Here is a 57435-nt window from a genome sequence, read left to right on the forward strand (position 1 = left end):
CCCTTCCCCGGATGTGTGCAGCGGCAGGTGTGCCCGGAGCCGCCAGGTGTCGGATTCGTGCACTGCCTCGACGGTGCCTCCGAGCGCACGTGCGCGGTTGCCCATGGTCCGTAGTCCGAGCGTGGTGGTCTCCCCTGTCCTCGGAGCCGTCGAGGCACGACAGCGGTTCCGGCAGTCCATTTCCAGGTGACCAGGATGGACGACGACGTGCAGGGAGCGCGGCGAGGCACCGTGCCGTACGGCGTTGGTGACCGCCTCCGCGCAGATATGCAGTAGTACGGTTCGGACGCCGGTCGGCACGACGGCGGGATCGTCGACCTGCGGATCAATTCCGACGACAGCCTCGGCTCCCAGCCGCTGGCGGAAGATGTCCCAGTTCAGCGTCGGCACGGTGGAGGACGCCTGACGTCCTGCCCCCGTGCCCGGGCCCGCCAGCACCCCGATCACTTCACGGAGATCACCCAATGCCGCCTCCGCACTGTCCCTGGCTGTCTCGAGAGACCGTGCCCGAGCGACAGGTTCATCAAGGTCCAGCGCCAGGCTCGTGTGCAGGGAGACGGCGGTCAGGTGTCCTGCCACCACGTCATGCAGGTCCTGGGCGATCTGCAACCGGTCCGACTCCACCTCGCGGGCAGCGCGTTCACCGGCAAGTTCGTGTTCGGTACGGGCGAGTTCTTCGGCCGCCTCCTGGGCGACCCGGTGGTGACGTACCTCCCATCCCCAGGCCAACGGGGTGAACACGGCGACCACGATGATCATCGCTCCGACGACCACTGCGGTTCCCAGCGGAATGGCGTCACCCCAACTCACCAGCATCGCCGCCGCCATCACGGTACCGACGGCAATTCCCGTGACGGTGGCGGACCTCGCAGACCGGACGCTGCCCCGCGCCACCGGCGCCCACAACCCTTCCACAAGAAGGATGTAGGCACTGACCTGGTTGCCGACGAGAAGTTCCAGCAGGCTCACCGGAACAACCACCACGAGAAGCAGTCCGGGACGTGAGGAGCGGAAGAGGGTGCCGAGCGCACCGGTCAACATCAATGCCAGCGAGACCGCAGCCGGCCACGGCGCCGCCGCAATGACTCCGCTGAGGAAGGGCTGGTCAGTCACCCCGGACAGGTACAGCACGACAACGACGACCACGTAGAGCACCATGGCACGGACGTCGCCCCTGCTGATGACGGGAAAGTGACCGGTGTCCATGGAAGTAAGGCTAGCAAGGCACACGGACGTGAAATCTCCTACCGATGGAGGAGGTCGCCCGGCCACCCGGCAGAGAACGATGAGACACATGGATTCCCTCCCCGATTCCTTCAGCTACCTGTCCCTGGTCGTACTGGCGCTGGTCGACTCGACGAGCGTCGGGACCCTGGTTGTGCCACTCCTTCTCCTCGTCGTCAGCGGCAGTGCCGGAGTGACCGCCGGAAGAACTGCCGCGGCGACCTTCTACTACCTGGCTGTCATCGGTGCCTTCTACTGGGCGGTCGGCGTCGCACTCACCGCCGGGGCCCTTCCGCTGCTCGAACGCTTCGGCGATACCCTGACCTCCCCGGGTGCGATGACTGTCTTCGCGGTCCTCGGTGTCCTGCTGGTGGTGTGGTCGTTCCGGATCGACCCGAAAGCCGTCCGTAAGCGCGGCGGTGACCCGGAGGCCGGTGCCCGCCGGTGGTCGGAACGTGTCCGCGTCGCGAGCACCAGCTACCGGGCACTGACCGGACTGGCCCTGGTGGCCGGGCTCGCGGAGGTGGCGACGATGATCCCCTACCTGGCGGCGATCGGCATCATCGTCGACAGCGGCGCCGGTCTCGCACGGTCTGCAGTGATCCTCGTCGCCTACTGCGTGGTCATGATCGTGCCGGCTGCGGTCCTGGCGGTGGCACGCATGGCGGGAGGAAACCGCCTGGACAGGGTGCTCGCCCGTGTCCACGACTGGAGTGTGCGTGGTGCGGCGGGGGCGTTCTCGTGGGCGGTAGGCATCGTCGGGGTGGTCATCGTCCTGAACACGGCGCCGACGGCGCTGTCATTTCTCCAGTGACTGCGGCTGCGGGGCTGTTCAGCGGGAAAACAGGTCAGTGAGGTTCGCGTCGATCTGACTCATGTAGTCCGGGCTGATGTTGAACAGTCCGAGATGTCCCGCGTCGTCGTCGATGACCCGCAGTTCACTGCCGGGGATCAGCTCCTGTTCTGCAGCGCAGTCACGGACCGGGAAGAACATGTCTTCGCTGACCGGCATCACGAAAGTCGTCGCTGTGACACGGCCGAGAGCTGCGGCAAGGTCGCCGCCGGTATGCCGGGACACATCGCCTCTCTGCCATTTCCACGCGTTGTTCAGCAGTGTGTTCGGGTCCATCGACATGAACAACGGATCCAAGAAGTCAGACAGTACGGCCTCAGGAGCGTCGAAGCCGAGACCGCGCCAGGCCTCCTTCTTCCACCAGGCCGTTGAGAACCCCATGACGGCCCACAGGTGGGACTGTCGCCGCAGGCCGTCGGCGACATCGGTGTGCGAGGTGTACTCGCCCCCGGCGAACCCGGGATCGGATTCGATGGCTTCGTTGAGGGTCTGGGTGAACAGGAAATCGTGCGGGGTGTTCTGTGCGGTTCCGGCGATGGCCGCGGCACGGTGGACCCTGTCCGGGAACCGCACGATCCACTCATAGGTCTGTTGGGCACCCATTGACCCGCCCACGACCGCGAAGAGTTCCTCGATGCCGAACTCCTGATGGAGCAGCCGCTGCTGGGCCACGACGTCGTCGCCGATCCTCACCTTCGGGAATGACGACATCGCGATGGAGTCGTCGTCGGTGTTCCGCGGGGACACGGACATTCCGTTACCGATCTGGTTGACGCAGACGATGAAGTACTTCGACGGGTCCAGTGCATGGCCCGTGCCGATGTACTCCTGGAACCATGTCCCGTGGGTACCGGAATACCAGGTCGGGATGAGGATCGCGTTCGTCCTGTCAGCATTGAGGGTGCCGGCGGTGGCGTAGGCCAGCCAGCAGTCGTCGATCACTCCCCCGTCCTCGAGTTCGAGCCGACCGATGGAGGCGGTCTCATAGGGACCCTGGGTTTCTGCGGTGTAGAAGTTGTTCTCGATCATGTCCGGTTACCTCCTGGAATAGTGCGGAATAAGGCGAAATAAGGCGGAACAAAGGGGCGAGACAGGACCGGTTTCCCGACATTCCTGTTCTAATGCAAAACTACCCTGTTTTCCCTCGCGCCTTGCATCCGTGGGCCCGGAACGGTGAACTTGGACCCATGAGAACTCCCGCCCGTCGTACCTGTCTGCCCGCGGCAGGGGCCCTCCTGTCCACCGCTGTCCTGCTCGGCGGGTGTTCGGCGCCGTGGAGCGACTCCCCCACCGACGAGTTCATCAACATGGTCAACGAGGGTGACTGGGCCGGTGCCGCCACACAGACCGACGACCCCGACACCGCGGAGCGCTATCTCGCCGAGCTGGACGACTCCACCGGTGACACCTCCGTACACCTGGACGTTGAGGACGGTACGACGACAACGACCTGGACCGTCCCGTCGGGCGACGAGGTCACCTCCGAGGGAGCGCTGTCCACGACGGACGGTGACGGCGACCCGGTCACGTGGAACCCACGGATCTTCGCCTCGGCGCTGACCCCCGAAACCACGGTGTCCTACTCCGACGACCGCACCTACGACCTTCCCGTCCTCGACGCCCGTAACGACACACAGATGTCGTGGACCACGGTGACGGTTTTCTCGGCGAGCGCCACCGACGAGATGGCACCGGAACAGCAGGCCTCCGCCATTGCCGACGCGGCCCGTCCGGCGATCAACGACATCGACGCCGGCGAGATTGCCGCGCAGATCACCGACGCCGGCGGGGACGCGACCACGTTGTTCTCACTCCGGCCCGAGGACGCCGAGAAGGTCACAGGGGCCCTCGACGACATCGCCGGGGTGAGCTCACGGGAAGAGGGGCGCCTGTTGTCCTCCGACGGAACGTCGTCCCCGGTTGACGGTGATGTGCGTGCGTACTGGGAGAAACGTCTCGATGAGACGGCCGGGTGGACGCTGACCACCACCGGTGACGAGGAGCAGGGCCTCGAGGGTGAGATTCTGGGACAGGAGAAGCCTGAAAGCTCCGATCCGATCCGGACGACCATGGACATGGGGGTCCAGGCCGCCGCGCAACGGGCCCTGGACTCAGAAGACCGCGCTGCGTCGATCGTGGCACTCAACGCCTCCACCGGGGGCCTCGTCGCCTCCGCCCAGAACGCCGCGGCAGATCGCCAAGGCACCCCCGCGATGACCGGCCAGTTCCCTCCCGGCTCCACGTTCAAGACGGTGACCACCGCCGCAGCGCTCGGCCGGGGGACGGTCAGTCCGGACGAGGAGGTCGAGTGCCCCGCCAGTGTCGACGTCGACGGCAGGGTCATTCCCAATGACAATGACTTCGACCTGGGGACCGTGCCGATGCACACCGCCTTCGCCGAGTCCTGCAACACCACCCAGGCGTTGATTTCCCGCGGTCTCGAACCGTCGGACCTCAAGGACACCGCGGCCCGCCTGGGACTGGGGGTCGACTTCGATGCGCCCGGGATGACGAGCATGACCGGCTCCGTCCCCGTCACCGAGCCCGGGGCCGCGCGGGTCGAGTCGGCGATCGGCCAGGGCGAGGTACTGGCGTCTCCGTTCGGCCTGGCGCTCATGGAGGCATCGGTCGCCCATGACGGCAGGATGGTCACCCCGTCGGTGATCCAGGGTGAAGAGACGACCAGCGACCTGGAGGACGCGGCCCCCGACCCCCTCGATCCTGACGTGGTCGGGGCCCTGCGGTCGATGATGCGCGAAGCGGTCACCTCCGGCACAGCCTCCTCGCTCAGCGACATCGACGGATTGGGCGGGAAGACCGGTACCGCCGAAATCGGCGACGGCGACGCCCACGGGTGGTTCGTCGGCAGTGTCGGTGACCTCGCATTCTGCGTGTTCATCGAGGGTGCCGACTCCTCTGGACCGGCTGTCGAGATGGCGGGCGACTTCCTGCGCGACGACGCCATGGACGAGATCACCGGCTAACACCCCGATAGCCCGGGGCGATGGAACAGATAACAGAAGCGAGTCTCACCGACCCCACCAAGGAGTGGAACGTCATGACCCTCACCCGCAAAGTTCTCACCGGAGCAGTCGCTGCGCTGGCCGTCGTCGGACTGGCCGGCACCCCGACCGCTGCCGCGCAGCCGGAGCTCCCTGGGTCGTCCCTACCCTCGCTCCCCTCTCTGTCCTCCCTTCCTGCAGTTCCGTTCACGGGCACCTGGGTTGACGCGAACCCGACCGGTGGTGCGAAGGTCACGTTCGACCACGGGCGGATCTCCGGGACGGACGGATGCAACGGCGTCGGTTCGTCGTACACGGTCAACGGCAATGTCGCCGACGTCGATCCTTTCCTCTCCACGATGATGGCGTGCACCGGACCGTGGAGCCAGTGGCTGCAGGGGGTGTCCACCATCCACCACTACGGCGCGGTACTGGTGGTCCACGGTGACGACGGTGGCGTCCTCGGCGTCCTGCGTCCGGCCTTCTGATGCGGGCAGGACGCCCGGCCACGGCGCTTGCTGCGGTCCTGCTCGCCGTGGGACTGACGGCCTGCGGCGGTTCCGATGATCCCGACCCACCCCCGACAACGGAGGCCAGCACCGTGCCCGACACATCACCCGACTCACCGACCGACTTCACCGGCACCTGGGTGGATCCCGAGGGGAAAGGCTACCTGAGCTTCGACGGCGACGGCGGCATCACCGGCAGTGACGCCTGCAACGGCATCACCACGACCTATTCCGTCGACGGTGCTACCGCGACGGTGGAGCCGTTCCCCACCACGATGATGGCCTGCGGGGACGGCTGGTCGCAGTGGCTCCTCGGGGTGAGCACCGTGGAACTGGGCGACGGAGCGCTCACCGTGCTCGGACGCGACGGTGAGGAGCTCGGCACCCTCGTCCCCGGTACCGTGCCCGGCGGTGAGCCGGAATGACACCGGCATGACGCCCGTCCGGCTGATCGCCACCGACCTGGACAATACGCTGCTGCGGAGCGACAAGACCGTCAGTGCCCGCACCGTCGCCGCTCTCGAGACGGCGCGTTCGGCCGGTGTCCGGATCATCCCTGCCACGGCCCGCAACGTCCGCGGGGTCGTGGCGGTCAACGCGCGTACTGGTTTCTCGGACTGGGCTGTCTGCGGCAACGGTGCCTGTGGTGTCCACCTGGGCAGCGGCGAGGTGCTTTTCTCCGTCGAGACCGCACCGGTGTCCCTTGCGCAGGTGGTCGAGACCGTGCGTGGCCGCTTCCCCGGTGCCCGTTTCGCCGCCGTCCGGGATCTCGGCGCCCGCTTCGTCGCCGAAAGCGGGTACGCCGAGCTGGCGTCCACCTCGGATCACAGCCGTGACCCGGCGTCCATGGAACGGGCGGATGCCGGGGAACTCGTCGCGGCGCCGGCGGGCAAACTGGTGTTCCGTCACCCGTCGATCCCTGCTGAGGACCTGTTCGCCGCTGTGTCCGACGAGGTGGGCAGACTCGGAGGAGTGGAGGTCACACTGTCTGGCGCGCCGTTCGTGGAGGTGATGGCTGCCGGGGTGTCCAAGGCCGCCGGACTGGCCCGGTTGTGCTCCCACCTGGGGATCGCCCCGCAGGAGGTGCTGGCCCTCGGCGACGGGTTGAATGACATCGACATGCTGCAGTGGGCAGGTCGGGGGGTGGCGGTCGCCAATGCAGATCCGGCAGTCCTCGCCATCGCCGACGAGATCACCGCGGGTGCGGACGATGACGGGGTCGCGGAGGTACTCGAGCAGGTCAGCAAACACCTCAACAACAGCGTGACAGGACCTCGGCGACTGTCCTGACCGCCGGGTCGAACCGCCCGGGGTCGGGTCCGGCGAAATTGAGCCGGACGAACTTTCCGGTGGGTTCCGCGGGGAACAGGCCGTCGCCGGAGGCGATCATCACCCCGGCGCGTTCGCAGTCGATGACCAGCCGGTGCAGATCGGTCGTGTCGGGCAACCGCACCCACAGGTTCAGTCCCCCGCCGGGCACCCCGCAGAGCACTGCGTCCGGAAGATGGGTGTGGACGGCGTCGACCAGGAGATCGCGTCGGGAGCGCAGCTGGCCCCGTAACGACGCCCGGTGGGTCCGCCATGCCGGTTGACTGACGACATCCAGGGCTGCCGACTGGAGCAGTGAGCTGACGTACATTGCCGATGCAGTGACATTGGCGCGGATCCGTTCACCCACAGGTCCCCGGGCGACGACGGCGCCCACCCGTAACGCCGGGGAGACGCTCTTGGTCAGGGAGCGCAGGTAGACCACCCTCCCCGCATCGTCCTGGGCCGCCAGCGGCGCCGGCTCGGGGTCGTCGCCCATACCGAAATCACGGGCCCAGTCGTCTTCGATGAGGAAGGCTCCGTGACGGGCGAGAACGTCGGTGATCTCGCGGCGTCGGGACGGTGACCAGGTGACCCCGGTGGGGTTGGCGTAACGCGGTTGGGCGTAGAAGGCGCGGGCACCGGTGCGGGCGAGTGTCCTGCCGAGTTCAACGGGGTCCGGGCCATCGTCACCGCCCACCGCCGGAACCAGCCGGACCCCGGATTCACCGGCGGCGAGGATTGCGCCCCAGTAGGTGGGTGACTCGATGACCACCGGGTCTCCGGGTGCGGCGACTGCGCGGAAAATCGCCGCGAGGCCGGACTGGGTACCGGGAAGGACGGTGACATCGGCGGCTGCGGCCGGTGGCGTCCCGGCAGGGGCGTACTGGCCGAGTTCGTGTGCGAACCATTGACGGAGTTCCGGGATCCCGGCGCGCGGGGCCGCCGTGACCGCGGCGTCGCTCCGTGCGGCGCGGGCCAGGGACTGACGTACGAGTTTCTCCGGTAACAGCCTGCGGTCGGGGTAACCGTTGTGCAGACTGACGGCATCTTCGGGGGTGGGGCGCAGTGGTCCGTCCTCACTGCCACCGGGGGCGGCTGTCGTCGCTCCGACAGAGGTGGCGGCACCGAGCGCACCGGCCTGCCAGGAGTAGTCGGCGGGGTGGAGTCGACGACCGGACGACCCTGCGGCGACGAAGGTGCCGACGCCGGGCCGGGTCTCCACCAGGCCTTCGGCAGTCAGGGCGCGCAGGGCCGACTGGACGGTTCCCGGACCGACCCCGTGGTCGCGGACGAGCGCCCGGGTGGAGGGCAGTGTGGTTCCGGCCGTGCGGCCCTCGATCCACTGCCGGAGTTCCGCCACCAGCCGGGCACTGCTACTCTGAGACATGAAGGTTAATAGTAGCGCTACTGGTGATAACGGTCCACCGATACTGCCGTCGGGACTGTGGTGGGGAGCGCTCGGCGTCTTCGCCTTCTCTCTTACGGTCCCGCTCACCCGGGTCGCTGTCACCGGTGGACTCTCCCCGGTGTTCACCGGCACCGGACGGGCCGTCATCGCCGGGCTGCTCGCCGCCCTCCTGCTCCTGGTCGCCGGACGCCACCGCCGACGTCCGCGGGCCCACCAGTGGTGGCGGCTCTGCCTGGTCACCGGCGGCGTGGTCATCGGATTCCCCGTGTGCACCTCCCTGGCGTTGCAGGACGTCCCGGCCGCCCACGGTGCCGTGGTCATCGCGGCGCTGCCTGCAGCCACCGCTGCCGTCACGGTCCTGCGTACCGGCGAACGTGCCGGAGCCCGTTTCTGGTGTGCCGCCGTTCTCGGAGCTGCCGCGGCCGCGGCAGCCGGCATCCTCCACGGCGGCAACGGTGCCGGAGGGGGTCTCCATACCGCGGACCTCCTTCTCCTCACCGCCGTCATCACCGGTGCTGTCGGGTACGCGGAAGGAGGCCTGCTCTCACGGGACCTCGGGTCCTGGCAGACCATCTGCTGGGCTCTGGTGCTGGGACTGCCGGTGATGACGGTCCTCGCCGCCGCAAGCGCGCCGGGTTCCGCGGCCGCCTGGTCTGCGGTCGACGCCGACGCCTGGGCGGCCTTCGGCTATCTCAGCCTGGTGAGCATGTTCCTGGGGTTCTTCGCCTGGTACCGCGGACTCGCACTCGGTCCCATGCTCCAGGTCAGTCAGGTGCAGCTGATTCAACCGCTGCTCAGCATCGCCTGGGCCGCCCTCCTGCTGAAAGAACATGTCACTCTGCCCACCCTGTTCAGTGGACTGCTCGTCATCGCCTGTGCGACAACCGCCGTACGCGCACGTAACACACCGCCCCGATTTCACCCCGTCTTGGAGGAAACACCGTGAACCACACCAGAAAGACCGTCCGTCAGTCCTCGAAGCTCCGCAACGTCCTCTACGAGATCCGCGGCCCCGTCGCTGCCCGTGCCGCAAAGATGGAACGCTCCGGGATAGACGTCCTGAAGCTCAACATCGGCAACCCGCAACCCTTCGGCTTCACCGCGCCCCCGCTGATCACCGCGGAGATGTCACGGACGCTGTCCGACTCCCACGGGTACTCGGACTCCCACGGCATCCCCGCTGCGCTGGATGCGGTGGCCGCACGCTACGCCGCGGTCCCGGGCTTCTCCGAGCTACGACGGGAAGACGTCTACCTCGGCAACGGTGTCAGTGAACTGATCACCATGACCTGCCAGGCCCTCGTCGACAACGGTGACGAGATCCTCATCCCCGCACCCGACTACCCGTTGTGGACCGCAATGGTCACCCTCGCCGGCGGCTCCCCCGTGCATTACACCTGCGATGAGCATGACGGCTGGAACCCGGACCTGAGTGACATGGAGTCCCGCATCACCGACCGCACTACGGCGGTCGTGGTGATCAACCCGAACAATCCCACCGGTGCGGTCTATCCACGGCACATCCTGGAGGGCATCGCCGACATCGCCCGGCGGCACAGCCTCACGCTGCTGGTGGACGAGATCTACGACGAGATCACCTATGACGGAACAGCCCACACCCACCTCGCCGCCGTCGCCCCGGACGTACTGACACTGTCGTACTCCGGACTGTCGAAGAGCAGCCGTCTGGCCGGCTACCGCGCCGGGTGGATGGTGGTGACCGGCCCGAAGGACCACGCCACGGACTTCCTGCACGGGCTGGACCTCATGGCGTCAACACGCCTGTGCCCTAATGTCCCCGGACAGCACGCAGTGGTGGCTGCGCTTGGTGGCAGTGGACGTGGCGCCGACCACTCCATTGCAGACCTCACCGGGTCGGATGGACGGCTCACCCGGCAGCGGGATGTGGTGGACACTGCGTTGAACAGCATGGACGGCGTGAGCTGCGTGACCCCGCGTGGCGCACTGTACGCCTTCCCACGGCTCGACCCGGACGTCCATGACATCCGGGACGACGAACAATTCGTCATGGACCTGCTGGAACGCGAGCACATCCTGCTGGTCCACGGCACCGGCTTCAACTGGCCGACCCCGGATCACCTGCGCATCGTCCTGCTGCCGGAGGAAGAAGTACTGGCCACAGCGATGGAACGGCTCGGTAACTTTCTGGGCGACTACCGGCAGTAGGTTCAGATGGTCCGGGCCGGTCGTGTCACGTCGCCCGGCGGAAACTACGTCGGTATGACGTGGGGGTGACTCCTACCTGAGCAAACACGTGTCGACGCATGTTCGTCGCCGAACCGAGCCCGGTTCGTCGGGCGATGGCATCGACGGTGAGGTCACTGACCTCAAGGAGCCGTCGAGCCTCTGTCACGCGTTGGCGGTTGAGCCACGCGGCGGGCGACTCCCCGAACTCGCCCGTGAACCGTCGCTGGAAATGCCGCAAGGACATCCCCGCCTCGCTGGCGCAGTCGGCGACAGTCAACGGTTCAGCCAGATGCTCGGTCATCCATTGGACCACCGGTGCCAAACCCACACCCGGTTTCGGGGTCGGATGCTCAATGAACTGGGCCTGACCGCCGGTCCGGTGCGGTGCCACCACCATCCTCCGCGCGATACGCGCAGCAACGTCCTCTCCCATGTCACAGCGCACCAGGTGCAGACAAAGATCGATTCCGGCAGCAACACCGGCGCTGGTGGCGATGTCGCCGTGGTCGATGTACAGGACTCCGGGATCGACCGTGACCGCCGGGTAGCTGCTCCGCAGTTCCCCGGTACGACACCAGTGTGTGGTCGCAGACCGGCCATCGAGTAGACCCGCAGCAGCAAGCGCAAATGCACCGGTGCAGATCGACACGACCCGAACCCCGCCCTCCGGAGCGCGTCGCAGCAGGTCGAGCACTCGCTTCATCGCCGGATCAGCAATATCGAGGTGACTGTTGAATCCCGGGACGATCACGGTGTCCGCGTGCAAGATCTCCTCCGGACCTGCAACATCCCCGATGGTGAAGCCGGTGGAACTCGACACCTCTCCAGGAACGGCCCCACTGACCGTGACCTGGTATTCGTCCTCGCCGCGGAACCCGAAAACCTGCGCCGCGGTCGACAGATCGAAGGCGACAACCTCAGGAAAAGCGAGGATCACCACCCGATGTGCACGGGATTGCTGGCGTGAACTGTTCGACACAGGTCATTTATGCCACTCACCCGCGTCGAAGTCCACACCGTAGCGTGAACCGTATGACATCCGAGACAAAAGACCTGGTGAGGCCACCGCTGCCTCCCTTCACGCGAGAGAATGCAGTCGCCAAGGTGCAGGCCGCTGAAGACGCATGGAATTCCCGCGATCCGGAGCGTGTGGCACTGGCTTACACACCTGACACCAACTGGCGGAACCGGAGTGAAAACATCGTCGGCCGTGGTGCGGTCATCCGCTTTCTCACCGAGAAATGGAACCGGGAGCTGGATTACCGGCTCCGCAAGAATCTCTGGGCGTTCGACGGTAACAGGATCGCCGTGCGATTCCAGTACGAGTGGCACGACCGCGACGGTCAGTGGTGGCGGTCCTACGGGAATGAACTGTGGGAGTTCAACACTCACGGCCTGATGCGGCAACGCGAGGCCAGTATTAACGATCTCGCTATCGTCGAAACCGACCTGCGAGTGACACCGGGAGAAGGGGTGGTCCCGACATGGTGAATCCGGTCAAAACCGCACCGCGGATAACGGTGACGGTGATCCTCTACGAGGGATTCGAGATCCTCGATGCCTTCGGCCCGGTCGAACTGTTCGGTCATGTTCCGGGGTGGACGGTGGAATTCGCAGGAGTTTCCGCAAAGCGCCTGGTCCGCAGTGTACAGGGCGCGCAGGTACAGACGGATGTGAGCTTCACCGATCTACGGGACAGGCAGGGTGGCATCGACGTTGTCATGGTCCCCGGAGGCGTGGGTAACCGCACGTTGATCCATGACTCAGGTTTCTCGGCGATATCGCCGCGATCTGCCGACGCGCCTCGGTGATCACCTCGGTGTGCACCGGCGCCGCCGTGCTCGCCGCCGCTGGCGTCCTGGATGGACAGCGGGCGACATCGAACAAGAAAGCGTGGGCCTGGGTCACGTCCCAGAGAGAACAGGTCGACTGGGTTCCGCAGGCACGATGGGTCGTCGATCACGCGTCCGGAAGACCGGTCTGGACGTCCTCCGGCGTGGCAGCGGGCCTGGACATGGCACACGCACTGATTGCTGTGCTGGCGGGTGCATCTATAGCCGATGAGATCGCAGACAATATCGAGTTAGAGGTTCATCGGGATCCCGCCTGGGACCCGTTCGCCGCCGTGCACGGCACCCTCTGACCAGCCGCGTCGGCCTCGCTCGGCCCCTTTTGCCAGGTCTTCGAGCAGCTTCCCGGAAACGATCGACTCGTCGACTAGGACGGCACGGCCACGCCGTCAGTGGCGCTTCCATCACAGCAGTCGGAGCACCACGGGCGGAACCGACGGAAACCGAACCCGTCACGATGCCCCAGTCACCGCGGGTCGGCCAGTTATCGCACTACTTAAGCAGCGTATAAACATACGACCAGGTCATCCGTGTAAATTAGTATCTTATGGGGTGCGACGTTTGTTCGCGCTGCGAAACCCATGCTGCCGTGCACGAGGAACCGTCCCTTACCATGGGCTCCATGAACACACCTCCCATCGCATTCGTCATCGCCGGCTCCGAGGCCACCGGCGGCGCCGGCATCCAGGTCGACCTGAAGACTTTCCAGCAACTGGGCGTCTACGGTGTCGGTGCGCTGAGCTGCATCGTCGCCTTCGACCCGAACAACAACTGGGGCCACCGCTTCCACCCGGTGGATCCCGACATCATCGCCGAGCAGTTCGAGGCGGCTCTGGCCACCCATCCGGCCGAGGCGATGAACACCGCGAAGGTCGGGATGCTCGGAACCCCGCAGACCATCGACATCGTCGCCGAGAAACTCGCCGAGCGCAGCTGGAAGAACCTCGTCGTCGACCCCGTCCTGATCTGCAAGGGCCAGGAACCCGGCGCGGCACTGGACACCGACAACGCCCTGCGGGAGAAGATCCTGCCGCTGGCGACCGTGGTAACTCCGAACGCCTTCGAGTCCCAGACGCTGTCCGGTATGGAGAGCATCGAGACCGTCGAGGATCTCGAAGAAGCCGCCCGTCGCATTGGCGAGCATGTCCCCTACGTCCTGGCCAAGGGCGGAGTCGAGCTTCCCGGCGCCGACGCCGTCGACGTGCTGTGGGACGGCGAGAAGATCACCCGCTTCAGCGCCCCGAAGATCGGGCAGCAACGGGTCTCCGGTGCAGGCTGCACCGTCGCCGCCGCGCTGACCGCCGAGTTGGCCAAGGGGACGGATCTCGTCGAAGCCGTCCAGAAGTCCAAGGACCTGGTCACCTGCGGCATCGAGCACCGCGTCACCGCCAACACCCCCTTCGACACCGTGTGGCAGGGGGCTTGAACCACCCGCTACGGCCGTCACGTGTCTCGGTCAAGGCGACCGCCCGGAGCATGCTCACCGTCGCACCGGGCAACAGGGATCTCGTGCCGGCGGTCCGTGTGGCGCTGTCGTTGGCGGTACCGGTCGTCGTCCTGCTGCTCACCGACCGGATCGAATGGTCGTTGTTCGCCTCATTCGGAGCATTCACCTCGATCTACGGCCGGTACACCCCGCCCCGCACCCGGGTGCGTCAGCAGGTCCTCGTCGGTGCCATGCTCACCGCGTGCGTGGGGCTCGGGGCGCTGATCGCCCAGCTGGCGTTGAACTGGGCTGACGCGACCCATGCCATCGTCACCGTCGTGGTCGGGGCTCTCGTCGCCGCGGTGACAGCGACGGTGATCATGGTGCGCGACCTGAAACCCTCCGGCGCGGTGTTCACCGTTTTCGCCACCACCGCCGTCGCCTCAGCGCCGGTCACCGCGGCACCGTGGGTCGCCCTGGCCATCGCCGCGGCGTCGGCGTCCTGGTGCATCCTGCTGAGCTACCTGTCGCGGTGGACCGGCGAAGCCAACACCGGGGCCCACGTCCCTTCACCCCCGACGTTTCCCCGAGCTGAGAGAGCCCGGCAGTTCAGCCGCTACGGTGTCGCCGCACTGCTCGGCGGGGCCGTCGCATCATTCACCGGCATCGCCTCGCCGTACTGGGCCCAGGTTGCCGCCGTCGTCCCTCTCTCTGCGCCGCGGCACCGCCAGCAGGTGGAGCGTGGGCTGCACCGCATCATCGGCACGGTCCTGGGCGTCGGTGTGGCAGCCTTCCTCCTGTCCTTCCCCAGCCAACCGTGGCAGATCATCGTCTGGGTCGTGGTGATGCAGTTCCTCGCTGAGCTTTTCGTCCTGCGGAACTACTCCCTGGCGCTGGTGTTCATCACGCCGCTGGCACTGCTCATGGTCTTCCTCGCTCATCCGCAACCTGTCGGGATGCTACTGGGGGCCCGTATCGCCGAGACGGTGATCGGGTCGGTGGTCGGCATCGCCGTGGTCCTGTTCTCCGTGGCGATCGTGCGGCGGACTCGCTGAACGGACTCTTCCACGTTTCCGGTGGACGTCACGTAACATGACCCGGCGAACTGACACCTACCCCGTCCGGCACCACTGCCCAGCAACCCCGGTCGGAGAACGGAAAGACTCCGTGCCGGAATCCCCGGAACCCACGTCGCCCGACGGGTATACGCCCGTGGTCGACTCCCCCACCCCTTCTCCTTCGTCAGAGACGGGGCGTTACCCGGACGACATGCACCCGGGGCTCGTCCCGGGCATCAGCGTCGACGACCAGCGTAACCGCTTCGGGCTGGACAAGGTGGTCTTCTTCATCACCGCGGCGCTCATCCTCTCTTTCATCGCCTGGGGTGTGACCAGCCCGTCATCGGTATCCAACGTGTCGTCGACGATGTTCGCCTGGGCAATCAAGAACGTCGGCTGGCTGCTCAACGTGGTGATGGTCTCCGCCGTCGTCCTCATGCTCTACCTGGCGTTCTCGCGGTTCGGGCGGATCAAACTGGGGACCGACGATGAGGAGCCGGAGTTCTCACGGTTCGCCTGGATCGCCATGATGTTCGGTGCCGGCCTCGGGGTGGGCATCTTCTTCTTCGGTCCCTCCGAGCCCTTGACCTACTACATGGACCCGCCGCCGCACACCACCGATCCGGAGACCCCCGAAGCGCTGCACCGTGGCCTGGCGCAGGCCCACTTCCACTGGGGCCTGGCCATCTGGGGGCTCTACGCCATGGTCGGCGGGGCCCTGGCCTACAGCTCCTACCGCCGCGGGCGGGTCTCCCTGTTCAGCTCAGCGTTCCGCTCCCTGTTCGGGGAACGACAGAGCTCCGGTATCGCGGGCAAGCTCGTGGACATGATGGCGATCATCGCCACCCTCTTCGGCACCGCCGCGACCCTGGGGCTTTCCGCACTGCAGATCAGCGAAGGCATCCAGATCGTCTCGGGCGCCTCGCGCATCACCAACACAGTGTTGATCATGATCATCGCCGTGCTGACCCTCTGTTTCATCCTCAGCGCCGTATCAGGTGCCGCCCGCGGCATCCGGTACCTGTCGAACCTCAACATCAGCCTGACCCTCGGTCTGGTGTTGTTCACGTTCATCCTCGGTCCGACACTGTTCCTGCTGAACCTGGTGCCCTCGGGCATCATGGCCTACGCCGACAATATGCTCGACATGATGAGCCGGTCGCTGTCCTGGGGTGATGACACGCTGGAGTTCCAGTCGGTGTGGACCGCCTTCTACTGGGCCTGGTGGATCGCATGGACACCGTTCGTCGGCTTGTTCATCGCCAGGATCTCCCGTGGTCGGACGATCCGTGAATTCGCACTGGTGACGACCCTGGCGCCGACGTTCATCCTTATCCTCGCCTTCACGATCTTCGGCGGTACCGCGATCAGTTTCTTCCGGGACGGTCGAGAGGGTGTCGACGGCGACTCCTCGCCCGAGCAGGTGCTGTTCGCCCTGTTCGACAATCTGCCGTTGAGCTCGATCACCCCCTTCATCATCGTCTTCGTCCTGGCGGTGTTCTTCATCACCTCGGCAGACTCCGCGTCCCTGGTGATGGGCACACTGTCCGAACGGGGCAACCCTTCCCCGCGGAAACTCGTCATCGTCTTCTGGGGCCTGTGCATGATGGGCATCGCCGTGGTCATGCTGCTCACCGGTGGGGAGACCGCACTGACGGGTCTGCAGAACCTGACGATCCTCATCGCCATCCCGTTCTCTGTGGTGCTCATCGTCCTCGCAGTGGCTTTCGTGAAGGACCTCTCCACCGACCCTGCCGCCATCCGGCGCGACTATGCACGCTCCGCCATCCAGAACGCCGTGGTCAAGGGCATGCAGGAGCACGGAGACGACTTCGAGATCTCCGTCGCACGGACCGAAGACGGCGCGGGTGCGGGAGCACACTTCGACTCCACTGCGGACAGGGTCACTGACTGGTACCGCCGCACCGACGAGGACGGCAACGACGTCGGCTACGACTACGGCTCCGGAGAATGGGCCGACGGGTGGACACCGGACAGGCGTGCCGATGACATCGGCGACGAGGACGCGGACGGCGATCCGGCGACCCCGGAACGTAACCGGGACTAGCCTGTCCGGTCCGCATGCCGCACACGATACGATGAGGAGCTATGAGCCCCACGAGCACTGAACGCGAGATTCTCACCTACGACCTCTTCGGCACCGCCATCAAGGAGCTGGCGCAGACGGTCGTGGACGACTACAAGCCCGACCTGATCCTCTCCATCGCCCGTGGCGGGCTTCTCATCGGTGGGGCCCTGGGCTACGCGATGGGCATCAAGAACGTCTCGGTGATCAACGTGGAGTTCTACACCGGTGTGGGCGAGACCCTGGACCAGCCGGTGATGCTGCCCCCGACCCCTGAGGCTGTCGACCTGTCCGGCATGAAGGTCCTGATCGCCGACGACGTCGCCGACTCCGGCAAGACCCTGGAGCTGGTCCAGGAGTACTGCGCCGAGACCGTCGCCGAGGCGCGCACCGCGGTGATCTACGAGAAGTCCCGTTCGATCATCAAGCCGGACTACGTGTGGAAGAAGACCGACCAGTGGATCGACTTCCCCTGGTCGGATTTCCCGGTCATCACACCCACCGGGACCCCCACCGGCGGCGAGGCGTCCTAGCTGCTTCGAAGCTACCGCGTCGTAGCTTCCGCCTGGCGTCCTGCGTCGGCTCGGCCCAGCGCTTCGCCGACACGCTTACCGCTGTGGATGCAGCCACCGAGGAATGTGCCCTCCAGGGCGTTCTTCCCGTGCATGCCGCCGCCACCGAAACCGGCTACCTCGCCGGCGGCGTACAGTCCCGGGAGGACCGTGCCGTCCGACCGCAGACACCTGCCTGACAGGTCGGTCTCGATCCCTCCGAGGGTCTTACGTGTCACGATCCGCAGTCGCACAGCGACCAGCGGGCCGTGCGCCGGGTCGAGGATCTTGTGCGGTTTCGCGGCCCGCACGATCTTGTCGCCGAGGAACTTACGTGCCGCCCCCAGGTAGTTGACCTGGGCGTCCTTGGAGAATTTGTTGTCGAGCTGGCTGTCGCGGTCCTCGATCTGTCCGCGGAGTTCCGCTGCGTCGATCACCGGCGCGGAGGCGTCCGTCAGGTCATTCATCCCCTCCACGAGTGACTCCAGGTCGTCGGCGATGACCCAGTCCTCTCCGTGCTCCATGAAGTTGCGTACCGCGACGTGCGTTCCTGGCCCGACCTTGCCGAGCAGCTTGCGTAGGGACTTGTCGGTGAGATCAGGATTCTGCTCGGATCCGGAGAAGATGAACTCCTTGTCGGCGATGGTCTGGTCGAGGACGAACCAGCTGTAGCCGTGTCCGGTGCGTCCGATGTGCTCCAGTGAGGCGAGGTTGTCGGAGCCCGGGAAGATGTTGGTGGGCAGTCGTTGTCCCGCCGCATCGAACCACAGGGTGCTGGGGCCGGGAATGATACGGATACCGTGACCGGGCCAGATCGGATCCCAGTTGGCCATTCCCTCGGTGTAGTGCCACATCCGGTCGGTGTTGACCGTCGTCGCACCGGCGTCGGTCGAGATACCGATCATCCGTCCGTCGACGTGCGCCGGCACGCCTGCCACCATGTCGGCCGGGCACTCCCCCCACCGCTCGGTCGGCCACGAACGACGCACCAGGTCGAGGTTGCCGCCGATGCCTCCGGACGTGACCGCCACCGCCGCACCCCGGTACTCGAAGGTGTCCACCACATCGCGCGGTGAGGCGACGCCCCGTCCCAGATCGTCGCAGGGTGCCAGGATACTGCCGCGTACACCGACCACCGCACCGTCCTCGACGAGCAGTTCATCGACCCGGTGACGGAACGCGAAGCGGACCGTGCCCCGCCGCTCCGCGTCGAGCAGTGGCTCCCGGAACACACGGACCACCTCCGGCCCGGTACCCCAGGTGAGATGGAACCGGGGGACCGAGTTCCCGTGCCCCGAAGCGTTCCCACTGCCCCGTTCCGCCCACCCCACCGTAGGCAGGACGTTGAGCCCGAGGGAGCGCAGGTAGTCGCGTTTCTCGGTCGCCGCGAAGTGGACGTACGCCCGGCCCCACTCACGCGGCCAGCGGTCGTTGTCGGACTCGTCGTAGTCTGCGGAGTTCCGCCAGTCGCGCCAGGCCAGATCCTCGGAGTCGTGGATCCCCATGAACTTCTGCTCCGGGCTGCCGACATAGAAGAGCCCGCCAAGCGACCAGTAGGCCTGGCCTCCGAGATTGGCACGGTTCTCCTGGTCAAGAACGAGCACCTCCCGTCCTGCCTTCTCAGCCTCATAGGCGGCGACGAGTCCGGCGAGGCCGGCCCCGACGATGATCACGGTGCTGTCTGTACTTCCTCGGTTCTCTCCCATACAAAAGGAGTCTAGGTGTCCCAGACGGTCCGGGGCACGAAAGGCCGGTATCCCACTCAACGGACAGTTGCGTTCGCTGTGTGGGAAGGGTAGTTTCCCTCATCGTCCTGTAGACACATTCACGTTTCCGAAGAGAGAATCGCAGCCACGCCATGACCACATCCCTCACCGATCATTCCGGCCCACCGCCGAAGGCCACGACCGCGCGGACAACCGGCAACAAGAAGAGCCGGGTGATCTTCGCGTCGACCATCGGTACGACGATCGAGTTCTACGACTTCTACGCCTACGCCACGGCCGCGATCATCGTCTTCCCGCACCTCTTCTTCCCGGAGAACGAGAACTCCACCGTCGGTCTTCTCGCCTCCCTCGCCACGTTCGGCCTGGCTTTCGTCGCCCGCCCGGTCGGCTCAGTCCTCTTCGGGCACTTCGGCGACCGGATCGGACGCAAAGCCACGCTGATCGGCGCCCTGCTGACCATGGGTATCGCCACCTTCATCATCGGACTGCTCCCCACCTACGAGCAGATCGGCCTGTGGGCGCCGGCGCTTCTCGCGTTGATGCGCTTCTGCCAGGGACTCGGGCTCGGCGGGGAATGGTCCGGAGCGGCGCTCCTGGCCACCGAAAACGCCGAGGAAGGCAAGCGGGCCCGTGCCGCGATGTGGCCCCAGCTCGGTGCCCCTTTCGGTTTCATCCTGGCCAACGGCCTGTTCCTCATCCTGGTCCTGGGGCTGGACCACACCCACGGCGAGCCTGGCGGCGCGTTCATGACCTGGGGATGGCGGGTGCCGTTCCTGCTGTCCTCGGTGATGGTGATCATCGGACTCTACGTGCGCTTCAAGCTCGAGGAAACCCCCGTTTTCCAGGACACCCTGGACAAGGGCGAGGACGTCAAGGTCCCTACCCTCGAGGTCTTCCGCACCGCCTGGCGCCCGGTCCTGCTCGGTACTTTCGTGATGGTCTCGACATACACCCTGTTCTACCTGGTGACGACCTGGTTCCTCTCCTTCGGTATCGGTGACCGCGACGCGGGTGAAGGTCTGGGGATCCCCTACAACCACTTCCTCGTCATCCAGCTGATCACCGTGCTGTTCTTCGTCATCGGCGTTCCCCTGGCCGGGTACCTGTCCGACACCGTGGGACGTCGCCGCTACCTCACCGTGGTCTCCGTCCTGATCCTGGTCTACTGCTGTGCGTTCCAGGCGTTCCTCGACCCGGCGACCTCCGGCGAGGTCAAGGCCGGGATCTTCCTGGGCATCGGCATGCTCCTGATGGGTCTGATCTTCGGCTCCATGTCCGCCGTCCTCCCCGAGATGTTCCCGACGAATGTGCGCTACACCGGCTCAGGCATCTCCTACAACGTCGCCTCCATCCTCGGCGCGGCCGTCGCCCCGTTCATCGCCGTGGCGCTGGCCACCGCCTACGGTCCCTGGGCAGTCGGCGTCTACCTCGCCGTCGTCGTGCTGATCAGCCTGGTGGCCATCCGTCTGATGCCGGAGACCAGGGACACCGACCTCTACACCGTGTAGCGCTCAGAACCGACGGAACACGAACTGCTCACAGTCCAGTGCTCCGGCACGGGCGAGTGCCTCGTGCAGTGCGAACTGGTAGTTCCACAGCCGTCGGTAGACGGCGTCGAAGCCCGCCGCAGCGGCGGCACGCTCCCGGGAGTTGAACGCCGAGCGCCACAGTGCCAGCGTGGTCGCATAGTGGGAGCCCATCCGGTTGCGTGCCGTGAGACGGAGACCCGCCCGGTTCGCTCGCGACAGCACGTGCTCGTCGGTGGGATACTCCACGGCGGGCCACACGTAGGCCCGCATCACGTCGAGACTCTCACCGACGGTCTCGTCCGGCAGGCCGGAGTCCGGCACACGCACCACCGACTGGATCACCGCGATCCCGTCGGACGCCAGCATGCGCTCGACGGCCCGGAGGAAGTGGATGGTGCCGTCGTCGCCGAGGGTCTCCATGCGTTCCACGCTGAAGATCGCGTCATAAGTACCCGACCACTGCCGGGGTGAGGGGACTGGCCCGCGGATCGTCTGCACACGCACGGCACCACCCACGCCGGCGTCGTGTGCATAGGCCCTGACCCGTTCCGCATGCTCGACGTCCGAGGTCAACACGTCCACGTGCGCTCCCCGTTGGGCCGCCATGACCGGGAGTGCACCACCGGAGGACGGCAGCTCCAGGACCCGGTGGCCCGGGCCGACCTGTGCCTCGTCGAGCATGGCGTTGATGCGGTGGCGTTGCGCCGAGTCCAGGTCGGCCCGGTCGACGAGTTCCGGGTCCGTCGGGGCATCGAAGTAGCGGACCGTCACCGCGGGATGATGACCGTCCTGATCCGGGTTCTCCACCTCGGATGTCCGCGTCCCGGAGGCGAAGAGTGCGGACCCGGTGGCACGGTAGCGCCCGGCGTAGATGTCCACCAGGCTGTCGGGGAGATCACCGGCACGCACATGTCCGGACACCCGCCGTCGCCGCCGGGACAGCGTCCGACCGAACCCGCCCTCCAACGGCTGGGTCAACAGCACCCCCAGGACGTCCGGCAGAGGCTCGGCGGTCCACTCCCCCGCCATGTACCCTTCAGCGAGGCCGAGCCACCCCGAGTCGACGACACGGTCGAGGACCAGTCCGTCATCCACCACGAACCGGGGAGTCGCCCCCGGCGTCAGGGCGACCCCGTGCTCCTGGGTGAGGTCCTCCAGACGTTGCTGCAGGTTAACCGCCCGCCGACCGAGAAACGACGCCTCAGGCAGACGCGCCACCCCCGGCCAGCGCTCGGGGTCGACGTAGGTCTCCCGAGCGTCCCGCGGGTCGCGACGGCGACGGCCGTCGTCGACAGGTGGTGCCACATCTGCCTCCGTCCTCGCTGGTAACATGCGTTCTCGACAAAAACTACCGTTCACCCCCGGTTGCACCCGAAACAGAAACGGGCTCGGCGAGAGCTGACCGCATCCTGCCCGCGTGATGAGGAGATCGACGACAGGCACTAGTATGGGCACTCAGGTCCGACGCGACCGGGAGGTCCGTCGGCTGACGACACTACACCGGCGTCCACCGACCCCCTGTAGAACACGCAGCAGTGCTAAAGACACAACGCAGAGAGAACACGTGGTGACCACCGGCGCCAACACAGACGAGCGCCCTCCCAGTCACCGCAGAACGAGGAGTATCGCTGATATGACAACCGCCACCCCCTTCCGGCCCTCGGGCCGTCACCATGTCGTCATCATCGGCGCAGGCTTCGGCGGGCTGTTCGCCGCCAAGAAGTTCGCTGGCGCCGACGTTGACGTGACCATCATCGACCGCACGAACCACCACCTCTTCCAGCCGTTGCTGTACCAGGTGGCCACCGGTGTGCTGTCCTCCGGAGAGATCGCCCCGACGATCCGCCAGATCCTGCGGAAGCAGAACAACGCCCGGGTCATCAAGGCCGAGGTACGCGACGTCGATGTCGACGACAAGATCATCACCGCTGACCTGGGTGGTAAGGACGTCGTCCTGCAGTACGACTCCCTCATCGTCGCCGCCGGCGCCGGGCAGTCCTACTTCGGTAACGACCACTTCGCCGAGTTCGCCCCGGGCATGAAGAGCATCGACGACGCCCTCGAACTCCGCGCCCGCATCACCGGCGCCTTCGAGCGCGCCGAGATCACCGACGACCCCGCCGAGAAGGCCCGTCAGCTTACTTTCGTCATCGTCGGCGCCGGCCCCACCGGCGTGGAGCTCGCCGGCCAGCTGGCCGAGATGGCCCACCGCACCCTGCGCAACGAATTCCGACGCACCGACACCGAGCAGACCCGTATCCTGCTGGTCGACGGTGGCCCCCAGGTCCTGCCCCCCTTCGGCAAGAAGCTCGGCCGCAAGGCACAGAAGACGCTCGAGAAGCTCGGCGTGGAGGTCGTCACCGACTCACTGGTGACCAACGTCGACCGCGACGGTGTCACCTGGAAGAACATGAAGACCGACGAAGAGACCACCGTCGCCGCGTACTGCAAGATCTGGTCCGCCGGCGTCGCGGCGAGCCCGTTGGGTAAGCACATCGCCGACCAGATCGACGGTGTCGAGGCTGACCGCGCCGGCCGCGTCCCGGTGAACAAGGATCTCTCCGTGGGTGACCACAAGGAGATCTTCGTCATCGGCGACATGATGAGCCTGGACAGGCTCCCGGGCCTGGCCCAGGTCGCCATCCAGGGTGGTGAGCACGCCGCCTCGGTCATCCGCGCCGAAGTCGAGGAGGGCCGCACCGAACGCCCCGACTTCAAGTACTTCGACAAGGGGACCATGGCGATCGTGTCCCGCTTCAATGCGGTGGTCAAGCTCGACAAGGCCGAGATCTCCGGGCCGATCGGCTGGTTCATGTGGCTCGCCGTGCACCTGATGTTCATGGTCGGATTCCGCAACCGTTTCGTCGCCGCCTACAGCTGGGGCCTGAACACCCTGTCGGCCAACCGGTGGCACCTGGTGGCCACCCGCCAGCAGCTGCATGCCCGTAACGCCCTGCGCAAGCTGCGGACCCTCGAGGACGAGCAGGACATCCGGTCCATCGAGGTCCGGGACAACCTGAAGTTCGGCGACGGTCGCGACACCCGCGCCGTGTCCGACTAGTCACGACGCCGCTTCCCCGGAGACCCCGGGCACACCCCTGACCACGGGTGTGCCCGGGGTCAGGCTTTTCTGCACAGTCACACACGGTAGGCTGGACCGCACGAGACACGGGGTGCGCGAAGACACGCGCTGAGAACACACCCGTTGAACCTGCTCTAGTTCGAACTAGCGAAGGGATGGTCCGTGTCAGACACGCTCACCACCATCGTCCATGCCGTCCACGACCTGCGTCAGCACGCTCCCCTGGTGCAGTGCATCACCAACCAGGTCGTCCCCCAGATCACCGCGAACGCCCTGCTCGCCGCAGGTGCCGCCCCGGCCATGGTCGACACGCCGGAAGAGGCCGCCGACTTCGCGGCAATCGCCTCCGGGCTACTGGTCAACACCGGCAGCCCCACTGCGGCCCAGTACTCCGCCATGCGTGAGGCCGTGCGCGGCGCGACCGCCGCGCACACCCCCTGGGTCCTCGACCCCGTCGCCTGCGGTGGACCGGCCGCACGCACCGAGTTCAGCCGTGACATCGTCACCCGTCAGCCCGCTGCGGTGCGCGGCAACGCCTCCGAGGTGATCGCCCTTGACGGTGGGGCCCAGGGAGGCGGTGGACGTGGAGTGGACTCGACTGACGAGGTCGATACCGCACTGCAGGCCGCCCGCTCCCTGGCGGAACGCACCGGCGGTGTCATCGCCGTCTCCGGGCCCCGGGACCTCATCGTGTCTACCACGCGTGCCAGCTGGCTGACCTCGGGCGATCCGATGATGCAGCGTGTCATCGGCACCGGCTGCTCTCTCGGCGCCCTGACCGCCGCCTACCTCGGCGTCGCCCGCACCGGGCAGGGGGGCCTGAGTGACCACGACGCCGTCCTCGCCGCACACGCCCACGTCGGCGCGGCCGGTGCACTCGCAGCACAGGATCAGGACGGCGACCGGAGAGGCCCGGGCAGTTTCGCCGTCGCCTGGCTCGATGCCCTCAATGCCGTCGCGGAGGACCCCTCGGGGATTCCCGGGTTGGTCTCGGTCGAGGAGATTGCCGAGGAGACCGCCGGATGACGCTGAGCCGCAGCACCGGAACCTCGGTCGACTGGGGGCTCTACCTCGTCACTGATCCCGTCCTCGGCGGCGGGCGCGACGCCGTGCCGGGCATCGTCAGCACGGCGCTCGGCGGAGGGGTGAGCGTCGTCCAGCTCAGGGACAAGACCCTCGACGACGACGCCTTCACGGCCCGTGCCACAGAACTGGCCGGCGCTCTCGCCGGCACCGGCGTCCCCCTGTTCGTCAACGACAGGATCAACATTGCGCGCCGCCTCGGACTACACCTGCATATCGGCCAGGACGACATCGATTTCCGCGCCGCCCGCTCGATGCTCCCCGACGATCTGATGATCGGACTGTCCGTCGACGACCACGCCCAGATCGTGGACATCGAGCACCTCATGCGTGACGGTGTCCGGCCCCCAGACATTCTGGGGCTCGGGCCGGTGGATCTCACGGACACCAAGACGGACACCGGAAGTGCCCTGGGTGTCACGGGCCCCGGCAGCGTCGACGACCTCGCCTCACACGCCCTCGAGCTCGGCATCCCCTCCGTCGCCATCGGGCACGTCAACGCCGGTAATGCTGCAGCTCTGGGACGCACCGCCGTGGCAGGCATCTGCGTGGTCTCGGCTGTCATGACTGCCGAGGACCCCGCCGCGGCGCCCGTGAACTGCGTTCACTATGCCCCCGACCACTCAACCCCACCGCTGTAGAGGACCCCGCATGATCCCCCGAGTACTCAGCATCGCCGGCACCGACCCCACCGGCGGTGCCGGCGCACAGGCCGACATCAAGTCCATCGGAGCTGCGGGTGGCTTCGCCATGAGCGTTGTCACCGCCCTCGTCGCCCAGAACACCCACGGCGTGCGGCAGGTACACACCCCCGACACCGACTTCCTGGTCGCCCAGCTCGACGCCGTCTTCGACGATGTGACGGTCGACGCCGTCAAGATCGGGATGCTCGGCACCGCAGAGATCACCCGCACCGTCACCGCCTACCTCGCCGACCACCCGGTGCCGGTCACCGTCGTCGACCCGGTGATGGTGGCCACCAGCGGCGACCGTCTGCTCACGGAAGACGCGGAAGCCGCCCTCCGCGACCTGTGCCGGACGGTGGACGTGATCACGCCGAACCTCGCCGAACTCGCCGTCCTCGGCGGCACGGCGACCGCCTCCACGCTGGACGAGGCGCTGGAGCAGGGACGCACGCTCGCCGCGGACCTGCAGACGACCGTCATCGTCAAGGGCGGTCACCTCTCCGGCCCCACCGCCGACAATGCGGTCGTCTCACCGGACGGACAGGTCACCACAGTCCCGGTGCCCCGCGTCGTCACCCACAACACCCACGGCACCGGGTGCTCCCTGTCCTCGGCACTGGCCACGCGGATCGCCGCCGGAGCCGATCACGCCGCCGCGCTCCGGTGGTCCAGCCGATGGCTGTCCGAGGCCATCCGACACGCCGACGACCTGCATGTCGGGTCCGGCAACGGGCCGGTGGACCACACCCACCGTGCCCGGCGACTGTCGCAGGCGGCCGACACCACCCCGTGGCACCTGACCGCATCCGTCCCTGAACTCCTCACTGACCCGGCGGACCTCGCCACGGTGGGCGCCGCGGGCACCCCCGTCCCGGTAGATGCCCGGATCCCGGCTGCCGGCCCATGGACGGCCGCCCTGTGGCAGGCACAGTCGCCCCTGCTCCGGGCGATCACCGGCCTGCCGTTCATCACAGACCTCGGGACCGGCACCCTGGACTCCGATGACTTCAACTTCTACCTCGCCCAGGACGCGGTCTACCTGTCGCAGTATTCCCCCGCGCTCGCCGCGCTGGGGGCCACCGCCCCCGATCCCGTCTCCGCCCTCTTCTGGGTCCGGGGCGCCGTCGAATGCCTCGAGGAAGAGGCGACACTGCACCGCACCTGGCTGGGGGACGCCGCTCCCGCCGCGCCGTCCCACATCACCTCGTCCTACACCTCACACCTGATGCGCTGTGTGCAGGCCCGCGACCATGTCGTCGGCGCCGCCGCCGTACTTCCGTGCTACTGGCTCTATGCAGAAGTCGGCCTGGAACTCGCCGGGCGGTCCACCCCGGACAACCCCTACGCCGCCTGGCTGGACACCTACTCCGGCGGCGACTTCACCGACAGCGTCCGGCAGGCTGTCGCTCTCGTCGAAGACGCTTTCGAGACCGCCGGCCCCCGGCAGCGCGCCGAGGCCGCACGGGCGTTCCTCGACGCCGCCCGGTGGGAGGTCGAGTTCTTCGACCAGGCGCACCGACGCTGACCTACTGGCGCGGCACCACCACGGTGCGCAGTTCAGTGGTGGCGCACAACTTCCCCGAGGCGGCGTTGACATGGTCGATGCGCCAGAGCTGACTGGTCCGACCGGTGTGCACGGCGTGGGCGGTGGAACGGATGACGTCGCCCGGGGTGGAGGGGCGCAGGAAGTTCGTCGCATTGGTCGTCCCCATCACCATGCCCCCGCCACCGGCGATGAATCCGGCGAAGGACCCTGCGGACTCTCCCATCGTCGCGTAGACGCCACCGTTGGTGATCCCCCAGGGCTGCACGTGATCGGTGGTGACAGTCAGCTCCACGACCACCTCGGGAACGAATTCGACGTACCGCAGCCCGAGCGTACGGTCCAGGGACGGGATCGACGACTCGAAGATTCCCGAGAGCTCCGCTGTCTGTGCCTCGGTGAGTTCGCCCTTACTCGCGGACGTCATCAGTTCCAGCATCCGGTCCAGCGCACCGTCGTCCGTACCGGTCCGTCCCTCAGTCTGCGTCATCGCCTGTTACTCCTCATATCCGTAATGTCGTGTATTCGGGCGAGTCTAGCGACAGACCGCCCGCAGCGGGCGGAGTTGGTCCGGAGGGGGCTATCATGGTGCACCATGACAGAATCCTCCGCACAGATCGGCGTTGTCGGCCTCGCAGTGATGGGCTCCAACATCGCCCGGAACTTCGCCAACCACGGCCACAGCGTTGCCGTCTACAACCGCACCGCCGCAAAAACGGACGCGTTCATGGCCGAGTTCGGAACCACCGGCAGCTTCGTGCCCTCCACCTCCATCGACGAATTCGTCGCTTCCCTGGAACGCCCACGTCGCGCCCTGATCATGGTGCAGGCCGGTCCCGCCACCGACACCGTGATCTCCCAACTCGCCGACGCCATGGAACCCGGCGACATCATCATCGACGGTGGAAACGCCCTCTACACGGACACCATCCGCCGCGAAGCCGAGATGTCCGAACGGGGCCTGCACTTCGTCGGTGCCGGAATCTCCGGCGGTGAGGAAGGCGCGCTCAACGGCCCGGCCATCATGCCCGGCGGGCCCGCCGAGTCCTACAAGTCACTCGGCCCCCTGCTCGAAGACATCTCCGCCAAGGTCGACGGCACCCCGTGCTGCACCCACATCGGCCCCGACGGAGCCGGTCACTTCGTCAAGATGGTCCACAACGGCATCGAGTACGCCGATATGCAGGTCATCGGCGAGGCCTACCACCTGCTGCGCTACGCCGCGGGTATCGAGCCCACCGAGATCGCACAGATCTTCCGCACCTGGAACGACGGCGACCTCGACTCCTACCTCATCGAGATCACCGCGGAGGTCCTCTCCCAGACCGACGCCGCGACCGGCAAACCCCTGATCGACGTCATTGTGGACGCTGCCGGCCAGAAGGGCACGGGCCGCTGGACCGTCAAGGCGGCCCTCGACCTGGGCATCCCCACCACAGGCATCGGCGAAGCCGTCTTCGCCCGGGCACTGTCCGGTGCGCGCGACCAACGCGCCGCCACCACCGGCAACCTCCCCTCCGGTGAGCTCACCACGCTGGAGACCCTCGGTGTCTCGAAGGACGACTTCGTCGAGGATGTCCGACGCGCCCTGTACGCCTCCAAACTGGTCGCCTACGCCCAGGGCTTCGACGAGATCAAGGCGGGCTCCGACGAGCATGGGTGGGACGTGGACCCCCGTGATCTCGCGACCATCTGGCGTGGCGGATGCATCATCCGCGCGAAGTTCCTCAACCGCATCGTGGACGCCTACAACACCGACCCCGGTGTCCAGTCACTGCTCCTGGACCCGTACTTCAACAACGAGGTCGGCACCCTCGTGGACTCCTGGCGGCGCGTTGTCGTCGCCTCCACCCAGCTCGGGCTGCCGATCCCGGTGTTCGCGTCCTCACTGTCCTACTACGACTCGCTGCGGTCCGAGCGACTGCCCGCCGCACTCATCCAGGGACAGCGCGACTTCTTCGGTGCACACACCTACGAGCGCACCGACCGCGCCGGGCACTTCCACACCCTCTGGTCCGCAGACCGCAGCGAGGTGGAAGCGTAACCCGTGTCAGGTCAACAAGAAGGACGGCGCAGCACCAACGCCGGTGGTCAGAACCGGCGACGCAAGGTCGTCCGAGGCAGCCGTGCGGGAAACCGTACAGGCAAACGCACGGCGGACTCGTCCGCGAACGGGTCATCCGAGACCGGCCAGCGTTCGAGTCAGGGGCGCCATGCACCCCAGAAACAGGGCAACCGTCCGCAGCACAAGAACAACCGGCAACGCCCACAGCGTCGCCCGCAGGAACCTCGCATCCAGCAGGAGAAGCGACAGCCCCGGGTGACCGAGGTTGCCGGCCCCGCCGAGCCCGCTGCCGGTGTGGACACATCAGTGCTCTTCGCCGACATGGGGTTACCCGATCCTGTCGTCAAGGAGCTTGCCACCCAGGGCCTCAAGCACCCGTTCCCTATCCAGGCTGCAGCCATCCCGGACGGACTGGCGGGCAAGGATGTCCTGGGACGTGGCCCGACCGGCTCCGGCAAGACCTTCACCTTCGGTCTCCCGGTCATCACCCGGCTCACCGGCGGGGCGTCCCGGCCCGGTAAGCCACGGGCCCTGATCCTGGTCCCGACACGCGAACTCGCCCAGCAGGTCGCCGGACGTCTCCGTCCCCTGGCCGAATCCGTCGGACAACGCGTCATTGAGGTCGTCGGTGGCGTGAACATCAAGCGCAACCTCACAGCCCTGGCCCGGCCGGTCGACATTCTGGTCGCCACCCCGGGACGGGCGGAAGATCTCATCCGCCAGAAAGCACTCGACCTGACCCAGGTCGACATCGTCGCCCTCGACGAGGCCGACCAGATGGCGGACATGGGGTTCCTGCCCCAGGTCCGCCGTCTCGTCGACCACATCCCCGCCGACGCCCAGCACCTGTTCTTCTCCGCCACTCTGGACGGAGACATCAAGGTGCTCGTCCAGCGGTACATGAATGACCCGATCACCCACTCCACCGGGGAGGTCCGGGCCAAGGTCGACACCATGTCACACTTCCTCGGAGTCGTGGACGACAAACCTGCCCGGAACGACGTCGTCCTGCAGCTCGGACGCGCCTCGACGCGGACGATCATGTTCATGCGCACCAAACACACCGTCGACCGTCAAGTTAAGAAGCTTGTCCGGGATGGTGTTCCTGCAGTAGGAATCCACGGCAACAAGGGACAGGGCGCGAGAACCCGGGCCATCGAGGAATTCTCCGACGGTCGTGCCACCGTCCTTGTCGCCACGGACATCGCGGCCCGTGGTATCGACATCAAGGGTGTCGACCTGGTCGTGCACATCGACCCGCCGGCAGAGCACAAGGCGTACGTCCACCGTGCGGGCCGCACCGCACGGGCCGGTGAGGCAGGCACCGTCCTGACTCTCACCACCGCCGACACCCGTCGTGACACCGAGCAGATGATGCGGAAGGCCGGGGTCAGCCCCACTGAATGGGTGCTGGACCGTCACGGCGTCACCGCGTACCTCGGCGAGCTGGGGCTGGACAGGTAGGACTGGGATGGACATCCTGCTCAGCATCCTGGGCCTTGCGGGCTTCGTGTTGTTGACCGCCGGCACCGGACTCTTCGTCGCCGTCGAGTTCTCCACAACCAGCCTGGAGCGTTCGACCATCGAGGACGACATCGCCGCACGCGGTGATGCCGCGTCGAAGATGGTCAAGCGCGCCCACAGCGACCTCAGCTTCATGCTGTCCGGGTCGCAGCTGGGCATCACCGTCACCACCCTGGCGACCGGCTATCTCGCTGAACCGATTCTCGCCAGGTTCTTCACCCCGGCGCTCGAACTCGTGGGACTGGGGGCGTCCGCGTCGACGTCCGTCGCCCTCATCCTCAGCCTGATCATCGCCACCATCCTGTCGATGGTCTTCGGCGAGCTGGTCCCGAAGAACCTCGCCATCGCCAATCCTCTGCAGGTGGCGCGTCTCCTGACCCGTCCGGTGTGGATCTTCAACACCGTCTTCCACCGGTTCATCCAGCTGATGAACAACACCGCCAACGTGATCGTACGGCGGTTCGGGATCGAGCCGGCCGACGAACTGGCCTCGGCGCGCTCACCCCAGGAACTCTCCGCCCTGGTCCGCCACTCCTCCGGTGCCGAGGGATTCGACCAGTCCAAGGTGCGCATCCTCGACCGCTCCCTCAAGTTCGGTGACGCCAGCGCCGAGGACTTCATGACGCCGCGGTCCACCGTCGACACCCTGGAGACCACGGATACCGCGCTCGACCTCATCCGTGAGGCGCACGAGTCCGGGCATTCCCGCTTCCCGGTGGTCAACGGTGACCTCGATGAGACGATCGGGGTCGTCCACGTCAAGGATGCACTCACCATTCCTGCGGCGGACCGGGCGTCGACCCCGGTCCGGGACCTGGCACGCCGGGTCCCCACCGTCCCCACGAGTCTCGGCGGCGACGCCGTCCTCAACCTGGTCCGGTCCGCCGGCTCCCAGCTCGTCCTCGTCGTCGACGAATACGGCGGAACAGCCGGCATCGTGTCCATCGAGGATGTCGTCGAGGAGATCCTCGGCGAAGTCTGGGACGAACACGATGACCGGACGGACTCCGAGGTCCAGCGCAGCGGGCAGTTCTGGGACCTCTCCGGCCTGGTGCGCTGCGACGAACTCGAGGACGCCTGCGGTTATGCAGCACCGGACGGCCCCTACGAGACGCTGGGAGGACTGGTGATGTCGACACTCGGCCGCATTCCGGCCGAGGGCGACAGGGTCCTGCTCCCCCGCAGCGAGCGTGACCTCGTGGAGCGCGTCACCGACGGAAACCCGGTCCGGTGGGAAGCCACCGTGGTGTCCATGGACAACCGCCGGATCGACCGTGTCCAGCTCCGACCGGTCCCCGACACCCATGTCGTGGCCGAGGACGGTGACTCATGATGAATGATCTCTGGGCTATCGCCCTCGCCGTTCTCCTCCTGGGACTCAACGCCTACTTCGTGGGGGTGGAGTTCTCCCTGATCTCGTCGCGTCGTGACCGGCTGGAGAACATGATCGCCGCCGGGAACCGCCGCGCAAGCAAGGTCCTCTACGCGATCGAGCACCTCACGATCATGCTCGCCGGTGCCCAGTTCGGGATCACCGTGGCCTCGGTGCTCCTCGGTAAAGTCGGCGAACCTGCGATCGCGCACCTCATCGAGGCCCCGTTTCACGCCGCCGGGCTCCCGGAGAATCTTCTCCATCCGGTCTCGTTCGCGATCTCCCTGCTGATCGTGACCATCCTGCACATCATTCTCGGCGAAATGGTCCCGAAGAACATCGCTCTCGCGGGCCCGGAGACGGTCGCGACGGTCCTGGTCGCCCCGCACCTGCTGTTCTGCCGCCTGGTGCACCCGGCCATGGTGTTCCTCAACTGGATCGCCAGGATCACCCTGAAGCTGTTCGGGGTGGAGCAGAAAGATGAGCTGGACTCCACCGTGTCCCCCTCCGAGCTCTCCCAGATGATCGCGGAATCCCGGTCCGAGGGACTGATCGGTCCCTCGGAGGCCACTCGACTCTCGAAGGCCCTGAACTCCTCCAAACGTACCCTCAGTGAGGTGATGATCCCCCGGTCGGAGGTCCACACCATCCCGGTCGACGCCGACACCGGGCGGATTACGGTGGGACAGGTCGAAGAAGCCGTCTCCGACACCGGGTACTCGCGCTTCCCCGTCGCCGGACCATCCGGTAACTACCTGGGGTACATCCACGTCAAGGACGTCCTCGACAACCTCCTGGACCCGGCAACCGGCCCGGAACAGCTCGTGGACGCCCATGACATCCGCACGTTGATCACCGTCGAAGGTGGAGTGAACTTCGACCACGCGATGAAGGAACTGCGCAGGACGAGTTCACACATGGCCCAGATCTCCGACGGCGGTACCGTGGTCGGGGTGATCACCCTGGAAGACGTCATCGAGGAACTCGTCGGAACCGTGAGGGACTGGACCCATGACGACTGACACGACGACTGACACGACGTCTGGCACCACGCCCGGCACGGTCCTCTCCCCGGCGCAGTGGCGGCACCGGGAAGCGACCCACCGCAGTTGCGTCGAGCAGCTCACAGCCGGTCACCGTGAGCGGCGCTCCCGGGGGGAACGCCACCCCGTCTGGGACTTTATGTTTTCCTATTATCCGGTCACACCGGGGAAGCTGGGCCGGTGGAACCCCGGGTTCGGTGTCTCGCTCGTCGCCGACGCCGGCGACCGACCGGGGACCACCGGTAGTCTCCGGGAGTTTCAGGACGACCGTGACACGCCGTTGTGGGAACTCGACGCCCCTGCCCTCATGGCGAAGCGGGGCCGTAGCTTCCGCTATATCCGACGTCTGCTCGCCGCCACGGTGGAGCACACCCCTCGCTTCAGCTGTTTCGGTATGCACGAGTGGGCGATGGTCTACCGTGACACACCACGTCACCCGGAGCCGCTCAGACTCGGTGCTGACGGCACAGACAGGGTCGTCGAGAACAACACGCTGCGGTGCACCCACATCGACGCATTCCGCTTCTTCACCGATGAGGCGGTCCCCCGGAACACCCTGTACCCGACCAGGGCGACCCAGGCCGAGATGGAACAGCCGGGCTGTCTGCACGCCACCATGGACCTGTACAAGTGGGCGACGAAACTCGGGCCGCTGGTCCCCGGCGAACTCTGGCTCGACACGTTCCGGTTGGCATGTGACGTCCGCCGGACCGACATGGAGGCCAGCCCGTACGATCTGCGCGACTGGGGCTTCGAGCCGGTCGCCGTGGAAACCGCGGAGGGCCGTGCGGAGTATGTTCGACGACAGCGGGACTTTGCGGCGCGGGGGCAGGTCCTGCGTCGGTCCCTGGTTGACCTGATCGACGGCTTCTTCCGCTCAGTACCTCCGGTCGATGCGACCGGCGGATTCGAGAATGACTTGGAGAACAGCTATGGCACGGCACAGCGCGGATGAGTCCCGGGTCAGGGTGGCGGGGTGGGTCTGGATAGCCCTTACCTCCCTGATACTGGTCGTCGCCGTCGTGGTGGGGTGGTTCGTACTCGCCGGGCGGCAGGATGACGAGAACTCAGCCGCATCCTGTATCGACGGCGAACAACGTCTCACCGTGTGGGCCGACCCGGCTGCGGCAGACGTCACACAGTCACTCGTCGAACAGTACAACGCTGAGGAGCCGGTGGTCCGTGACCGGTGTGTGACGGCCGTCGTGGAAATCACGTCGACCGCGGAAGCGACTGACGCCTACCGCCGCGTGGACCCGGGTGTCGCGCCCGTGTGGATCCCCGCTGGAACCGGATTCATCCCCGGACTGTCCGGTGCGCCGGACACGGTCGGCATCGTGGGCGCCGATGACCTGGTGCACTACGTCCCTGCAGACGGTGATCCGGACCTCTCAGCGGCCGTGTTGCCGACCGGCGCGGAGTCGATGGTGTCTGCTCTTGCCGCTGAGGCGGCCGGACGAGAGGTCGACGCGGACACCGTGGGGGCAGGCCCCTCTCTGCAGAACGCGCACGAACAGGGCCTACCGATGTTGACCTCGGCGGATCTGTTGGACGGCACGACGGCAGACACCGGCGAGGTTCACACCGTGGGTGAGGTCGTTTTCCCGCTCGTCGCATTCGGCTCTTCCCCTGCTGTCGACGAGAACTCGGCCCGCGCTGCGGCCGACTTCGCGGCATGGGCAGACGATTCAGAGACGGTCACCCCTGAACCTGCCTCACCGTGGCTCGCCCGGACTGCAGGAGCATTAGCGGGGATTCCCCTGGGCGGGCCGGACGGGGCGAACGGCTAGGACGACTTCCGGCGACGACGGGCGGCGAGCTCGTCGGACGGGTTGAACGCCGTGTCCGGCTGCACGACCGGCTCCGCAGGCTCGGAGGGGAATGCCGTGATCGTGCCGCTGAGTTCCTTCATCAGCCCCGGGACGGCGATGCCGAACACGCCTTGGCCGCCGGCGAGAAGGTCGATGACCTCCTCAGCGGACCGGCATTCGTAGACGGTCTTACCGTCGGAGACCAAGGTGATCCCCGCGAGGTCATCGACTCCGAGGTTACCCAGCTTGTCCACTGCACGACGGATGTTCTGCAGGGAGATTCCGGTGTCGAGCAGGCCCTTGACGATCTTCAAGACGAGGATGTCGCGGAATGAGTAGAGCCGCTGTGATCCGGAACCGTGGGCGGTTCGGATCGAGGGCTGGACCAGTTTGGTGCGCGCCCAGTAGTCGAGCTGCCGGTAGGTGATCCCGGCGACCTGGCAGGCGATCGTCACCCGGTAACCGACCTCCTGATCAGGACCGTCGACGTCGAACAAGGTGTCCTGCTGCGGCGACCGGGCAGCGTCGACAGCATCAGGGGCCATGCCCGTGTCTTTACCGGGAACATCCCGGGAGTCGCTCCGCTCCATGCTGATTCTCCTCTGTTCGGCGTGTCTGCTTGCACACCTGTGATTCACTGCTCTCAAGACTAGACGGGATGGCCGTGGAGTCAACCTGTAACGGTAAATGGTCACGCGGACCACGCCCTCATCCCTGACCCTCAACTTGAGGTCGAGGGTAATGCTAACATGATGGATGAGACGACAGGGATGTAACAACACGCGTGTCGTTCAGAAAAGAATCAGGAAAGACTAGAGCCCCGACCGGTCACAGGTGGTCGGGGCCACGGGCAACTCAGCAGGCCCGGGTACGGGGTGTCAACGCGGGAGCTTCCCCTTGATCAGTGCAGCGTGCAGGGAGACAACCAGTGCACTGACCTCGCGGCTGAGCTCGGCGGACCGCTCCCGCGCGTTCTCGTCACGACCATGGGCCACGGGACCAGCGACCTGGTTCACCAGATCCGCCTGCCGCTGGGCCTGCGTCGCCAACGTCTTGAGGTGACGGTTGTCGATCCCGTGCTCGCCCATCTTCGCAGCGATACGGACAACGTCGACGTCGTCGACAGAGAAGAAGCCGGCGGCATCCGGCGTAATCAGGGAGATCTTCACCAGCGCGGCGATGAATGAATCCTCGACGCCTGCCCGGGAGGCCACGTCAGCACGGGTCAGTCGTCGGACGGTGGCCTGTCGGAACTGCTCCGGGGTGACGGTGCCCGCAACGGACCGTCGCGCGTCGACCGGAGTCACCTTGCCCGAGTCCATGGCCTCGAGCTGCTCCTTGATCACCTTCAGCGGCAGAAAACTGTCGCGCTGATTGGCCAGGATATAGCGCAGCCGGGAGATGTCCTCCGGCGAGAAGCGCCGGTACCCCGACTTGCTGCGCTGCGGGGTGACGAGTCCCTCTGCCTCTAGGAAGCGAATCTTCGACACCGACACATCAGGGAAGTCAGCCTGAAGCTGCTTGAGAACGTCCCCGATGGACGAGGTGGGCAGGACCCGCCCCGTCGCGGGTCGGGACTCAGGCTGGGGCTGCCCTGCTGCGGCGGCATTCGCTGACACGGTACTCCTCACATCGGATGCGGGTCCGGTGACATGGTCTTGACAGAGGCGATACTACAGGAGGTCGAACCTCAGGCGTCCTTGGTGCCGTTGAGGAAGACCAGTCGGAACTTGCCGATCTGAATCTCGTCCCCGTTGCTGAGCACCGCGGAGTTCTTCGGCTCCCGGTTGACGTAGGTGCCGTTGAGACTTCCCACGTCCACCACCTCGTACTCCTCGCCGTTGCGACGGAACTCGGCGTGGCGACGCGAGACCGTCACGTCGTCGAGGAAGATGTCGCTGTCGGGGTGGCGGCCGGCCGCAGTCGTGTCCTGGTCGAGCAGGAACCGTGAGCCGGCGTTCGGACCACGCTTGACCACGAGGAGCGCAGAACCCGACGGGAGACCCTCCACACCAGCAGGTGCGGACTCGGACTGCGCACCGGTCTCCATCTCCTTGAGGAGGTCAGCACGGAAGACCGAGGTCGTCTCGACCGATGCTTCCGGGATCCCGGTGTTGTCGCTCATGTTTCAGTTCCTCCTGGAATCTGTTGCAGTGTGACCATGGGCCCCGACCGCAGGTCGCGGCAGGAGCCGATGAGGAAAGCGGACATGACGTCCGCAAGCCGTTTCCACCATACTACCCGGCGGCCCTGAGGCTCGGTGGAAAGCCTCGCCGAAACGTCAGCGGAACATCGCTGCGATCGACCCGACGACACTGCCTCCGGAGCTCGACAGCGGATTGTCGTTGACCATGTAGGTCCAGGTTGCGCTGGGCTTGTGCAGTCCCTGACCAGCCAAATCCACCCCGTCGGAGGTGATCTCGACTTCACTGAAGGTCTCCCGTGCCCGTGTCACAGCGCGCTCGGCGAGCTCACCGAACGCGGCGATGGACATTCGGTGGAATTCGTCGATCGGACTCTCCCTGGCGATGGCACGCAGGTGAATCGACTCACGGATGTCGTCGAGATACGCCAGATGCTCGCTCCACTCGTGGTCCAGGTGGTACAGCATGATCTCGCGGGCCGCCTGCTCGAGAACGTCCTGGGGGATGCCTTCAGCCTGCAGTCGCCCGGCCTTCTCCACGTCGTGGTAGCTGAGGTCCTGCCAGGCGGTGTCCGTGTCGAGCACCTTGCTCCGGCGGGCGTCCACGATCTCCCGTTGGTCGTTGATGAGCTTGTTGTACTTCCAGGTGGTCGCGTGGATATCCAGCATCTGCCCCTCAGCGACCCGCTGGCAGTGGTCGACGAACTGGAGGACCTTGCGCTGCTCCAGGCGCCCGTCTTCCCCCGGGTCCGCCCGGAGCTCTTCACCTGCACCCCCGGTGTTGACCACGTCGTCCTCCAGAGAGACGAAGAACACAGAGGATCCCGGATCACCCTGACGCCCGGCGCGACCGCGCAGCTGGTTGTCCAGACGTTGCGACCGGAAACGCCCGATGCCGACGACATGCAGGCCACCGAGTTCGACCACGCGGTCGTGGTCCTCCTCCTCGCGTCCACCCAGCCGGATGTCCGTGCCGCGGCCGGCCATCTGGGTCGACACGGTGACGTGCCCCGCCCGGCCTGCTTCGGCGACGATACCGGCCTCGGCCTCGTGGTTCTTCGCGTTGAGCACGCTGCACTCCACACCCCGGTCGGCCAGCGCCTCCGCCACCCGCTCCGACTCCGCGATGTCCTGGGTTCCGACCAGCACAGGCTGACCGCTGGCGTGCACCTCGACGATGTGATCCACAGCGGCATCGTCCCGCTGCTCCTCCGTGGTGTAGACGCGGTCGGCCTCGTCGAACCGCCGGGCCGGCACATTCGGGTCAATCACGCTGACCGACAGATCGTAGAACTGACGGAGCTGGTCGCTGGCGGCGACTGCGGTACCGGTCATGCCGCACTTGCGGGGATACAGGCCCAGGAGTGCCTGTACGGTGATCTGGTCGAGGATGCGTCCCCCGTCCGTGACCTGGAGGCCTTCCTTGGCCTCCACCGCGGCCTGCAGACCATCCGGCCACCGCTGCAGTTCAGCGACCCTGCCCCGCGAACCGTCGATGAGCGCGACCTTCCCGTCCCGCACGATGTAGTGCACGTCGCGGGTCAGCAGGTGCTGCGCGTGCAGCGCCACGTTCACCTGGGACAGCAGCGTGCCCGGGTCCTCGGAGTCGAGTGCGTCCGACTCCCCCGCCACGGGTCCTGCCGGATCTGGCGTGTCCGCAATGTCCGAGGCCTCGTCAGACGCGGCGGCCCCGGACGGCTCCGGGGAGCCGTAGAGCGAGTCGATCTCCAGCCCCCTCTCCACGAACCGGGCGCCCGAGTCGGTGAGGAAGACGTTGCGGCGGTCACCGGAGACAGTGAAGTGCCGGTTCTCCTCCATCCTGCGCACCAGGTCGGTGATCCTGCCCGTCGGCGCCGGGCCCGGCTCCGAACCCGCCAGGACGAGAGGAACCAGTGCCTCGTCGACCATCACCGAATCCGCCTCATCGATGATCGCCACATCCGCCGCCGTACGCACGGCGTCGACACGACGGGTGATCAACTGGTCACGCAGGACGTCGAAGCCCATTTCGTTGACGGCGCCGAAAACCACGTCGCGGGAGTAGATCTCACGCCGTTCATCGGACCCGTACTCCTCCGCGATGGCGCCGTGGGTCAGCCCGAAGAAGTCCAGCAGCGGTCCCATCCACTGGTCATCGCGACCGGCGAGGAAGGAGTTGACGGTGATCAGGTGCACCTTGCGTCCCTGGAGCCCGTAGCCGACGGCCGTCATCGCACCGGTCAACGTCTTGCCCTCGCCGGTAGCCATCTCCACGACGTCGCCGACCAACATGCGCAGCGTCCCCTGCAACTGCACGTCGAACGGGCGCATTCCGATGGTCCGCTCGGCCGCCTCCCGCACCGCGGCCAACAGCAACGGCGCATCGTCGATCGACGGGACCTCACCGGCGGTGATACAGGAACGGGCGATGTCGACCACGTCCGCGTCCGAGGCCTCAGCGAGCCGGTCAACGGCTTTGGCAGCCTCAGACACGATGGTCTTCGACTTCTTCTGGTTCGCCGTCGCCGACGAACCCATGGCCTTCCAGAACCAGCCGAATCCGGCCATCCTCGCCTCCGCACACTTCATGAATAGGGGTCGTGTTTCACACGCTTCGGTTGCAAGGATAGTCGTCGTCGCGCCGAGCGGACACCGGCACGCCCGACCCCGTGGCCGACAACTAGCCTGGACTACCCTGGCATGGGTGACTTCCCGAAGCGTGACCTCCGTCGACGTCCAGTTCCACGGAGGCGAGGTGGATGGCCGGACCGGACCGGTGATCACCGGAACAGTTGACCTCCCCGGTGATGCCCGGGAGCTCACCCCCGAGGAGTTCCGCGCTTCCGGTGTCCCCGTCGCCGTCTTCGCACACTGCTTCACCTGCAACCGCAAGGTCCCCGCAGCGTTCCGCATCTCAAAGGCGCTTGCCCGGGCCGGTATCGCCTGCCTGCGCTTCGACTTCCCCGGCCTCGGCGACTCACAGGGCGACTTCGCAGAGACCACTTTCTCCGGCAACGTCGCCGACCTTCGGGCAGCGGCAGCCTGGCTGCAGGAGCGGCTCGCGGCCCCCTCCCTCCTCGTCGGGCACTCTCTCGGCGGTGCTGTAGCACTCCGTGCAGCACGACATATCCCGTCTCTACACGCTGTCGCGACCATCGGAGCACCGTTCCGCCCCGCATCCGCCGCCCGCTCGCTGCAGGACTCCTGCGCCGACATCCGTCCCGGCGAGGTCCGCACGGTCCACCTCGCCGAACGCGACATACCGATCTCGTACGCGTTCCTCAGTGATCTCGCCGAGGTCTCGGAGCGCGACAGGATCGTCGACGATATCGCGGCAATCAGGACACCACTGCTGACGCTGCACTCCCCGACCGACCAGACGGTCCCGGTCTCCGACGCCACCCGGATCTTCGAGGCCGCCCACTGGCCGAAGAACATCATGAGCCTCGACGACGCCGACCATCTGCTGACATGGCGGGGTTCCGCCCAACGCGCCGGGCAGATGATCTCGACGTGGGCGGAACCGTACATCCGTCACGCGTGACGGTGCGTCACGCTAGGCTGACTCACCATGAGCAACGACATCACCTTCATCCCCACCGCTGATCTTGTCGACGTCATCGGCCAGGACGTCCGGAGCTGTGACACACAGTTCCGCGACCTCGGCGGACACACCGACTTCTGCGGACCGATCACCACGGTGCGCTGCTTCCAGGACAACGGGCTGGTCAAGAAGATCCTCCAGGAGGACAACCCCGGTGGAGTCCTCGTCGTCGACGGGGACGCGTCCGTCCACACCGCCCTGATGGGCGACATGATCGCAGAGTTCGGCGTCGACCACGGTTGGGCAGGAGTGATCATCAACGGCGCGATCCGGGATTCGGCCGCCGTCGGTGGCATGGAGTTCGGATGCAAGGCGCTCGGTACCAACCCCCGCAAGTCCGCCAAGGACGGTGCCGGCGATCGGGACACGACCGTGAGCTTCGGCGGTGTCGATTTTGTTCCCGGCCACATCGCCTACGCCGATGCAGACGGGATTGTCGTGACCGAGACACCTGTGTCCGCGTCCTCGTAGCCCCGGAGCCGACCTTCTCCGTTCGCAAACCACCGCCGAGCAGGCGATTGGCGAACATGAATATCGGTGTTGTAATCTATGCGAGGTCCAGCGATGGACCGACGGACTGTGGCGCAGTTTGGCAGCGCACTACACTGGGGGTGTAGGGGTCGCAGGTTCAAATCCTGTCAGTCCGACATTCAACCCACCCCTCCGGGGGTGGGTTTTTTCGTGTACCTACGCCTGCCGGGAGGATGCACATCTCCCCCAGGGGCGTGAAGCTGAGGACTTCTCCCCATACACCTGCTTGCGACGAGTATCGCCATATATGCTCCTTACGGTCCTATCCTGGGACACAGTCTGACGTCACAGCTCAACAAGCAGAAGGAAAACCTCATGGATATTTCCTCTATTGTGTGGAATGCCTACGTGGATGCCATGGAATTCTCCTACAACGGTTCCCTGGACATAATTAACTTCGCGGGGATCCGCCCGATCTTCGACAGCATCAACAACACGATCGCTCCTGACAACGACTTCATGTTCAATGACCAGGGTCGCTTCGACTTCGGTTGGGCCCGGCGTTAACGACGCCTCGGCGGGGTAGCCTGGAGTACATGTCCAGACTTGAACGCTCCGCCAACCACAGGGTCTTCGCAGGAGTCTGCGGCGGTATCGCCGACTGGCTCGGCTGGTCCCCGAACACCGTCCGACTCCTGTTCATCCTGTCCTTCGTCTTCCCTGGGCCGCAGGCGATCTTCTACTTCGTTGCCTGGATCGTGATGCCGAGTCCTTCGCGGTAGATGCGATGAATCTCCCGCGGTGGACCGTCCGACGCGGCGTGATTCGGTACCCTCGAGGGGAACACCACAACCGTTCCCTATCTGTTCGAGAGGACGCCGTGTTCACCATCAGTTCCGATTCACCTGCATCAGACGCCACCACACCACCCGCACGGGCCGGAAAACACCGCCGGAGTGTCATCGCCCTCGGCGCAGCGAGCCTACTCGTCCTGTCCGCCTGCTCCACCGACAGCGACGACGATTCATCGACGGATGCCGCCGCAACCGGTACGGACACATCGGAGACAGCTGACTCCGGTGGTGCCGATGGCACCGGTGCCATTGCTACTGCCGCGGTCGCAAACGCTGACGGCGACGAGGTGGGGTCCGTGGAAATCTCCGCACCGGGCGGAGACGACGCCGGGACCACCGAACTGTCGGTCTCATTCTCTGGGCTGGAACCAGGGATGTACGGCATGCACGTGCACGCCGTCGGAGTCTGTGAACCTGACAGCACCGCACCCGACGATGATTCCGATAATCCTGAAACTGGTGACTTCCTCTCTGCCGGAGGCCACCTGGGTGCGGACGGACATGACCACCCCGATCACGGGGGCGATCTCCCTGCACTCCTCGTCAATGAGAACGGGGAAGGACGTATGACAGTCACCACGGATCGAATCGAGGATTCTGATCTCCTCGACGACGACGGTTCGGCGATCATCGTCCACGAAGACCCCGACAACTACGGCAACATACCCGAGCGGTACGCGCCCGACGGCCCCGACGAGGACACACTCTCCACCGGCGATGCGGGCGGACGCCAGGCCTGCGGCGTCTTCGAGGCCGCCTGACCCCTGCTCCGCTTGCCGTCGACATCACCGGCGCACGATGTGTCAGCTAGGTGCCTTATCGTGACACCTGATCGCGCTGACGATGAAGGTGAGGCATTGCTAATGTCCTCACCATGCTGCCCAAGAGAATTACCAGTCTCATCCTTGCCGTCGGACTCGCCGGTTCTGTACTCGTTGCCTGCGGCTCCGACAGCCCCGACGCCACCGATGGGAACGGGGAGCTCAGGACCGTCGACACCCTCCGCGGCGAAATCGACGTACCAGTCGATCCGAAGAACGTCGTCGCTGTCGACTGGCAGCTCCCTCCCGTCCTCGTCGACCTCGGCATAACCCCGGTCGGGATCTACGAAGGCTACTACGAGGAGGATGCCGCCGCGGCCCGCGCCGTCCCCCACCGTTACGTCGAAGAACTGGCGGATGCCACCCGGATCGGAAACTGGGACTCCGTCGATGTCGAGAAGATCAGCACCCTGGAACCCGACCTCATCGTCACCACCGGAGTCGGCCTGGACGACGCACAGATCGACAGGCTCGCGGACATCGCGCCGCTGGCGCACTTCAGCAGCGATGACGACATGGAGTCCCAGCGGCAGCTCGCTGATATCGTGAACCGTTCTAAGGAATTCTCCGATCTGCGGGACGACTTCGACGGCAAGGCCGCCGAGATCTCCGAACGTCACCGGGATGTCCTCGCCGACAGCCGCTGGGTGTCCGTCAGCGGCAGCCAGGAGAACACGTGGTTCGCCGAGGGGGGCCAGACCGCAACCGGCAGCCTGCTCAACGCCGTGGGTGCCAGACTCAGCGACGTCGTTGACCCGGAAGGCTGGTGGGGAGACCCGTTGTCGATGGAGAATCTCACCGACCTCGATGACGCCTCCGTGATTCTCCACCCTGCTGATCCAGACGGCGACGCCGCGGAAAACACCCGCCCTCTTCTCGACAACTCCCGGTTCCAGGCTCTGCCGGCAGTTACCGAGGGCAACCTCTTCGGCTTCACACAGGGCGGCGCGTCCAACATCGGGTGGGCGATCGACGCACTCGATGAGATCGACGACATCCTGGCCAGGGTGAACACCTGATGACCGGACGCCACCGGCGCTCCCGGGTCAAGGACAAACAGTGGATCACCCCGCACATCGTGCGGATCACCATCGACTATGGAAGCCACTACCGGCACACCGGCACCGACAGTCACGTCGCCCTCTACTTCTACCCTCCCGAAGCGCGGGTGCCGGCGGAATTCGCCGCCGACAACCTCACTGCCCTGCACACCTTCGCCTCGCCTCAGGTACGCCGCTACACGGTGCAGCGGTACGACCCGTCTCACGGCACCGTAGACCTCGACTTCGTCGTCCACGAGCCCGCGGGCCTCGCCTCGACCTGGGCCCGTGACGCGGTCATCGGAGACGAGGTGCTGTGGTGGGCCCCACTGAAGCCTGGCACCTCCCCGAACTGACCCGGACACTGATCCTGGTCGCCGATGAGACGGGCCTCCCCGCAGTCGCGTCTATCCTTCACGAGCTGACTGAAGAGGCACATGCCCACGTCATTGCGCTGGTCAACGACCGTTCCGACGAGGCGTACCTCACTCGCCCCTTATCCGCGACCGGTGCCGAGACTCATGTCACCTGGATTCACCGTGGCCCGGCGTCAGGAGAACCCCCGGCCGAATTCCTCCGCACCCTCGACGGCGTCGCCGACCTGCTCTCCAGCGAACCTGCCGACACGATTGCGCTGTGGTCTGGAACCGAGTTCGCCGAAGCCGGGGCAGTTCGCCGCACGCTGCTGGGCTCCCGGGGGCCGTTGAACAAGGCGAACACCAACGTCACGTCCTACTGGATCCACGGCCAGGCCCAGGATGCTCGTCCGGATGCCCGCAACAGGCGTCGCAATCTCGACAACCGCGCACGTTATCCAGCCGAGGCTGCGGTTCACCTCAACCCGCAAAGTAGTTCGCCGGTGTCGTACCGAAGTGCCGTCGAAACGCACTGGTGAACCCGTTGGTACTTGAGTACCCCATCCTGGCAGCCACGGATGACACCGGAACACCATCGGCCAGCAACGCCAGGGATCGGTACAACCGCACCTGGGTTCGCCAGGCGGAGAACGTCAGTCCCGTGTCGGAGAGAAACGCCCGCTGAATAGTGCGTTCGCTGGCGTGCAGCTGCCGCGCCCAGTCGTCCAGCGCATGCGTCGCGCCGGGGGTCTCAAGCACGGCCGATGCGACGGCGCGTGCCCGTGGGTCATTCGGCATCGGGAGATCCACTCCAGCAGCATCAGCCGGGGTCAGCACGGTGAGCAGTGTGGCGCGGGCATGCCTGGCGGCAGCGTCTTCGAGGTCTTCCCGGGCAAGGTGTCGCAGCAGTTCCCGAGCCAGCGGGCTCATGCTCAACACGGTCAACCCGTCCCAACCGGTCTCACACTCTTCCTCCCAGAGATAGGCGCAGAAGAGTTCGGTACCGTCGCTGGTGCGGACGTCGTGCACCTCTTCGGCGGGGATCCACAGTGCCTGTGACGGAGCTAGTATCCACCGTCTCTCCGCTACAACGACTGCAATCTGTCCCCGGTCGGCCCACACCAGCTGCGCTTTGAGGTGGCTGTGTGGTTCGAAGACCAGCTCGCCCTCGACGGCGAAGTTCTCCACCCAGATGCACTCTCCGTCGCGAAGTCCATACTCCGACATCAGTGGGTCTCCCTTCCTGCCCATGCCTCCCACAGTCCGGCGTACGTGCCGCCGGAGGAGAGGAGTTCTTCGTGCGGCCCGTCCTCCACCACACGCCCGTCTTCCATCACCATGATCCGGTCCGCCAGTCGTGTCTGGGACAACCGGTGGGCGATGACCAGCGCGCCGCGACCCCTGATGACGACTGCACAGGCATCCTCAAGTTCCCGCGAGTTGCTCGACCCCGCTTCGGCGGTGGCTTCATCGAGGATCACGTAGGACGGGTTGAGTAGGTGTAACCGCACAAGTGCGAGGTGCTGTTCCTGATGTGCGCTGAGCTGGTGTCCGTCGTCACCGACGTACGTGTCGACACCGTCAGGCAGGTCGTGGATCCACTGCGCCCCGGTCTCACGGATTGCCTCATCGACACCCGTGCGTGACGTCTTCCCGGGTGTGCCCAGTGTGATGTTCTGAAAGAGGGTTCCGGCGAAGACGTGGGTGTGCTGGGACGCCATACAGACCGTCGGCCGTAGTTCTGAAGGCACCAGTGCGCCGAGGTCGTCGCCGTCCAGGACAGCCCGTCCGTGTTGGACGGGCAGGACGCCGGCGAGCAGCCGGGCTGCCGTGGTTTTTCCGGCACCGGTACTACCGACGAGCGCCACAGATTCTCCCGGCGCGACCGTGAGATCGACGTCGGTGAGGACCTGTCGGGTCCCGTCAAATGAATGCCGGACCCCCTGGAGACTGAGCCCGGAGGCGCTTGTTGAGCCGGTCGCCCGCACTTCCGGAGGGTCCATCCGGACTGCGGCGCGTAGTGGGGTCTGTGTCACCCCAGCCAGGCGCCGGAGCGCGATGCCTGCCTCCTGGACGGTGTCGAAAGTCTGGAAGACCGTGGCCACCGGGTCGAAGAGACGGTGGTAGAGCAGGGCGGCGGCCGTGACGGCGCCGACGGTCGTCCATCCGGTGTCGACGATGACGAATCCGACTGCAAGGATGGTCGCCGTGGCCACAAACTCAGCACGGTTGTTGCGGGCGAAGAAACGGGTGAGCATGCGCCACACCCTGTCTTCTACGAGGCGCGACTCATCGGATGCTTCCTCCAGCCGTCGGATCTCATCACCGCTCCACCCCTGCACGACGAGTGTTTCACGACCGTTGGCCGCATCGAGGAATTCGGAGGTCCGTCGTCCGAGAATCTCCCGTTCCTCCCGGTAGAGCGGGCCACTGCGGGGCAGGTACCACCGCAACGCCATGACGTACATGGGGATGCCCACCAGTCCTGCAAGCCCAAGTGCCCAGTGCAGACCGAACAACCCCGGAAGCGAGATCAACAGAAGGGTCCCGGCCGACAACACGGTGGGCAGGATATCGGCGACGGCGGTGGAGATCAGCCGGGAATCATCGCTGACCCGGGAAACAAGTTCGCCCGGTCCCACCTCCTCAAGCATACCTGCGTCCAGGGAGAGAGCATGTTGGACGGCATCCTCTCGAAGTTCACTGACGGTGGGTTCGGCAATCTGTGCGAACAGAATGCGGCTGAGCCAGACCAACGCCGCGTTGAGGACGATAGACAGCGTCATCACCCCGAGGGGAATGCTGACGGCGGTGATGTCGGCATTCGGTACGGACAGCCGGTCGACCATCCGTCCGACCATCAGCGGAGGGAGGACGGCGCAACCGCTGGCGCCGAGCGCGACGAGCAGCGCGAGGACGGTCGTCCACCGGCGGGTACGCAGGCGTTCCCACAGGAAACACCAGGCGGCCCGCCCGTCGGCGGTGGGCAGGATCGCAGGAGTGGTGTGTTCTCCGGTCATCGGGACACGACCTCACTGTAGCTGGAGTCGCTACTGAGGTCGTGGTGGGTCCCCACCGTCGCGGTCGTTTCATCACGGACGAAGATGACCTCGTCGGCGGCAGCGAGGAGGTTCGGGGAAGTGGAGATGATCACCGTGGTGCCTTGGTCTCCGACGGTCCGCAGGGCCCGGAGCCCGGTAGCGATGCGGGCCTCGGTCACCGAATCAACCGCCGTCGTCGGGTCCGTGAGCACCCGGGTGAGCGGTCCGCCTGCCAGCGCGCGGGCCAGTGCGATGCGCTGGCACTGGCCACCAGAAAGGTTGCGGCCACCGCCGTCGACCTCGTGGTCAAGCCCCTCATCGAAGAGATCCACTAACTCGTCGACGCCGCTCGCCCGGAGAACGGCCTGCGGAACAAAACCGCCGTCGCTTCCGGTAATATTCCGTCGCACCGTACCCTTGAACAGGTGGGCCTCGTGCGGGGAGACCCGTAGCACTGTGGGGAGCAGCTCCGGGTCCATTGAATCGGCCTGTACGCCGTCGAGCAGGAGTCGGCCGCGGCCTACAGCGCCCTGAACTCGTCGGCGGATATCGGGATCGGCGCAGACGATGACGGTCAGCCGTCCAGCTGCGCAGTCCAGGGGATCACAGTTCTCCGGAAGGATGGTGAGCGTCGCGTCGGCACGGGCAAGGTCGGTAGCGTGGCGCCTGACGCCGAGAGCGCTGCGACCGTCCACGAACTGCGCGATCCGCGCAGCCGAGGCCGCAGAGGCCGTATAGGTCTCGACGACTCCCACTATGGTGCTCAGCGGCGTGGCCAGGAACGAGGTGACCCCCAGTACACCGACCATCGCGCCCACGGTCATCGACCCGTCCATCACGCGGAAGGCGCTCAGGATCGCCGCACTGACCAGGACCAGACCCGTGATCAGGATGTGTGCGGCACCAACGCGTCCCGACGCCCCTGCCGAAGCGATCCCCGCGGTCGCAGCGGCCCTGCTGCGTCCGGTGTACCAACCTGCCGCGGCCGGCTCCCCGCCGATCCCCCGGAGGACCTCGACACCACGCAGGATGTCGGCGGCCGATGCGCCTGCGGCGGCGATCCCCTGCTGTTGCCCGTGCGTGGTCGAGGAGAGCCTCGGCCTCAACCACCGCAACGCGAGAAGCGACAGCGGGGACACCAGAATAACAGCGCATCCCACCCAGAGATCCGCCCACATGAGATACCCGACAGAGACCGCCAGCCCCAGAAGAGCAGAGCCGCCCATGGCGATCTGCATGATGACATTACTGGCGTTGTCGCTGTCTGCCGCCGAGAGCGCGGTGATCTCCCCTGGCAGGCGCCGACCTGTCCCGGGACGGTCGGGCTGCAGTGCCGTGGCAGTGACTCTGCCTCGTAGCAGGTGCTTCTGACGATTCATGGCGTAGACACCGACCCGGGAACCCCACATGAATCCGAAGCTCAGCAAGGAGAAACAGGCTGCCAGGGCGACGAGCCACAGGATCAGCGACGACAGGTCCGACCGCCCGATCGCCTCGTCCACTGTGGCACCGATCACCGCCGGGACCAATGCCTCCCCCACTGACCAGCAGGTCAGCAATGCGGCAGCACACAGGATCGGCCCCTTCTCATCCCTGATCACCGAACGCAGAACCATCGCTCCAGCCCGTTTACCGGACTCGGGGGATTGGTCGTGTCGCCTCTGTTGGGTGTCAGTATCCACAGCGACATCCTACGTCACGGAATGTTGCTGTAGAACCCCCTTAACGACGATGGCCACGACTCACGTGGCAGTAGACCGGGGCGCAGAAATGGGGCTTGCAGGCCGGACCGCGCAGTCCGCGCGTATGTCGCCGGGAACCACTCCCCACTGTTGAAGACGGGCGAAGATCAGGCACCCCAGGCAGACACCCATGAACCCCTCCAGCGACGCCGCTGCGACGAGCAGAAGCAGGACAACGTCCGAAGCCCCCGTCAGTCCCGCGACCCGCAGCCCCAGTGCAGTCCCGGAGAACAACAGCCCTATCATCTGGGCGAAGCGCTTCGGCGCCCCCGCGACGAACACCGGCGGCCCGAACACCCGCTGGGCCAGCCACCGGACAGACAGCTGTCCGAACGGGTCGAAACGGGGCCCCGCCAGGACCCGTAAAAGGAAGCCGACAAACAGGAGCGTTCCCGCCACCGTCGCCGCACCGGTGAATCCCGCCATGGAGAGCGCCACCGTGACCACAGTCAGGGCGACCACCAGCATCGCTGTGGTCCGTGCAGCGCGGTCATTTACCACCGGTGGAAACCACCACAGGGTGCTGGGACCGGTTGGCGGAAACTCCGACTGCGCCGGCCTGACTTTCCCGGCGACAAAGGCCGGGTGCTCCCGTCCCAGCTCCGCGATCTGTTCGCTGAACCGGTCCGGTGGTGTACCTGCTGTGTCATCGCCCATAACTTCACGAAGCTACTCCCGCAGCCTGCCGAACACCATGGTTCCGCTCACCCCTGCAGCAATCCTGGGGAGATGCGCCCTGATCTGCCTACTTCTTGCGGCCCCGCTTCTCTCTCACCCGCACGGCGATACGGACCGGCGAGCCTTCGAAGCCGAAGGACTCGCGCAGACGGCGTTCCAGGAACCGTCGGTAGCCGTGTTCCAGGAAACCGGTGGTGAACAGCACGATCACCGGCGGCTCTGACGACGCCTGGGTTGCGAAGAGTACACGTGGAAGTCGTCCGCCCCGCATCGGCGGCGGCGTCTGCGCGATCACCGCCCGCAGCCAGGTGTTCAACTGACCGGTCGGGATGCGCAGGTCCCAGCTCTCCAGTGCCTCGATCATCGCCGGCTCCAGCTTCTGCAGTGCCCGCCCGGTCTTGGCGGAGATGTTCACCCGACGTGCCCACGGCACGTGTGCCAGCTGCTGGTCGATCTCACGCTCGAGCTCGTCACGGCGCTCTTCATCGACCATGTCCCACTTGTTGTAGGCGATGACCAGTGCCCTGCCTGAATCCAGGATCATGCGCAGCACCCGCTGATCCTGTTCCGCGATCGGTTCAGATGCGTCGACGAGGAAGATCGCAACCTCCGAGGAGTCGATCGCCGCGCGGGTCCGCAGGGAGGCGTAGAACTCATGACCCCGTGCAGTCTTGGTCTTCTTCCGGATACCGGCCGTGTCGACGAAACGCCAGCTGCGCTCGTTGAGCTCGACCACGGAATCCACGGGGTCGACGGTCGTTCCGGCGACGTTGTCCACCACGGAACGCTCTTCACCGGTGATCTTGTTCAACAGCGAGGACTTGCCGACGTTGGGGCGCCCGACCAGCGCCACGCGGCGTGGTCCGGAGACCACCGACGTCTGTCGCGGGGTGTCCGGGAACTGTGCCAGCACCTCGTCGAGCACGTCAGCTGCGCCACGGCCGTGCTGGGCCGACACCGGGAACGGGTTGCCCAGGCCGAGCGACCAGAATTCCGCCATGTCACCGTACTGGGAGTCGGAGTCGAACTTGTTCGACACCAGCACCACCGGGATCTCGGAGCGCTGCAGCCGACGGGCGATGAGTTCATCCGTGGAGGTGATGCCGACCTTGGTGTCGACGACGAAGACGATGACGTCGGCGGTGGCCATCGCGGTCTCCGCCTGGCGGGCGATGGCACCGTGGATCCCCTTGGCATCCGGGTCCCAGCCGCCGGTGTCCTGGACCCAGTAACGACGGCCGTTCCAGTCCCCGAGGTAGGAGATACGGTCACGGGTGACGCCGGGGAAATCCTCGACGACGGCCTCGCGACGGCCGATGAACCGGTTGACCAGCGTCGACTTTCCGACATTCGGCCGTCCGACGACTGCGACGGTGCACAGGGCCTCCTGTTCGGCACGGTCGTCACCGAGAACCCCGAAGGCCTCCTCCACCGCGTCCCAGTCGGTGTCGTCCGCGTCCGCGCTCAACAGGTCGAAGTCGGCGAATTCGGAGTCGTCGACGACGTCACCGAAGTCGCTCTCGTCATACTCCTCGAAGAAGTCCTCCTCCGACTCCGGACCGTCGTCGATCGCGGAGTCGTCGGTTGCCTCGCCGTTGTCACCGCTGTCTCCGTTGCCGAGCACCTCGCCCTCATTGGTCCGGAAGACCAGCGTCTCCCTGCCCGCGGTACTGTTGCCGGCATCGTCGAGCTGAGCCGGACGGGCCGCAGACTCCGCCGCCAGGCGGGTCAGCTCGGCAAGAACCTCGTCGACGTCCAGGTCACCGGTGTCGAGCACCGTGGCGTCCTCTGCCGGACGCAGCGGGGACACGGCGCGGGACGAATCGGCGGCGTCACGGCGCTCGACGTCAGCCAGCACCGCATCGAAGTCAGCATCCCGTCCCGCAGCCACATCCTGGACGTAGCGGCGGCGGGCACGGACCTCGGCGCTGGCGGTCATGAACACCTTGCAGGGGGCATCGGGGAATACGGCGGTCCCGATGTCGCGTCCTTCGACGACGCACCGGCCCGCGCGCAGGGCCAGCGACCGCTGCAAGGCCACCAGGTTCTCCCTGACCTCTGGAATCGCGGACACCGCGGAGACGTGGGCGGTCACCTCCGGACCCCGGATCTCGGCGGACACGTCCTCGCCGTCGAGCAGGACCTCCGCTGACGCAGGATCCTCGTTGACGAGCAACGGGAGGTCGGCGGTGGCCGCCACCACGGCCTCTGTGTTGTCCGGGTCAATCCCGGCACGCAGGACGTGCAGGGTCGCGACCCGGTACATTGCCCCGGTATCGAGGTACTTCGCGTCCGCGGCACGGGCGAGCAGGCGGCTGACCGTGGATTTACCGGTGCCGGACGGCCCGTCCACGGCGACGATGAAACCACCGCCGGCGATGTTGTCGACCCTGCTGAGGTCGGTCACGTCAGTCACGTCGTTCCTTTCGTTGGTCATCAGAGCTGCACCGCGTTGTAGAGACTGGTCAGCTCGGAACGATTCAAGGCACGCAATGTACCGGGCTTCTGCTCCCCGAGCTGCACTGTGTGGACCTTGGTCCGTACCAGGGCCTGAACGGGGAAGCCAGCTTCCTTGAGCATGCGGCGCACAATGTGCTTGCGCCCTTCATGGATCTCCAGCTTGATCAGGGACTTCCCCTGCCAGACGTCGATGATCTGCACGTAGTCGGCGCGGGCGATACCGTCGTCCAGGTCGATGCCGTTCTTCAGCTGGTGGATCAGGCGTCGGTCCGCCTCCCCGAGCACAGTGGCCAGGTAGGTCTTCGACACCTCGTATCGCGGGTGCATCAGGCGGTTGGCGAGTTCGCCGTCATTGGTGACCAGGAGGAGCCCTTCAGTGGCGGCGTCGAGCCGTCCGACGTGGAAGAGCCGCTGTCCTGCGGCGACGCGCTCGCCGACGAGGTCGCCGATACACGGTCGGCCCATGTCGTCGCTCATCGTGGACTGGAATCCACGCGGCTTGTTCAGCGCGTAGGTGACGAGGTTCTCGTCGACGATGACCCGGGTGCCGTCGACACGGATCACATCCTGGTCGGGGTCGACACGGATCCCCTGCTGGGTCACGGTCTGACCGTTGACGTCGACGCGGCCCGCCTCGATGAGCTTCTCACTCATACGACGGGAGGCCACGCCGGCGGCGGCGAGCACTTTCTGAAGTCGCACGGACTTGTCGCCCCTGCCACCGTCTTTCTTACCGGCCGTGGGCGGTTTTCCGGAGGCGCCGGACTCCGGTGGTTTACGGTCGGGGACGTGTTGCCGGCGTGCAGGTCGTGCATTGGACACGTACAGGTCGGCAGGGGTCTTACCTGGATCCTGTTCCGGTGTGCCGTCTCGGCGAGCGGGGGTGTTCACGAAGGTCCTCATCAATCAGTCGAGGGTGTTCAGTTATGTCAGTTGACCAGTGTAACCCCTCTGCCGGACAACAGTTAGTCGGTCTGGTCCGCGGCGTCGATGCTGTCGACGTCCGGCAACAGCGGCGCCAGGTTCGGCAACGCCTCCAGCGAGTCAATGCCGAGCTGTTCGAGAAAAAGATCCGTGGTCGCGTACAGGTGCGCTCCACCGACCTCGCCGGTCACCCCGACCTCGGCAATCAGCCCGCGCAAGGTGAGTGTGCGCATGACACCGTCACAGTTCACCCCGCGCACCCCCGCCACCTGGGACCGGGTGACCGGCTGCCGGTAGGCCACCACCGCCAGGGTCTCCAGGGCGGCGCGCGACAACCGCTGTTGTGCACCGTCGAGGATCTTCGCCTCCACGGTGGCGGAGTTCTCCCGCCGTGTGTACAGACGCCACAATCCGTCCCGTTCGCGCAGTTCGAAACCCATGCCGCGGTCCGAGAACTCGGTGGCGATCTCCACGAGTGCCTCGGCGACATGCGTTTCGGACGCCTCCAGGACACGGGCGAAATCCGCAGGCGCGGTTGGTTCGTCGGCCACCAGGAGGAGTGACTCCAGGCGGCTCCGCAGGATACTGACCGGTTCCACGGCGTTCATCCTCCCTGTGTTGTCTTCAGTCCCAGTTACTTGCGGCCACCACAGCCGGGTCGACGTCGAGGCCGGTCCAGGCCACGGTCATCTCCTCCAGAGGGACGGGTTGTTCGATTCCTACCGCGCGGGCCTTGTAGAGCTCCAACAATGCCAGGAATCGTCCCACGACTTTCATCGACACGTCGCAGTCGGAGATCAGTGTGCTGAAACTGACCCAGGTCTCCGCACCGGCGACACGTAACGTCGACAGAATGTGCCCCGCCTGCTCCGGAACGGACACCTGTTGGGCGTGCAGATGTGTCGTCGACACCTCAGAGGGTGCCGGACGGAAGACAGCGGCCGCACGTTCGGCGAACTGTTCGGCGGTCATCCCCAGTTCCACCGGCGGCATCAGTTCGGTGAACTGTTCCTCCGGGGACAGCTGGACCGGATAACTGCGGTCGGCGTCCCGCTGCCATTCGGAGAAGAGTCCGGCCACGGACTTGTAGGCCCGGTACTGCAGCAGACGGGCGAACAGGAGGTCACGGGACTCCAGCAGGGCGAGGTCCTCCTCGTTCTCCACCTCTCCCCGCGGGACGAGACGCGCGGCCTTGAGATCCAGCAGCGTCGCCGCGACGACGAGGAACTCGGTCACCTCATCGAGGTCATCGACGCTGCCGGTGAGAGTGCGCGTGTACGAGATGAACTCATCCGTCACGGTGGCCAACGCGACTTCGGTGACATCCATCTTGTGCGAATGGATCAGCTGCAGCAGCAGGTCGAAGGGGCCGTCGAAGTTGGCCAGCGCGACCCGGAACCCCGTCAGTTCAGGTTGCTCGACCGTCGCCGGAGCGGCCTCGTCCACGGCAGCGGTCACCGTCAGGTCCTCTCGACGACCTCAGCCGCGAGGTCAAGATACTGCTTGGCACCGTCTGAGCTCGGAGCCCACGAGGTGATCGGTTCACCGGCCACCGAGGTCTCCGGGAACCGTACGGTACGGGTGATCACGGTATCGAAGACCTTGTCACCGAATACCTCGACCACCCGTTCCATCACCTCACGGGAATGGTTGGTGCGCCTGTCGAACATCGTCACCAGGATGCCGGTGACCTCCAGCCGGAAATTCAGCCGGTCGCGCACCTTCTCAACGGTGTCGGTGAGCAGCGCCAGCCCCCGGAGAGAGAAGTACTCGCACTCCATCGGGATGATCACGCTGTCAGCACAGCTCAGTGCGTTGACGGTGAGCAGGCCGAGGGACGGCTGGCAGTCGACGATGACGTAGTCGTAGTCGTTCATCACCGGGTGGAGCGCACGGGCCAACGCCTGCTCCCGCCCGACTTCGTTGACGAGCTGGATCTCTGCGGCGGACAGGTCGATGTTGGCGGGAACGACGTCGAGTCCCTCAACCGGGCTGTGGTGGAGCGCCTCATGGATCGTCGCCGAGTTGTCGACGAGCAGGTTGTAGATCGTCACGTCGAGTTCTTCGTGGTCGATCCCGAGCCCGGCGGACAGTGCACCCTGGGGGTCCAGGTCCACCAGGAGGACCCTGCGACCGTAGGAGGCCAGGGCGGCCCCCATGTTGATGGTCGAGGTCGTCTTCCCGACGCCGCCCTTCTGGTTGCACATCGCGATCACCGTCGCCGGACCATGCCGGTCAAGGGCAGCGGGACGGGGGATCTCACGCAGTGGGCGACCGGTGAGGCCCAGCTGGGGCTTGTCGAACAGGCCTTCCGATGAACGAGCCATCTCCGTCAAGCTCCCTTCCTTGATTCATTGGCGTTCTTCCCCGGATTCTCCGGAGACGGTGCGCGACGCCACTGCGATGAACAAATCACATGGTTCAGATTATCACGCACGGGGGTGTGACTCCGCCCAGGTTTCCCGAAGCAGGTCAGGCGTGACCTTGGTGTAGATCTGCGTGGTGGACACATTGGAGTGTCCGAGCAGTTCCTGGACGACACGGACATCCGCTCCACCGGTGAGCAGGTGCGTGGCGAAACTGTGCCTCAGACTGTGCGGCGAGATCTCTCCGATCCCGGCACGCTCTGCGGCGGACGAGACGATCTTGTACCCCGCCTGCCGGGACAGGCGTCCTCCCCGCGACGTGAGCAGCAGGGCCGCGGCGTCCGTTCCATGGCGACTGCGCTGGGCCAGCCCCGGACGCGCCCTCGTGAGGTAGGCGTCGAGCGCGTCCAACGCCGGGGCACCGACAGGCAGGATACGTTCCTTACCTCCCTTACCCCGGACTCGGATCAGACCACTGTTACGGTCGATGTCATCGCGGTCAAGGTCGGTGACTTCACTGATCCGGGCACCCGTGGAATACAGCAGTTCCACCAGCGCGCGGTCCCGCAGTTCCAGTGGGCCAGCCCCCTCTCCGGACGGGCAGGCCTCGATGAGACGGAGGACCTGGTCGGTGGTCAAGGCCTTCGGCAGGTCCCGGCGGCCCGGCGCCAGGGGGATCTCGGCGACGACGTCCGGCAGCCCGGACTCCGTGGCGGTGAATTTGTGGAGCCCCCGGACCGCACTGAGGATCCTGGCGACCGAGGTCTGGGCGAGAGGTCGTCCCCCGGTTACCGCGCACCCCTGACGCAGGTCGACGATGAAACGCTCGACATCCGTGGTCTCCACGGTGCTCATGTCCCGACCTTCACCGGACAGCCAGGTCAGGTAACGCTCGATGTCCCGCGCGTAACTACTCAGCGTGTTGGCGCTGCGCCCCCGCTCGGCACGGAGATGTCGCATCCACGCCCGGGCACGACGGCGGTCGGCCTCCGGAATCTCCGCGGGTCTGTCACCGGACATGCTTCATGTCCGTCCCCGACGGACGACCTGCCGCGCGCCGTGCAGCGAGACCTGACCGGTAGGCGAACGGTTCCGAGACATCCCGGCGTGTTCCGGCGTGGAGATGGAGAAGGCCCGCCACCGCGGTCGCGTTCTCGATGCGACCGTCCCTGACCCACGCCACCGCCTCCTCGATCGGGAGCCAGCGGGTGGTCATGTCCGCTTCTTCACCGAGCGCCTGCTCCCCTGCCCCCGGGTCGTCCGGTGTAGCTGGCCGGACGTCTTCGGCGAGGAAGATGCGGCACATCTCTTCACTGACCCCCGGTGACGTACACACGTCACCGAGCAGATGCCACCGGTCGGCCGCCAGGCCCGCCTCTTCAGCAAGTTCGCGGCGCGCCGCGTCCAGAGGGGCCTCTCGCGCCACGTCGAGCAGGCCGGCAGGCAGTTCCCAGAGGTACCGGTCCACCGGACGCCGGTACTGTCGCACGAGCATCACCTCGCGCCCCTGCCCCGTCGCCGGCCCACGGACGGCCACGACGGCCACGGCGCTGAAATGTTCGACGACTTCGCGCACCACCTCGCCGGTCGCGGTGGTTATCCGGTCGCGCCGGACCGCCATGACCGGCGCGTCCACCAGGAGTTCACTGGACAGTGTGCGGTACTCCACGGCGGCCCACTCTCCCCTACTTGCCCTGGCGCTGGACCGCTGCGCGGATCAGTCCGCTGAACAACGGGTGCGGACGCGTCGGACGCGACTTGTACTCCGGGTGGGCCTGCGTCGCCACCAGGTAAGGGTGCACCGACGTGGGGTACTCGACGAATTCGACGAGGGTACCGTCGGGGGACGTCCCAGAGAAGACGAGGTCGGACTTGTCGGCGATCTCGTCACGGTAGGCGTTGTTGACCTCGTAACGGTGGCGGTGCCGCTCAGACACCTCAGTCTGACCGTATGCCTCGGCAACCACACTGCCCTCGGACAGGACGGCCGGGTACGCGCCCAGAC

Annotated in this window: 54 protein-coding genes, 1 tRNA gene, 1 pseudogene and 1 riboswitch (2 of these 57 cut by a window edge); of the genes and pseudogenes, 33 read left to right on the forward strand and 23 right to left on the reverse strand. The window is 66.2% G+C overall.

The window, feature by feature from the left end:
• Positions 1-1206, reverse strand: the 5' portion of a protein-coding gene (locus tag BJF89_RS15945) for a sensor histidine kinase (RefSeq protein WP_158026089.1). It extends 9 nt beyond the left edge of the window; only the first 1206 of its 1215 coding nucleotides appear in the window; the start codon lies at positions 1204-1206; its stop codon lies beyond the left edge, outside the window.
• 88 nt (positions 1207-1294) lie between these two features.
• Between BJF89_RS15945 and BJF89_RS15950 the strand changes: the two genes are divergently transcribed.
• Positions 1295-2038, forward strand: a complete 744-nt coding sequence (locus BJF89_RS15950; protein WP_075816046.1) for a GAP family protein — start codon at positions 1295-1297, stop codon at positions 2036-2038.
• Between the two features lie 18 nt (positions 2039-2056).
• Here BJF89_RS15950 and BJF89_RS15955 read toward each other — a convergent pair whose 3' ends face one another.
• On the reverse strand, positions 2057-3106 hold the full coding sequence (locus tag BJF89_RS15955) for an alpha/beta fold hydrolase (RefSeq protein ID WP_075816047.1): 1050 nt from the start codon (positions 3104-3106) through the stop codon (positions 2057-2059).
• A gap of 158 nt (positions 3107-3264) precedes the next feature.
• On the opposite strand from BJF89_RS15955, the gene BJF89_RS15960 reads away from it, so the two are divergent.
• Genes BJF89_RS15960 through BJF89_RS15975 form a run of 4 tightly spaced genes read left to right on the forward strand, consistent with a single transcriptional unit; the run spans position 3265 to position 6878 of the window.
• The gene (locus tag BJF89_RS15960; protein WP_075816048.1) at positions 3265-5061 is read left to right on the forward strand and encodes a penicillin-binding transpeptidase domain-containing protein; all 1797 of its coding nucleotides are present in this window, start codon (positions 3265-3267) and stop codon (positions 5059-5061) included.
• 20 nt (positions 5062-5081) lie between these two features.
• Positions 5082-5567 (forward strand): META domain-containing protein, encoded by a 486-nt coding sequence (locus tag BJF89_RS15965; RefSeq protein WP_255372703.1) that lies wholly within the window; start codon positions 5082-5084, stop codon positions 5565-5567.
• Positions 5567-6013: an META domain-containing protein gene (locus tag BJF89_RS15970; RefSeq protein WP_075816050.1), complete on the forward strand. Its 447-nt coding sequence runs from the start codon at positions 5567-5569 to the stop codon at positions 6011-6013. The genes BJF89_RS15965 and BJF89_RS15970 overlap by 1 nt, the downstream gene beginning before the upstream one ends.
• Positions 6000-6878 carry an HAD family hydrolase gene (locus tag BJF89_RS15975; RefSeq protein ID WP_255372704.1) on the forward strand — a complete coding sequence of 293 codons (879 nt, stop codon included), beginning with the start codon at positions 6000-6002 and terminating at the stop codon, positions 6876-6878. The genes BJF89_RS15970 and BJF89_RS15975 overlap by 14 nt, the downstream gene beginning before the upstream one ends.
• Here the strand turns inward: BJF89_RS15975 and BJF89_RS15980 are convergent.
• Entirely contained in the window at positions 6841-8286 is a 1446-nt protein-coding gene (locus BJF89_RS15980; RefSeq protein ID WP_075816051.1) for a PLP-dependent aminotransferase family protein, read from the reverse strand. The genes BJF89_RS15975 and BJF89_RS15980 overlap by 38 nt on opposite strands.
• Here BJF89_RS15980 and BJF89_RS15985 point away from each other — a divergent pair.
• Together BJF89_RS15985 and BJF89_RS15990 are read left to right on the forward strand one after the other, a co-directional pair.
• Positions 8285-9253 (forward strand): DMT family transporter, encoded by a 969-nt coding sequence (locus tag BJF89_RS15985; protein WP_075816052.1) that lies wholly within the window; start codon positions 8285-8287, stop codon positions 9251-9253. The two genes, BJF89_RS15980 and BJF89_RS15985, sit on opposite strands and share 2 nt — an antisense overlap.
• Positions 9250-10494 (forward strand): pyridoxal phosphate-dependent aminotransferase, encoded by a 1245-nt coding sequence (locus tag BJF89_RS15990; protein WP_255372705.1) that lies wholly within the window; start codon positions 9250-9252, stop codon positions 10492-10494. Before BJF89_RS15985 ends, BJF89_RS15990 begins: the two co-directional genes overlap by 4 nt.
• Positions 10495-10519: 25 nt before the next feature.
• Here the strand turns inward: BJF89_RS15990 and BJF89_RS15995 are convergent, their stop codons facing one another.
• A complete protein-coding gene (locus tag BJF89_RS15995) occupies positions 10520-11494 on the reverse strand; it encodes a GlxA family transcriptional regulator (RefSeq protein WP_075816054.1) in 975 nt (324 codons plus the stop codon).
• 53 nt (positions 11495-11547) lie between these two features.
• Between BJF89_RS15995 and BJF89_RS16000 the strand changes: the two genes are divergently transcribed.
• The 7 genes from BJF89_RS16000 (at position 11548) to BJF89_RS16025 (ending at position 17468) form a co-directional block, all read left to right on the forward strand.
• Entirely contained in the window at positions 11548-12006 is a 459-nt protein-coding gene (locus tag BJF89_RS16000) for a nuclear transport factor 2 family protein (RefSeq protein WP_075816055.1), read from the forward strand.
• A complete protein-coding gene (locus tag BJF89_RS19765; RefSeq protein ID WP_255372706.1) occupies positions 12000-12326 on the forward strand; it encodes a DJ-1/PfpI family protein in 327 nt (108 codons plus the stop codon). The genes BJF89_RS16000 and BJF89_RS19765 overlap by 7 nt, the downstream gene beginning before the upstream one ends.
• Complete coding sequence (locus tag BJF89_RS19770) at positions 12323-12658, forward strand: DJ-1/PfpI family protein (protein WP_255372707.1); 336 nt, start codon at positions 12323-12325, stop codon at positions 12656-12658. The genes BJF89_RS19765 and BJF89_RS19770 overlap by 4 nt, the downstream gene beginning before the upstream one ends.
• Positions 12659-12987: 329 nt before the next feature.
• Positions 12988-13791, forward strand: coding sequence for a hydroxymethylpyrimidine/phosphomethylpyrimidine kinase (locus BJF89_RS16010; protein ID WP_075816122.1), 804 nt, complete (start codon positions 12988-12990; stop codon positions 13789-13791).
• Between the two features lie 50 nt (positions 13792-13841).
• Positions 13842-14846 carry an FUSC family protein gene (locus BJF89_RS16015; RefSeq protein WP_075816056.1) on the forward strand — a complete coding sequence of 335 codons (1005 nt, stop codon included), beginning with the start codon at positions 13842-13844 and terminating at the stop codon, positions 14844-14846.
• Between the two features lie 214 nt (positions 14847-15060).
• On the forward strand, positions 15061-16917 hold the full coding sequence (locus BJF89_RS16020; protein ID WP_255372712.1) for a BCCT family transporter: 1857 nt from the start codon (positions 15061-15063) through the stop codon (positions 16915-16917).
• Between the two features lie 41 nt (positions 16918-16958).
• Positions 16959-17468: a phosphoribosyltransferase gene (locus BJF89_RS16025; RefSeq protein ID WP_075816058.1), complete on the forward strand. Its 510-nt coding sequence runs from the start codon at positions 16959-16961 to the stop codon at positions 17466-17468.
• An 11-nt stretch (positions 17469-17479) separates the two neighbouring features.
• Here BJF89_RS16025 and BJF89_RS16030 read toward each other — a convergent pair whose 3' ends face one another.
• The gene (locus tag BJF89_RS16030) at positions 17480-19192 is read right to left on the reverse strand and encodes an FAD-binding dehydrogenase (protein WP_075816059.1); all 1713 of its coding nucleotides are present in this window, start codon (positions 19190-19192) and stop codon (positions 17480-17482) included.
• Between the two features lie 152 nt (positions 19193-19344).
• Between BJF89_RS16030 and BJF89_RS16035 the strand changes: the two genes are divergently transcribed.
• Positions 19345-20721: an MFS transporter gene (locus tag BJF89_RS16035; protein WP_083650924.1), complete on the forward strand. Its 1377-nt coding sequence runs from the start codon at positions 19345-19347 to the stop codon at positions 20719-20721.
• A gap of 3 nt (positions 20722-20724) precedes the next feature.
• Here the strand turns inward: BJF89_RS16035 and BJF89_RS16040 are convergent, their stop codons facing one another.
• A complete protein-coding gene (locus BJF89_RS16040) occupies positions 20725-22047 on the reverse strand; it encodes a class I SAM-dependent methyltransferase (RefSeq protein ID WP_075816060.1) in 1323 nt (440 codons plus the stop codon).
• A 328-nt stretch (positions 22048-22375) separates the two neighbouring features.
• Here BJF89_RS16040 and BJF89_RS16045 point away from each other — a divergent pair, with 328 nt between their 5' ends.
• From BJF89_RS16045 to BJF89_RS16060, 3 genes and pseudogenes are all read left to right on the forward strand, one after another.
• Complete coding sequence (locus BJF89_RS16045) at positions 22376-23803, forward strand: NAD(P)/FAD-dependent oxidoreductase (protein WP_075816061.1); 1428 nt, start codon at positions 22376-22378, stop codon at positions 23801-23803.
• Between the two features lie 98 nt (positions 23804-23901).
• A riboswitch (TPP riboswitch) is annotated at positions 23902-23997 on the forward strand.
• A gap of 10 nt (positions 23998-24007) precedes the next feature.
• Complete coding sequence (gene thiM, locus BJF89_RS16050) at positions 24008-24850, forward strand: hydroxyethylthiazole kinase (protein ID WP_139312129.1); 843 nt, start codon at positions 24008-24010, stop codon at positions 24848-24850.
• Positions 24847-27118: pseudogene (locus BJF89_RS16060) on the forward strand (bifunctional hydroxymethylpyrimidine kinase/phosphomethylpyrimidine kinase). The gene thiM and the pseudogene BJF89_RS16060 overlap by 4 nt, the downstream one beginning before the upstream one ends.
• A 1-nt stretch (position 27119) precedes the next feature.
• Here BJF89_RS16060 and BJF89_RS16065 read toward each other — a convergent pair.
• Complete coding sequence (locus BJF89_RS16065; protein ID WP_083650928.1) at positions 27120-27626, reverse strand: PaaI family thioesterase; 507 nt, start codon at positions 27624-27626, stop codon at positions 27120-27122.
• 105 nt (positions 27627-27731) lie between these two features.
• Here BJF89_RS16065 and gndA point away from each other — a divergent pair, with 105 nt between their 5' ends.
• The 6 genes from gndA (at position 27732) to BJF89_RS16095 (ending at position 34930) form a co-directional block, all read left to right on the forward strand.
• Positions 27732-29180, forward strand: a complete 1449-nt coding sequence (gene gndA / locus BJF89_RS16070) for an NADP-dependent phosphogluconate dehydrogenase (protein WP_075816065.1) — start codon at positions 27732-27734, stop codon at positions 29178-29180.
• A gap of 342 nt (positions 29181-29522) precedes the next feature.
• Complete coding sequence (locus BJF89_RS16075; protein ID WP_075816125.1) at positions 29523-30665, forward strand: DEAD/DEAH box helicase; 1143 nt, start codon at positions 29523-29525, stop codon at positions 30663-30665.
• 7 nt (positions 30666-30672) lie between these two features.
• Complete coding sequence (locus BJF89_RS16080) at positions 30673-32058, forward strand: hemolysin family protein (RefSeq protein WP_075816066.1); 1386 nt, start codon at positions 30673-30675, stop codon at positions 32056-32058.
• Complete coding sequence (locus BJF89_RS16085; protein WP_075816126.1) at positions 32058-33119, forward strand: hemolysin family protein; 1062 nt, start codon at positions 32058-32060, stop codon at positions 33117-33119. The genes BJF89_RS16080 and BJF89_RS16085 overlap by 1 nt, the downstream gene beginning before the upstream one ends.
• Positions 33109-34095 carry a 3-methyladenine DNA glycosylase gene (locus BJF89_RS16090; protein WP_075816067.1) on the forward strand — a complete coding sequence of 329 codons (987 nt, stop codon included), beginning with the start codon at positions 33109-33111 and terminating at the stop codon, positions 34093-34095. Before BJF89_RS16085 ends, BJF89_RS16090 begins: the two co-directional genes overlap by 11 nt.
• Positions 34073-34930, forward strand: a complete 858-nt coding sequence (locus BJF89_RS16095) for a hypothetical protein (RefSeq protein ID WP_075816068.1) — start codon at positions 34073-34075, stop codon at positions 34928-34930. Before BJF89_RS16090 ends, BJF89_RS16095 begins: the two co-directional genes overlap by 23 nt.
• Here BJF89_RS16095 and BJF89_RS16100 read toward each other — a convergent pair.
• The 4 genes from BJF89_RS16100 to secA2 all read right to left on the reverse strand — a co-directional run bounded on the left by BJF89_RS16100 (position 34927) and on the right by secA2 (position 39641).
• Positions 34927-35496, reverse strand: a complete 570-nt coding sequence (locus BJF89_RS16100) for a MerR family transcriptional regulator (RefSeq protein ID WP_075816127.1) — start codon at positions 35494-35496, stop codon at positions 34927-34929. The genes BJF89_RS16095 and BJF89_RS16100 overlap by 4 nt on opposite strands.
• A gap of 333 nt (positions 35497-35829) precedes the next feature.
• The gene (locus BJF89_RS16105) at positions 35830-36570 is read right to left on the reverse strand and encodes a MerR family transcriptional regulator (RefSeq protein WP_075816069.1); all 741 of its coding nucleotides are present in this window, start codon (positions 36568-36570) and stop codon (positions 35830-35832) included.
• Between the two features lie 71 nt (positions 36571-36641).
• The gene (gene odhI, locus BJF89_RS16110; RefSeq protein ID WP_075816070.1) at positions 36642-37076 is read right to left on the reverse strand and encodes an oxoglutarate dehydrogenase inhibitor Odhl; all 435 of its coding nucleotides are present in this window, start codon (positions 37074-37076) and stop codon (positions 36642-36644) included.
• Between the two features lie 156 nt (positions 37077-37232).
• The gene (gene secA2 / locus BJF89_RS16115; RefSeq protein WP_075816071.1) at positions 37233-39641 is read right to left on the reverse strand and encodes an accessory Sec system translocase SecA2; all 2409 of its coding nucleotides are present in this window, start codon (positions 39639-39641) and stop codon (positions 37233-37235) included.
• A 136-nt stretch (positions 39642-39777) separates the two neighbouring features.
• On the opposite strand from secA2, the gene BJF89_RS16120 reads away from it, so the two are divergent.
• The 9 genes from BJF89_RS16120 (at position 39778) to BJF89_RS16155 (ending at position 44758) form a co-directional block, all read left to right on the forward strand.
• Positions 39778-40617 carry a S9 family peptidase gene (locus tag BJF89_RS16120; RefSeq protein ID WP_255372708.1) on the forward strand — a complete coding sequence of 280 codons (840 nt, stop codon included), beginning with the start codon at positions 39778-39780 and terminating at the stop codon, positions 40615-40617.
• Positions 40618-40644: 27 nt separating this feature from the next.
• A complete protein-coding gene (gene rraA / locus BJF89_RS16125) occupies positions 40645-41148 on the forward strand; it encodes a ribonuclease E activity regulator RraA (protein WP_075816073.1) in 504 nt (167 codons plus the stop codon).
• Positions 41149-41250: 102 nt separating this feature from the next.
• Positions 41251-41324: transfer RNA gene (locus BJF89_RS16130), tRNA-Pro, on the forward strand.
• 199 nt (positions 41325-41523) lie between these two features.
• On the forward strand, positions 41524-41715 hold the full coding sequence (locus BJF89_RS18710) for a hypothetical protein (protein WP_139312124.1): 192 nt from the start codon (positions 41524-41526) through the stop codon (positions 41713-41715).
• A 29-nt stretch (positions 41716-41744) separates the two neighbouring features.
• Positions 41745-41930 carry a PspC domain-containing protein gene (locus BJF89_RS16135; protein ID WP_075816074.1) on the forward strand — a complete coding sequence of 62 codons (186 nt, stop codon included), beginning with the start codon at positions 41745-41747 and terminating at the stop codon, positions 41928-41930.
• A gap of 98 nt (positions 41931-42028) precedes the next feature.
• The gene (locus BJF89_RS16140) at positions 42029-42763 is read left to right on the forward strand and encodes a superoxide dismutase family protein (protein ID WP_255372709.1); all 735 of its coding nucleotides are present in this window, start codon (positions 42029-42031) and stop codon (positions 42761-42763) included.
• A 113-nt stretch (positions 42764-42876) separates the two neighbouring features.
• The gene (locus BJF89_RS16145) at positions 42877-43842 is read left to right on the forward strand and encodes an ABC transporter substrate-binding protein (RefSeq protein WP_075816075.1); all 966 of its coding nucleotides are present in this window, start codon (positions 42877-42879) and stop codon (positions 43840-43842) included.
• A complete protein-coding gene (locus BJF89_RS16150; protein ID WP_075816076.1) occupies positions 43842-44219 on the forward strand; it encodes a siderophore-interacting protein in 378 nt (125 codons plus the stop codon). Before BJF89_RS16145 ends, BJF89_RS16150 begins: the two co-directional genes overlap by 1 nt.
• Positions 44183-44758 carry a siderophore-interacting protein gene (locus BJF89_RS16155; RefSeq protein WP_075816077.1) on the forward strand — a complete coding sequence of 192 codons (576 nt, stop codon included), beginning with the start codon at positions 44183-44185 and terminating at the stop codon, positions 44756-44758. The genes BJF89_RS16150 and BJF89_RS16155 overlap by 37 nt, the downstream gene beginning before the upstream one ends.
• On the opposite strand, the gene BJF89_RS16160 is transcribed toward BJF89_RS16155, so the two are convergent.
• The 12 genes from BJF89_RS16160 to BJF89_RS16215 all read right to left on the reverse strand — a co-directional run.
• Positions 44700-45446 carry a helix-turn-helix transcriptional regulator gene (locus tag BJF89_RS16160; RefSeq protein ID WP_075816078.1) on the reverse strand — a complete coding sequence of 249 codons (747 nt, stop codon included), beginning with the start codon at positions 45444-45446 and terminating at the stop codon, positions 44700-44702. The genes BJF89_RS16155 and BJF89_RS16160 overlap by 59 nt on opposite strands.
• Positions 45446-47239 carry an ABC transporter ATP-binding protein gene (locus BJF89_RS16165; RefSeq protein WP_075816079.1) on the reverse strand — a complete coding sequence of 598 codons (1794 nt, stop codon included), beginning with the start codon at positions 47237-47239 and terminating at the stop codon, positions 45446-45448. Before BJF89_RS16165 ends, BJF89_RS16160 begins: the two co-directional genes overlap by 1 nt.
• Positions 47236-48876: an ABC transporter ATP-binding protein gene (locus BJF89_RS16170; RefSeq protein ID WP_075816080.1), complete on the reverse strand. Its 1641-nt coding sequence runs from the start codon at positions 48874-48876 to the stop codon at positions 47236-47238. Before BJF89_RS16170 ends, BJF89_RS16165 begins: the two co-directional genes overlap by 4 nt.
• Positions 48877-49002: 126 nt before the next feature.
• Positions 49003-49659, reverse strand: coding sequence for a DUF4395 domain-containing protein (locus BJF89_RS16175; RefSeq protein ID WP_083650941.1), 657 nt, complete (start codon positions 49657-49659; stop codon positions 49003-49005).
• Positions 49660-49747: 88 nt separating this feature from the next.
• Positions 49748-52117, reverse strand: a complete 2370-nt coding sequence (der, locus tag BJF89_RS16180; protein ID WP_075816081.1) for a bifunctional cytidylate kinase/GTPase Der — start codon at positions 52115-52117, stop codon at positions 49748-49750.
• Positions 52117-53031 carry a pseudouridine synthase gene (locus BJF89_RS16185; protein ID WP_075816130.1) on the reverse strand — a complete coding sequence of 305 codons (915 nt, stop codon included), beginning with the start codon at positions 53029-53031 and terminating at the stop codon, positions 52117-52119. Before BJF89_RS16185 ends, der begins: the two co-directional genes overlap by 1 nt.
• A gap of 74 nt (positions 53032-53105) precedes the next feature.
• The gene (gene scpB / locus BJF89_RS16190) at positions 53106-53672 is read right to left on the reverse strand and encodes an SMC-Scp complex subunit ScpB (RefSeq protein WP_075816082.1); all 567 of its coding nucleotides are present in this window, start codon (positions 53670-53672) and stop codon (positions 53106-53108) included.
• Positions 53673-53688: 16 nt separating this feature from the next.
• Positions 53689-54522, reverse strand: a complete 834-nt coding sequence (locus BJF89_RS16195; RefSeq protein ID WP_255372710.1) for a ScpA family protein — start codon at positions 54520-54522, stop codon at positions 53689-53691.
• A 2-nt stretch (positions 54523-54524) separates the two neighbouring features.
• Positions 54525-55391 carry a ParA family protein gene (locus tag BJF89_RS16200; RefSeq protein WP_075816083.1) on the reverse strand — a complete coding sequence of 289 codons (867 nt, stop codon included), beginning with the start codon at positions 55389-55391 and terminating at the stop codon, positions 54525-54527.
• Between the two features lie 102 nt (positions 55392-55493).
• Complete coding sequence (locus BJF89_RS16205; protein ID WP_075816084.1) at positions 55494-56450, reverse strand: site-specific tyrosine recombinase XerD; 957 nt, start codon at positions 56448-56450, stop codon at positions 55494-55496.
• Positions 56440-57099: an NUDIX domain-containing protein gene (locus tag BJF89_RS16210; RefSeq protein ID WP_075816085.1), complete on the reverse strand. Its 660-nt coding sequence runs from the start codon at positions 57097-57099 to the stop codon at positions 56440-56442. The genes BJF89_RS16205 and BJF89_RS16210 overlap by 11 nt, the downstream gene beginning before the upstream one ends.
• A gap of 16 nt (positions 57100-57115) precedes the next feature.
• On the reverse strand, positions 57116-57435 hold the final stretch of the coding sequence (locus tag BJF89_RS16215; protein ID WP_075816086.1) for a CTP synthase. 1342 nt of this gene lie beyond the right edge of the window; 320 of the gene's 1662 nt are visible here — the last part of the coding sequence; its start codon lies beyond the right edge, outside the window; it ends in the stop codon at positions 57116-57118.

This window comes from Corynebacterium sp. CNJ-954, assembly GCF_001942345.1.
GTDB lineage: Bacteria > Actinomycetota > Actinomycetes > Mycobacteriales > Mycobacteriaceae > Corynebacterium.

Bases quoted from the DNA above. Each gene is read 5' to 3' on its own strand.
- BJF89_RS15950 (WP_075816046.1), top strand. From the start codon at position 1,295: ATGGATTCCCTCCCCGATTCCTTCAGCTACCTGTCCCTGGTCGTACTG.
- BJF89_RS15955 (WP_075816047.1), bottom strand. From the start codon at position 3,106: ATGATCGAGAACAACTTCTACACCGCAGAAACCCAGGGTCCCTATGAG.
- BJF89_RS15960 (WP_075816048.1), top strand. From the start codon at position 3,265: ATGAGAACTCCCGCCCGTCGTACCTGTCTGCCCGCGGCAGGGGCCCTC.
- BJF89_RS15965 (WP_255372703.1), top strand. From the start codon at position 5,082: ATGGAACAGATAACAGAAGCGAGTCTCACCGACCCCACCAAGGAGTGG.
- BJF89_RS15970 (WP_075816050.1), top strand. From the start codon at position 5,567: ATGCGGGCAGGACGCCCGGCCACGGCGCTTGCTGCGGTCCTGCTCGCC.
- BJF89_RS15985 (WP_075816052.1), top strand. From the start codon at position 8,285: ATGAAGGTTAATAGTAGCGCTACTGGTGATAACGGTCCACCGATACTG.
- BJF89_RS15980 (WP_075816051.1), bottom strand. From the start codon at position 8,286: ATGTCTCAGAGTAGCAGTGCCCGGCTGGTGGCGGAACTCCGGCAGTGG.
- BJF89_RS16000 (WP_075816055.1), top strand. From the start codon at position 11,548: ATGACATCCGAGACAAAAGACCTGGTGAGGCCACCGCTGCCTCCCTTC.
- BJF89_RS19765 (WP_255372706.1), top strand. From the start codon at position 12,000: ATGGTGAATCCGGTCAAAACCGCACCGCGGATAACGGTGACGGTGATC.
- BJF89_RS16010 (WP_075816122.1), top strand. From the start codon at position 12,988: ATGAACACACCTCCCATCGCATTCGTCATCGCCGGCTCCGAGGCCACC.
- BJF89_RS16015 (WP_075816056.1), top strand. From the start codon at position 13,842: ATGCTCACCGTCGCACCGGGCAACAGGGATCTCGTGCCGGCGGTCCGT.
- BJF89_RS16020 (WP_255372712.1), top strand. From the start codon at position 15,061: ATGCACCCGGGGCTCGTCCCGGGCATCAGCGTCGACGACCAGCGTAAC.
- BJF89_RS16025 (WP_075816058.1), top strand. From the start codon at position 16,959: ATGAGCCCCACGAGCACTGAACGCGAGATTCTCACCTACGACCTCTTC.
- BJF89_RS16030 (WP_075816059.1), bottom strand. From the start codon at position 19,192: ATGGGAGAGAACCGAGGAAGTACAGACAGCACCGTGATCATCGTCGGG.
- BJF89_RS16035 (WP_083650924.1), top strand. From the start codon at position 19,345: ATGACCACATCCCTCACCGATCATTCCGGCCCACCGCCGAAGGCCACG.
- BJF89_RS16045 (WP_075816061.1), top strand. From the start codon at position 22,376: ATGACAACCGCCACCCCCTTCCGGCCCTCGGGCCGTCACCATGTCGTC.
- BJF89_RS16065 (WP_083650928.1), bottom strand. From the start codon at position 27,626: ATGACGCAGACTGAGGGACGGACCGGTACGGACGACGGTGCGCTGGAC.
- gndA (WP_075816065.1), top strand. From the start codon at position 27,732: ATGACAGAATCCTCCGCACAGATCGGCGTTGTCGGCCTCGCAGTGATG.
- BJF89_RS16075 (WP_075816125.1), top strand. From the start codon at position 29,523: ATGGGGTTACCCGATCCTGTCGTCAAGGAGCTTGCCACCCAGGGCCTC.
- BJF89_RS16080 (WP_075816066.1), top strand. From the start codon at position 30,673: ATGGACATCCTGCTCAGCATCCTGGGCCTTGCGGGCTTCGTGTTGTTG.
- BJF89_RS16085 (WP_075816126.1), top strand. From the start codon at position 32,058: ATGAATGATCTCTGGGCTATCGCCCTCGCCGTTCTCCTCCTGGGACTC.
- BJF89_RS16090 (WP_075816067.1), top strand. From the start codon at position 33,109: ATGACGACTGACACGACGACTGACACGACGTCTGGCACCACGCCCGGC.
- BJF89_RS16095 (WP_075816068.1), top strand. From the start codon at position 34,073: ATGGCACGGCACAGCGCGGATGAGTCCCGGGTCAGGGTGGCGGGGTGG.
- BJF89_RS16100 (WP_075816127.1), bottom strand. From the start codon at position 35,496: ATGGCCCCTGATGCTGTCGACGCTGCCCGGTCGCCGCAGCAGGACACC.
- odhI (WP_075816070.1), bottom strand. From the start codon at position 37,076: ATGAGCGACAACACCGGGATCCCGGAAGCATCGGTCGAGACGACCTCG.
- secA2 (WP_075816071.1), bottom strand. From the start codon at position 39,641: ATGGCCGGATTCGGCTGGTTCTGGAAGGCCATGGGTTCGTCGGCGACG.
- rraA (WP_075816073.1), top strand. From the start codon at position 40,645: ATGAGCAACGACATCACCTTCATCCCCACCGCTGATCTTGTCGACGTC.
- BJF89_RS18710 (WP_139312124.1), top strand. From the start codon at position 41,524: ATGGATATTTCCTCTATTGTGTGGAATGCCTACGTGGATGCCATGGAA.
- BJF89_RS16135 (WP_075816074.1), top strand. From the start codon at position 41,745: ATGTCCAGACTTGAACGCTCCGCCAACCACAGGGTCTTCGCAGGAGTC.
- BJF89_RS16145 (WP_075816075.1), top strand. From the start codon at position 42,877: ATGCTGCCCAAGAGAATTACCAGTCTCATCCTTGCCGTCGGACTCGCC.
- BJF89_RS16150 (WP_075816076.1), top strand. From the start codon at position 43,842: ATGACCGGACGCCACCGGCGCTCCCGGGTCAAGGACAAACAGTGGATC.
- BJF89_RS16160 (WP_075816078.1), bottom strand. From the start codon at position 45,446: ATGTCGGAGTATGGACTTCGCGACGGAGAGTGCATCTGGGTGGAGAAC.
- BJF89_RS16165 (WP_075816079.1), bottom strand. From the start codon at position 47,239: ATGACCGGAGAACACACCACTCCTGCGATCCTGCCCACCGCCGACGGG.
- BJF89_RS16170 (WP_075816080.1), bottom strand. From the start codon at position 48,876: ATGGTTCTGCGTTCGGTGATCAGGGATGAGAAGGGGCCGATCCTGTGT.
- BJF89_RS16175 (WP_083650941.1), bottom strand. From the start codon at position 49,659: ATGGGCGATGACACAGCAGGTACACCACCGGACCGGTTCAGCGAACAG.
- der (WP_075816081.1), bottom strand. From the start codon at position 52,117: ATGACCAACGAAAGGAACGACGTGACTGACGTGACCGACCTCAGCAGG.
- scpB (WP_075816082.1), bottom strand. From the start codon at position 53,672: ATGAACGCCGTGGAACCGGTCAGTATCCTGCGGAGCCGCCTGGAGTCA.
- BJF89_RS16200 (WP_075816083.1), bottom strand. From the start codon at position 55,391: ATGGCTCGTTCATCGGAAGGCCTGTTCGACAAGCCCCAGCTGGGCCTC.
- BJF89_RS16205 (WP_075816084.1), bottom strand. From the start codon at position 56,450: ATGTCCGGTGACAGACCCGCGGAGATTCCGGAGGCCGACCGCCGTCGT.